A 55,841-nucleotide genomic window follows, 5' to 3' on the forward strand; every position below is an offset into this window, starting at 1 on the left:
CGGTGCCCGCGGCGTCGGCGCCTGCGGCGGCAGTGCGGGCGGTGGCGGTGGCGGTGGCGCGCGCGTGCAGGAACAGGGCCGCGGCGGCCGGCAGGTGGTCGGGCAGCGGTTGCCCGGGCATCCCCCGGAGTCCGAGACCGGGCAGGCTGCGCTCGATCAGGCCGGTATCGAGGCGACCGACACGCACGTCGGGGTTGTGCAGCAGCAACCGGAGAAACTCCACGTTGGTGTGCACCCCGAGCACCACGGTGTCGGCGAGTGCCCGGTCGAGGCGGGCGAGGGCCTCGGCGCGGTCAGCACCCCAGGCGATCACTTTGGCGAGCATCGGGTCGTAGACCCCCGAGATCGGCAGGCCCGGACGCAGCGAGCTGTCGACCCGGATGCCCTCGCCGACCGGTTCGGACAGGCTGCGCACGGTGCCCTGGCTGGGAAGAAAACCGCGCGCCGGGTTCTCGGCGTAGAGGCGCGCCTCGATCGCGTGCCCGGTGAGCACCACCTCCGCCTGGGTCAGCGGCAGCGGTTCCCCCGCGGCGATGCGCAGCTGCCACTCGACCAGATCGAGGCCGGTGACCAGCTCGGTCACCGGGTGCTCCACCTGCAGCCGGGTGTTCATCTCCATGAAGAAGAACTGGTCCGGGGCCGCATCGGAGACCAGGAACTCCACCGTGCCGGCGCCGGTGTAGCCGACGCTCCGGGCGGCCTGGCAGGCTGCCTCGCCGATGCGTGCACGCGTGGCCGGGTCGAGCAGCGGCGACGGAGCCTCCTCGATCACCTTCTGGTGGCGGCGCTGCAGGGAGCACTCGCGCTCACCGAGATGGATCACGGCGCCCGAAGCGTCGGCGAGCACCTGCACCTCGATGTGCCGGGGCTGATCGATGAAGCGCTCGAGCAGCAGCGTGTCGTCGCCGAACGCGCCCTGCGCCACGCGCCGCGCCGTGACGAGCGCCGCGGCGAGCTCGCCCGCGGCGTCGACCCGCAGCATCCCCTTGCCGCCGCCGCCCGCGGACGGTTTGATCAGGAGCGGGTAGCCCACCTCCACCGCGGCGGCGATGAGCTGGTCGTCGGTCTGGCCGGGCCGGGAGAACCCGGGAATGACGGGCACACCGCTGTCGGCGACATGGTTCTTGCCGCGGATCTTGTCGCCCATCACGGCAAGGGCGTTCAGACCCGGTCCGACGAAGACGAGGCCGGCGGAGGCGCAGGCGCGAGCGAAGGCCTCGTTCTCACTGAGGAATCCGTAGCCGGGATGCACGGCGTCGGCGTCGGTGGCCGCCGCGGCCGCCAGGATCGCGTCGATGTTCAGGTAGCTCGCCTGGGGCGCGGCCGGGCCGAGGCGCACCGCGGCGTCCGCGAGGCTCACGTGCAGCGCATCACGGTCGGCGTCGCTGTAGACGGCCACCGAACGGATGCCCATCGTGCGCAGGGTGCGGATGATGCGGCAGGCGATCTCGCCGCGGTTGGCGACCAGCACGGTCTCGAAGAGTGTCGAGCGCGGTGTCAGTGCGTTCGGTTTCGGTGCGTTCGGTGTCGGTGCGTTCGGTGTCATGGTGCGCCTCACATCCGGAAGAGGCCGAAAGCGGTCTCAGGCAGGGGTGGCCCGGAAACGACGTCGAGGGCCAGGCCCAGCACGGTGCGGGTGTCGGCCGGGTCGATCACCCCGTCGTCCCAGAGCCGGGCGGTCGAATAGTAGGGGCTGCCCTGCCGCTCGTATTGGGCGGTGACGGGCGCGGTGACCTCCTCCGCGGCATCCGTCGACCAGGGCAGGCCGGCCTTCTCCCGCTGCTCGCGTTTGACGGTGACGAGAACGGATGCGGCCTGCGGGCCGCCCATCACGGAGATGCGGCTGTTCGGCCACATCCAGAGGAAGCGGGGCGAGTAGGCGCGGCCGCACATGGAATAGTTGCCGGCGCCGAACGACCCGCCGATCACGACCGTGAGCTTGGGCACGCGCGCGGTGGCGACGGCGGTGACCATTTTCGCGCCGTTCTTGGCGATGCCGCCGGCCTCATAGTCGCGGCCGACCATGAAACCGGAGATGTTCTGCAGGAACAGCAGCGGGATGCCGCGCTGATCGCACAGCTCGATGAAGTGTGCCCCTTTGAGGGCGGATTCGGAGAACAGCACACCGTTGTTGGCGATGATGCCGACCGGATGGCCATGCAGATGCGCGAAGCCGGTGACCAGGGTCGTACCGTACTCCTTCTTGAACTCATGGAACTCGCTGCCGTCAACCAGACGCATGATCACCTCGTGCACGTCGTAGCGGCCCTGCGGGTCGGTCGGCACCGCGCCGTAGAGCTCGGCCGGGTCGGCAACGGGGTCGACGGCCGGCAGCCGCGGCCAGGCCGGCGGCGGAGGCGCGGGCAGGTAACGCACGATGTCGCGCACGATCTGGAGTGCGTGCTCGTCGTCCTCGGCGAGGTGGTCGGTCACCCCGGAGGTGCGGGCATGCAGGTCACCGCCGCCGAGCTCCTCGGCCGTGACGATTTCGCCGATCGCGGCCTTCACCAGCGGCGGGCCGCCGAGGAAAATTGTTCCCTGGTTCCGCACGATCACGGTTTCGTCGCTCATCGCCGGCACGTAGGCGCCGCCCGCGGTGCAGGATCCCAGCACGGCGGCGATCTGCGGGATCTTGGCCGCCGACATCCGGGCCTGGTTGTAGAAGATGCGGCCGAAGTGGTCACGGTCGGGGAAGACCTCGTCCTGCAGCGGCAGAAAGGCCCCGCCCGAATCGACCAGGTAGACGCACGGGAGCCGGTTCTCGAATGCGATCTCCTGCGCCCGGAGGTGCTTCTTGACCGTCATCGGGTAGTAGGTTCCGCCCTTGACGGTGGCGTCGTTGGAGATGACGAGCACGTGGCGGCCGTGGATCAGCCCGATCCCGGCGATCAGGCCGGCACCGGGGCTGTCGTCGCCGTAGAGTCCGGTGGCGGCCAGGGGCGCGATCTCGAGGAAGGGGCTGCCGGCATCCAGCAGCCGGTCGATGCGTTCGCGCGGCAGCAGTTTGCCACGGGCGAGGTGGCGCTGGCGGGAGGCCTCGGGACCGCCGAGGGCGACGACGGCGAGGCGGCGGCGCAGGTCGGCGACGAGCTCGCGGTGGGCGGTGGCGTTCGCGTCGAAGGCCGGACTGGTCGAGTCGATCAGACTCGCGAGTGTCTCCATCGACGACTTCCCGCTTTCCCGCTTGAGTGTTCAGCCGGTACAGTTAGCGTGCACTAACCGAAAGTCAGGTTAGCGGTTCATAACTGAGTTGTCCAGAGTTTCCGCGTGAACGGAGCACCGAATGGGAATCCTCCCGTCCTCGCCGACGGCTCGGAGCCAGGCCAAGGCCGACCGGCGGCAGGCACTGCTCGGGGCCGCCGCCACGTTGTTCGCCCGGTCGGGCTACAACGGGGTGTCGATCGAGGACCTCGGCGCGGCCGTCGGCGTGAGCGGACCGGCCGTCTACCGGCACTTCAGCGGCAAGCCGGCCGTGCTGGCCGCGCTGCTGGTGGAGGTCAGCGAGACGCTGGTGGCGAGCGGGCAGGCCGTGGTCGCGGGCGCTCCGGATGCCGCGGGCGCACTCCACGCGCTGGTGCGCTTCCACACGGACTTCGCCCTCTCGCATCCGAACGTCATCCGCGTGCAGGACCGGGACCTGGACAGCCTCGCCGCCCCGGACCGGCACCAGGTGCGCGCCCTGCAGCGCACCTACGTGGAGCTGTGGGTGAGCGTGCTCGGGCAAGTGCACCCCGAGGTTGATGCGCAGCTGCTGCGCATCCGTGCCCGGGCGACGTTCGGACTACTGAACTCGACCCCGCACACGCTGCCGGCGTCGCCGAGCGGCAAGGTGCGGCCGCTGCTCGAGGAGATGGCGCTCGCGGCGCTCGGGGCCGGGGGGCTCGCGCCCGCCTAAGCCTCGCGGGCGGGGGCTCGCGCCGGCGTGAGCCGGGCATCCGTCGACGTCGACCGTTCTGGTCAAGATCAACCGGTGTGTCTGTCGACCTCGACCGGAAGTGTCGATCTCGGCGGTAGCCGGGGCTTAGCGGCTCAGTCCACGACCGGTCGACGAGCCATCAGACGAGTATATTCGCCGGCTCAGGAGACGGCTCAGTCGCCAGCTCAGGAGACGGTGGTGCAGACGCAGAGCTCGTTGCCCTCAGGGTCGGCCAGGACCCACCAGTCGGGGGCGTGCTCGTCGGTGAGGAGATCACCGCCGGCGGCGATGACGTCCTGCACCCGGGACTCGGCGTCGATCGTGGGCAGATACACGTCGAGGTGGATGCGGTTGCGCTCGGTGCGAGCGATATCCATCGTCTGGAACCAGACCCGCGGGCCCTGGCCGTGTGGATCGACGAGTTCGATCTCGCCCTCGCTGTCGATTTCCACGTAGCCGAGACCCACCCGCCAGAACGGCCGGATCGCTTCGGCGTCGGTGCAGTCGATCGCCACGTCGTAGCGGGCCGGCCGCACCGGCGCACGGTCGGCGCCCTGCGCATCCGCGAGTTCCTGGATGCGCAGCGCAAGCCGCAGGTCGCGGTCGGTCACGCCGCCGGCGTCGTGGGACGAAAGGCGGAAGCCGACTTGGCCGTAGCCGAGCCGCACGTCGGGGTGGTGATTCATCGCATCCGCCGCCTCGGCAACCTGGTCGACCAGGCGCACAGCCGAGGCGAAGTCCCGGGTCGTGAACGAGCCGTGCAGGGCGCCGTCGAGGTGGACGAAGGCTCCGCCGGCGAGCACGGACTCGGTGTCGAGAGGGGTGAGGAGGTTGCCCGGTGATTTCATCCCCCCACTCTGCTGCGCGGTCCGAGCCCCGTCAAGGCGCGCTCGGGGGCATCCGTTGCCGGCCGGCTCCCGCAGGCTGCGAACCAATTCGACGGAGATTCTTGGAAAAATGCCCGTCTTTACCCAAATTTCGGGCTGTGGGTGCGAAAACTCCGTCGAATTCGTTAGGGGCTGACCACTGACTCCTAGAGGAGGGCGAGGGCGCGCGCGGGGTTGGCGAGGATGCCGGCGACGTCGGTCAGGAACCGGGCCGCCTGCTCTCCGTCGACGAGACGGTGGTCGAAGGCGACGCTGAGAGTGACCACCTGCCGCAGCGCGACCTCGCCGCGATACTCCCACGGCCGCGGCGCAATCGCTCCCAGCGCGAGGATCACGGCCTCCCCCGGAGGCAGGATCGGCGTGCCCGCATCGATGCCGAACGAGCCGATGTTGGTTATCGAGATCGTGCCGCCGTGCAGGGCGGCCGGGCTGGTCGCTCCCGCCCGGCCGGCGCTGGTCAGCGCGGCGAGCGCCGCGGCGAGGTCGGCGAGAGCCAGCCGGTCGGCATCCGGGATGTTGGGCACGATCAGCCCGCGCGGCGTGGCGGCGGCGATGCCGAGGTTCACGTAATGGAACTGCACGATCTCGCCGGCCGCCTCGTCCCAGCGGGTGTTGACCTCGGGCGTGCGGGCGACGGCGAGGCAGAGCGCCTTCGCGACCACGGCAAGGACGCCGATGCGCGCGTCGGCGAACCCCCGGTCGCGTTTCAGCGCGTCGATCAGCTCGATCGTCGGCGTCACATCCACGGTCAGGAACTCCGTGGCGTGCGGCGCGGTGAAGGCGCTCTGCACCATGGCGGCGGCGGTCTGCTTGCGCACACTCCGGATCGGGCTGCGGGTTTCCCGGGCACGGGGCACGGATGACGGGGGCCGGTCATCCGGTTCGGCGCGCCCGAGCTCGAGTCCCGGTTCGTTCGGTGTGTGGCAGACGCCGAGGGCTGCGGGGGCGGCGTACGCCGCCACGTCCTCCCGGATGATGAAGCCCGTCGGACCGGTCCCGGTCACCTGGGTCAGGTCGACGCCCAGTGTGCGAGCCAGCGCGCGCACCGGCGGCGTGGACCGCGGGCGCTCCCCGGTAGCCGGCACCTCCCGAGCCGCGGGTGACGCGGCCGACGTTGAGGCCGGCGTCGACGTCGAGGCAGGCGCCGACGTGGACCTCGCTGCCGGAGTAGAGACCCCGGCCCGGCCCGGCGCATCCGTCGCCCCCGCGCGGGCCCGTCGCTGCGGCCGCCCGCCACGCTCGGCCGCTGCGCCGTACCCCACGAGCACGGCCAGCCGTTCGGGCTCGCCAGCAGGAGCCGATGGACCAGCAGGAGCCGCAGGAGCCGCATCGGCGGGAGAAGCGGCCGAAGGAACTGAGGGAGGCTCGGCGCCGGCGACCTCGAAGGAGACGATCGGGTCACCCACGTGCACGGTGGTGCCGGGCTGCTGGTGGAGTTCGGCGACCACACCCGCGAAGGGCGACGGCAACTCGACGACGGCCTTGGCCGTCTCGACCTCGGCGATGAGCTGGTTGAGCGTCACCGTGTCGCCGGGCGCGACCCGCCAGGCAACGATCTCCGATTCGGTCAACCCCTCGCCAAGGTCGGGCAACCTGAAAACCTTGATCATCGTCGTCGTCCCAGCACTCGGTCGACCCCATCGAGCATGCGGTCGAGGTCGGGCAGGTGGTGGCTCTCCAACTTCGCCGCCGGGTACGGGATGTCGAAGCCGGTGACCCGCACCGGTGCGGCCTCGAGGTAGTCGAAGCAGCGCTCGGTGACCTCGGCGATGATCTCGCCACCCAGCCCGCCCGAGCGGGCGGCCTCGTGAGTGACGACGAGCCGGCCGGTTTTGCGAACGGATGCCTCGACGGCGGCGTAGTCGATGGGCGAGAGCGAGCGCAGGTCGATGACTTCGACCGAGATGCCCTCGTCGGCGGCGGCGAGCGCGGCATCCGTCGCCGTGGTCACCAGCGCTCCGTAGGCAATCAGCGTGACGTCGGTGCCGGCGGCCACGACCCGGGCACTCTCGAAGGGCTCGCCGAGTTGCGGGGTCACCGGGCCGGCAACGTGGTAGCGGCGTTTGGGCTCGAAGAAGAGGACCGGGTCGTCGGAGGCGATCGCTTGGCGGATCAGGCTGTAGGCGTCCTGCGGGTTCGAGACCGCGATCACGCGCAGGCCCGAGGTGTGCGTGAAGTAGGCCTCGGGCGATTCGGAGTGGTGCTCGGCGGCGCCGATGCCGCCGCCGAACGGCACCCGGATGGTGATGGGCATGCGCAGGGCCCCCTGGGTGCGGTAGTGGAACCGGGCCACCTGGCTGACGATCTGGTCGAATCCGGGGAAGATGAAGCCGTCGAACTGGATCTCGCAGACCGGGCGGTAGCCGCGGTACGCCAGCCCCACAGCGGTGCCGATGATGGCGGACTCGGCCAGTGGGGTGTCGACGACCCGGTTTGGCCCGAACTCGGCGAGCAGGTCGCTGGTCACCCGGAACACGCCGCCGAGGGCGCCGATATCCTCGCCGAGGAGCACCACCTTCGGGTCGTCGAGCATGGACTGGCGCAGCCCGGCGTTGATCGCCTTGGCCAGGGTCAGGGTCTTCGTGTCCGTCAGCGCCGCCTCGATCGGCGACACCGGCGTCACAGGCACCGGCGTCACAGGCACCGGCGTCGAGCCGTTCGCGCGTGTAGCCGGAGCACTCCGGATGGTTTCGATTGACATCAGACCTTCTCTCCGGTCGGCTCGAAGCTCGCCAGGTAGGCCCCGTACTCCGCACGCTGGCGGTCGACCCCGGTGTGCGGGGTGGCGTAGACGTTGGCGAGCACGGTCAACGGCTCCGGGTCAGGCAGGCCGATGCAGCCGGCGCGCAGCTCGGCGGCCGTGGCGTCGGCCAGAGCCTGGGTCTCAGACTCCAGCTCGGGGGTGAACAGGCCGAGAGAGTCGAGCAGCCGTCGCAGTCGCAGGATCGGGTCTTTCTTCGCCCACTCCTCGAGTTCGGCCGCCGGCCGGTAGCGAGTGGGGTCATCCGCGGTCGTGTGCGGGCCCATCCGGTAGGTGACGGCTTCGATGAAGGTGGGGCCTCCCCCGGTGCGGGCCCGGTTCAGGGCCAGCCGGGTCGCGGCCATCACGGCCAGGACGTCGTTGCCGTCGATTCGGAGGCTGGGAATGCCGAACCCGGGGGCCCGGCCAGCGATGCCGAAGCGGGTCTGCAGTCCGACCGGCTCGGAGATGGCCCAGTGGTTGTTCTGGCAGAAGAAGACCACCGGCGCCTGAAAGCTCGCCGCGAACACGAGCGCCTCGCTGACGTCGCCCTCGCTGGTCGCGCCGTCGCCGAAGTAGGCCACGGCCACCGAGTCCGCGCCGTCGAACACGGCTCCCATCGCCCAGCCCGTGGCGTGCAGGGTCTGCGCCCCGATGATGATGCTGGGCGTCGCCATTCGGTACACCAGCGGGTCCCAGCCGGATTGCGCGGTGCCGCGCCACACCCGGAGGATGTCGGTGGGCGCTATGCCCCGGCACCAGGCGACGGCGTTCTCACGGTAGCTGGAGAAGACGAAGTCGTCGGCGCGGAGCGCGCGGCCCGAGCCGATCTGCGCGGCCTCCTGGCCGAGCAACGGCGGCCAGAGCCCCAGCTCTCCCTGACGCTGCAGCGCCGTGGCCTCGGCGTCGATGCGGCGCACCACCACCATGTCCTGGTAAAGCGCCGCGAGGTCGGCCCCGGTCACCTCCGCGACCCAGGGATCCAGATCGGCGTCGGCCAGCCGCATCCCCTCGGGGCTCAGCAGCTGCAGAAGAATGTCGGGGGTTTCCCCGGTGTGGACAGTGTGCATCAGATGCGCTCCCAGCGTCGTTGCCGAAGTTGTTGAGAGCGTACGATTCCGAAACACGGAGCACAACCATGACAATGAATTTTGAGCAATTTGCCCTATTCATGGGGCACCCTGCCTGCTACCTTCGAGCAGTATGCACAGTCTGGACAAAGTCGACTTACAGTTGCTCCGCGCTCTATGCGCCGAACCGCGCAGCACGTTCGTGGCGCTCGCCCAGCAGCTGCGCCTCTCCCGCAACACGGTGCAGGCGCGCATGGCCAGGCTTGAGGAGTCGAACGCGTTCCTCTCCTTCGACCGCCGCATCAACCCGGTCGCGCTGGGCTATCCGCTGACGGCCTTCATCGAGGTGCACGTGCAGCAGAAACGCCTCGCCCAGATCGTGGCCGAGCTCGCCCGCATTCCGCAAATCGTGCAGGCGCACGGCATGAGCGGGGCGACCGACATCCTGGTGCGCGTGGTGTGCGCGGATGCCGACGACCTGTTCCGCATCGACGGCACCATCCTCGCCTGCGAGGGTGTCGATCGCACCGAGACGTCCCTGGCCATGGGCGAGCTGATCCCCTACCGGATCACCCCGCTGCTGGAGCGTACCCGCCCATGACCGCGCTGCCGGTGACGTCCCTGCCGATGTTCCCGCTCGGGTCGGTGCTGTTTCCCTATATGCCGCTGCAGCTGCGGGTGTTCGAGGACCGCTACCTGGTCATGCTGTCGCGCATCCTCAAGGAGGAGCCGGCCGAGTTCGGCGTGGTGCTGATCGAACGCGGCCAGGAGGTCGGCGGCGGCGAGCGGCGGTTCCACTACGGGACCGTGGCCCAGATCACCGAACTCGAGGCCTCCGAGGGATTCGTCGGGGTGACCGCCCAGGGCGAACGCCGGGTCGAGGTCATCGACTGGGTGACCGAAGACCCGCACCCCCAGGCCACGGTGCGCGACCTTGCCGAGCTGGACTGGGACGACGACCTGCTGCCACTGCGGGACCGGGCCGAGCAGGCCGTGCGACGCGCCCTGGCCCTCGCAAGCGAATTCGCCGACCAGCTCTGGCCCTCGACGGTGGAGCTGTCCCGGGATCCGACGGCGGCCGCCTGGCAGATCGCCGGCATCGCCCCGCTGGGCCCTCTGGACCAGATCGAACTGCTGCGGTCCACCTCGATGGAGCAGCTCCTCACGGCGGTGATCGAGTACACCCAGGAAGCCGTGGACTCCCTCAGCGCGCCCTGGCCCGAAGAATAACCCCAATCTATTTGATAAATTCATCATATAGGTATATAAAGAAGTAATGATGTATCGTGCCACACGGAGCCTGAGTTGAGCGTGAAACGACTCCTGAACCTTATCCGAACCAGTGGCCGCATCGCCGAAGCGGCCCCACCGGCCCCGGCCCTGTTCCCCGGCGCCGAGGTCTTCGGCGGCAGCGTGCAGGTGCGCTTCATCAACGCCGGCAGCTGCAACGACTGCGCGATGGAGGTGCAGAGCGCGTTCGGCCCGGTCTACGACGTCGAACGCTACGGCATCCGTCTGGTCGCGTCGCCGCGTCACGCCGACGTGCTCGTGATCACGGGTGCCGTGACCCGCAACCTGATCGAGCCGATGCGCCGCACCATTGACGCCACGCCGACCCCCCGCTTCGTGATCGCGGTCGGCGACTGCGCCATCACCGGCGGCGTCTTCGCCGAGGGTTACGGCGTGGCCGGGCCGGTGTCGGACTTCGTGCACGTCGACCTGTCCGTGCCGGGCAACCCGCCCGAGCCGGCCGTCATCGTCGAAGCACTACGCCGGATGACCGGTCGATGACCGCCCTCGAAGCCGGCCTGCTCGGCCAGACCCTGCTGCTCGTGGTCGCCATCGCCGCGGCCCTGCTCACACCCACTTCATGGCGCTCGCGGGTCAGCGGATTCTTCTGCACCCTGCTCGCCGTGGCCGGCGTCGTCACCGGTGCGATCGCGCTCTCCGGCGGCACCGGGTCGCTGAACATCCCCACCGCCCTGCCGATGGACCCGCTCGTGCTCTCCCCCGACCGCCTCGGCGGACTGGTCATGGTGGTCGTCTCCGTCGTCGGCGTGCTCGCCTCCCTGTTCGGGATCGGCTCGGCCCGCGTGGCCTCGGCCTCGCGCACCTCGTGGCTGTCGATGGCCGTGTTCCTCTCCGGCATGCAGCTCGTGCCGGCCACAACCGACGTGGTGTCGTTCCTGTTGTTCTTAGAGATCATGACGCTCGGCTCCACGGCGCTACTGCTGGCCCACCACGCCACTCGCGGCACGGTCGCCTCCGCCCTGGTCTGGTACTCGGCGATGTCGCAGCTGAGCTTCTTCTTCGTGCTGGCCGGCTTCGCCATGCTCGCCGGCCTGGCCGGCGGCACCGGGTTCGCCGACCTCGCCACCATCGATCCCTTCACCTGGCAGGCGAGCGTGGCCTTCCTGCTGCTGCTGCTCGGCTTCGGCGGCAAGGCTGAGCTCGTGCCCCTGCACGTCTGGGTTCCGCGGGTGCTGCCCGAGGCCCCCGGCCACGTCGCCGCAGCGATGAGCGGCGCGATGGTCAACATCGGCGCCTACGGCGCACTCCTCGTCGTCGTACGGCTGCTGCCGAACGGCCCGGCCTGGTGGGGAGTGCTGATCATGGTGCTCGGCGGGGTGTCCGCGCTCTACGGGATTCTGCAGGCCTCCGTGGCGAGCAACCTCAAGGTGCTGCTTGCCTACTCCACGACCGAGAACATGGGGCTGGTGTTCCTGGGGCTCGGGGCATCCGTTTTGCTGCGCGCCGACAACGCAGCTGCCGCGGCCGACGCGGCCCTTGTCGCCGCCCTGCTGCTGATGCTCAGCCACTCCGCGTTCAAGTCCACCCTGTTCCTCGGGGCCGGCGCCGTGGCCCGCGCGGCCGGCGAGATGAATCTCGACCGGCTCGGCGGCCTCGGCAGCCGGATGCCCTGGACCGCCGCCGCGTTCGGCGGGGCCGCCATGGGCGCCGCGGCCCTGCCCGTCACGAGCGGGTTCGTCGCCGAGTGGATGCTGCTGCAGGCTCTGATCCACGGTTCACGGGTCGACGGGGAGGTCGTCTCCGTCGCGGCATCCGTGGCCATGCCACTCGCGGTCGCCGTGATCGCCCTGACCGCCGGGCTGGCCCTGCTCACCTTCGTCAAGGCCTACGGGATCGCCTTCCTGGCCCGCCCGCGCTCCCGGAAGGCCGCACTGGCCGACGAGGTGCCCGTCATCATGCGCATCCCGCTCGTGCTCGGCGCCCTCCTCGTGGTCGGGCTCGGCCTGCTACCGGGCCCGCTCGCCGTGGCCATCGGCTCGGCCGTGGGCCCGGCGTTCGCCCCCGACGTGCGCACCATCGGCCTCGCCGGCCTGGACGCCCGCGGCATTGACGCCGTACTCGACCCCACCACCTTCATCGTGCTGGCCGGCCTGCTGCTCGCGCCCGTGCTGATCACGCTGTTCATTTCCGCCCGGCGCCACCCCACCCGTACCTCGCCGCTCCCCTGGGCCGGCGGCGGGTCACGGCTGCGGCCGCGGATGCAGTACACGGCCACCTCGTATGCCGAGCCGCTGGTGCGCGTCTTCGACGACGTGCTCCGGCCCACCCGCGACGTGGAGGTCACCCACGTGGGTGAATCCCGCTACCTGGTGGAACGCGTCCACGTGGAACAGACCGTGTCCGACGTGGTCGAGACCCGGCTCTACCGCCCGGTGCTGAACCTCATGCAACGGTTCGGCATTCTGGCCCGACGCGCGCAGAACGGCAGTATCCATCGCTACCTGTCCTATTCCTTCGTCGCCCTGCTTTCCGTTCTGATCGTGGTGTCCCTGTGACCGGCGCCGCGGCGATCATCATCGCCCTGGTTCAGCTGGTGCTGTTCGTGTTCCTCGCCCCCCTCCTGATCGGCGTGATCCGCCAGGTGCGGGCCCTTCTCGAAGGCCGGGCCGGTTCCGGCATCTGGCAGCCGTGGCGCGATGTGCGCAAGCTCCTGGCGAAGAACCCGGTGCGCGCCGCCGACAGCAGCTGGATGCTCGCGGCCGGTCCGGTCACCCTCCTGGTCTCCAGCCTGCTGCTCTGCGCACTGCTGCCGCTGGTCGGCACCCTGCCGCTGCCGCTCATCCCCAGCGACCTGTTCGTGATCGTCTCCATCATGCTGGTCGGCGTGGTGGCCCTGGCCCTGGTCGGCCTCGACGCCGGCACCGCGTTCGGCGGAATGGGTTCCAGCCGTCACATGACCGTCGCCGCTCTGGTCGAGCCGACCCTGCTGCTCGCGGTCTACGCGCTCTCCATCCCGGCCGGCACCTCCACCCTCTCGCTGATCGTGGAGACCCGGCTCCTGAATCCGGCCGTGATCATCTCCCCGGTCAGCCTGCTGGCCATGGTCGCCCTGGCCATCGCCATCATGGCCGAGACCAGCCGTCTGCCGGTCGACAACCCGTCGACCCACCTCGAAGTGACCATGCTGCACGAGGCCATGGTGCTCGAGGCCTCCGGCCGCGACCTGGTCTGGCTCGAACTCGGCTCCTGGCTCAAGCTGGCCGCCCTGCTCGGCCTGCTCAGCAACCTGATCGTGCCGTGGGGAATCATGACCGACTTCTCGGTGCTCGGCGTGATAGTCGGCGTGGGCGCCGTCACCGTGAAAATCCTGCTGCTGGGCGTTGTGCTCAGCGTGGGTGAGGTCTTCCTGGCCAAGGCGCGGCTGTTCCGCGTGCCCGAGCTGCTGGCGGGGTCGTTCGCCCTCGGCCTGCTGGCTGTCACCGCTTCCTACCTGGTCGCTTAGGAGCATCCGTGTTCACCACCATTTACCCGCAGCTGATCGGTCTCTGCACCGGCACCCTGCTGCTCACCAGCGCCCTGATGGTCTGGCGGCACTCGCTGCTGGCGTCGATCCGGCTGCTCAGCGTGCAGGGCTTCGCGCTGGCCGCACTGGTCGCCGTGATCGGCCTGGAGGAGGGCGAGGTCGAGGTGATCCTCGTCTCGCTGCTCGTACTGCTGGTCAAGGGTATGGGCCTGCCGTGGGTGCTCGCCCGCGAGACCCACGCCACCACGCGAACGGATGAGGCGCCGCGCCTCAACCCGACGGCGGCCCTGCTGACCGTGGCGCTTCTGACCATCCTCAGCTACGTCGTGGCCAGTCGGGTGCTCGCCGGCGACATCAGCATCTCGGCACACGCGGCTCCGATCGGCCTGGCCATGGTGCTGATCGGTTTCCTGCTGCTGGTCACCCGCCGGCAGGCCGGATCACAGCTGATCGGCTTCCTCGTGCTCGACAACGGCATCGCCACCGTCGCGTTCCTGACCTCGGGCGGTGTGCCGCTGTTCCTCGAGCTCGGCATCTCCCTCGACGTGCTGCTGGTCGTCGTCATCCTCTACGTCTTCGCCGGCCGTATGCGCACCAAGTTCGGCAACACCGAGATCGATCAGCTCAGAAAGTTGCACGACTGATGTCATTCGCCCTCTGGACCCCTCTGGCCATTCCGGCCCTCCTCGCCGTACTGAGCCTCGGCGTGCCCTCCCCCGCACTACGCCGGCTCAGCCCCATCGCCTCCAGCGTTGCCGTGCTCATCTCGGGCCTGCTCCTGGTGAGCGTCGTGCTCGCGGACGAAGTTCCCACACTGGGCGGCGGGCTGCTCCGCGCCGACGCGCTCAGCGCCTACATGCTCACCGTGGTCGGCGCCGTCGGGCTTGTCTCCACCTGGGGTGGGCTCGGCCACGCGACGGCCGAGCCCGCGCGGTTCACCGGCTCCTACGACGCCCTGATCTCGATCTTCCTGGCCGCGATGAGCCTCGCGGTGCTCGCCGACAACATCGGCCTGATGTGGGCCGCGGTCGAGGCCACCACCATCGCCACGGCCTTCCTGGTCGGCCACCACCGCACCCCCCGATCGCTGGAAGCTGCCTGGAAGTACGTCATCCTCGGCTCCGTCGGCGTGGCCATCGCCCTGCTCGGCATCGTGCTCATCTACGCCGCCTCGCGCGGCACGGGCGAGGCAACCCTGTCCTGGCTCGTGCTCAGCCAGGCCGGCCTGCCACTCGACCCCGCGTTGATCCGCGCCGGCGGCGCCCTCGCCGTGCTCGGCTTCGCCACCAAGGCCGGGCTCGCCCCCATGCACAGCTGGCTGCCCGACGCGCACAGCCAGGCGCCCGCGCCCGTCTCAGGGCTCATGTCCGGCGTCCTGCTCGCGGTCGCCCTCTACGCCATCCTGCGCATTCAGACCATCACCGACGCCGTGATCGGGCCGGATTTCCTGCGCATCATGCTCAGCGTCGGCGGGCTGCTCTCCCTCTTCGTGGCGGCAGCGCTTCTGATCCGCCAGCGCGACTTCAAACGGATGCTGGCCTACTCCAGTATCGAGCACATGGGCATGATGGCCGTCGGCGCGGCCATCGGCCCGGCGGCCCTGCCGGCCGTGCTGCTGTACGTGCTCGGCCACGGGCTGACCAAGGCCACCCTGTTCGTGATCTCGGGCCGCATCCTCGAGGTCGAGGGCACTCCGAAGATCGACGACGTGCGCGCCCTGCTCGTGCGGCGGCCGGGGCTGGCCGTGCCCTGGCTGATCGCCATGGCCGCTCTGATCGGGTTCCCGCCGTTCAGCATCTTCTTTTCCGAGGTCGGCATCATCGTGGCCGGCTTTTCCACCGGCCTGGGCGTGGTGGTCGGCATCGCTCTGGTACTGCTGCTCGTCATCTTCGCCAGCCTCACCCGGTTGACGGTGGCCATGACGATCGGGGCGCCTGCGGCCACGGCCGTCCCGGTCGTCCCGGCTGCGGCCGTCCCGGCTGCGGGGGCCGGGGCATCCGTCACCGGAGCCGTCCCGGTCTCCGTTCCGAGCGCATCCGTCACCCTGGCGGACGCCGAGCCGCACCCGGACGACCCCCTCGTGCCGGACCGGTCGGGGCACGGGCCGATGCTGCCGCTCATCCTCGCCCTGGGCACCACCGCGGTGGTGGCCTTCATAGCGGAGCCGGTCGGCACACTCCTGACGCGTGCGGCCGAGGTTCTGGGAGGAATCCAATGACGACCCCGAATCCGGTGCGAGCCGCCACCCCCGAGGTGCGCACGCTCACGCGCGACGAACTCCGGGGCGAAGCCGCCGCCTTGCTGACCGATGGAAACCGGCTCGCTTTGGTCGCGGGCCACGACGACGGCGACCGGCTGCGCGTGGTCTACTCCTTCGTCGCCGTCTTCCCCCGGCGCCAGATCGACCTCGTCGTGCCCGTCCCCTATGACGACGCCTGGATTCCGAGCCTGGCCGACCTCTCGTTCCCGGCCGGCAACTTCGAGCGCGGCACCCGCGACCTGTTCGGCGTGCGGCCGGCGAACCACCCTCAGCCCCACCGGTTGGTGCGCCACGGCCACTGGCCCCGCGGCTGGTACCCGATGCGGAAGGACGCCACGGCCACCCCCGAATTCGAACCCGACGTCGAGTCGTTCCCGTTCGTGGAGGTCGAGGGCCCCGGGGTCTACGAGATCGCCGTCGGCCCCATCCACGCCGGCATCATCGACCCGGGCCACTTCCGCTTCTCCGTGGTCGGCGAGACCATCGTGCGGATGGAAGCCCGCCAGTGGTACATGCACCGCGGCGTCGAGCGGCTCTTCGAGGGTCGTCTGCCTGCGGACGGCATCGATATGGCCGAGCAGATCGCCGGCGACACCGTCATCGGCCACACGCTGGCCTACACGATGGCGATCGAGGCGGCCTCCGGCATCGAGATCTCCGAGCCCGACCGCCTGCTGCGCGCCCTGCTGCTCGAACTCGAACGCCTCTACAACCACGTCTCCGACCTCGGTTCGCTGGCCAACGACGTGGGGTTCGGCGTCGTGAACTCGCACACTCAACGGCTCCGCGAAACACTACTGCGCATCAACAAGACCGTCACCGGCCACCGCTTCCTGCGCGGGGCGCTGTCGGTGGGCGGGGTACGCGTTCTCGCCCTGCCGGATTCCGCCGCCCTCCGCGGCGTCGCCGCCGACGTTCAGGAGATCATCGCGATCACCCTCGGGCACGCGATCGTGCGGGACCGGTTCACCGGCACGGCCCCGTTGCCCACCAGCCAGGCCGAGGCCATGGGCACGCTGGGCTATGTGGCGCGGGCATCCGGTGTCGACGCCGACGCCCGCCGCGACCATCCCTTCGTCGATCTGGGTGAGCACTTCCACGTAGTCACCGACACCGGCGGCGACGTGCTCAGCCGCTACCGGGTGCGCGCGGGCGAGTTCGAGGTGTCCATTGCGGTGGCGATCGACCTCATCGCCCGGCTGGGCGCGCACCGTGGTGGTGCGGCCGCGGCGTCATCTCCGGTGGCGGCGACGACGGTGGCGGCGACGACGGTGGCGGCGACGACGGTGGCGGCGAGCGGCCTTGCCCTCGTCGAGGGCTGGCGCGGAACCATCTGCCACCGGGTCGAACTAGGGCCAGACGGTGCCATCACGCGGCTGAAGGTCGTCGACCCGTCCTACTTCAACTGGCCTGCGCTGCCCGTGGCCCTGTCCGAGACGATCGTGCCGGACTTCCCCCTCGTGAACAAGAGCTTCAACCAGTCCTACGCCGGCAACGACCTCTAGCGGCGCGTCCGCTATAGCCCGGTGTCGAACCAATTCGTCCGGGACGGAGCAGGCCTAGGGCTCGGGCTACTGCGAGTCCTGCTCGATGGTGCGGAGCAGGGCGTGGGAGTCTTCAAGGCTGGACACCAACATCCGTTTGGAGATGGCCAGGAGCTCGGCGACACCCGGGTCCCGCAGACCGTAGAAGATGGTGTTGCCCTCTCGTCGGGTGGCGACAACGCCGGCGCGGCGCAGGACCCCCAGCTGCTGGGACAGGTTCGACAGTTCCGCCCCGAGCACCTCGGCCAGGCTGCCGACGGAGCGTTCCCCGCCGGCCAACTGCTCCAGAACCTGCACCCGCAACGGATGCCCGAGAGCCTTGAAGAGGTCAGACTTCAATTGGGCCATGGGTAGTCCGGTCATTGACACAGTCTGATCATATCGCTAACCTGTAATACTTTCAAATAGGTGCTGGTCTTGAGCCGCGGGGAACGGGATCGGCCGCCGGATCGGGAACACGCGCGACAGCGGGCGGGCACTCGACCACCGCGGGATGCAAAAAGCCCGCCCTGCCGGAGCAGGACGGGCTTTCCGTCTAGCCGACTAACCTGGCGAGAGGTTGTCGGTAGATCTAGCGGACTACGCCTCGGTCGGAACCGGTGCGTCCTCGGTGCCGGCCTCAGCCGACTCATCGAGGACCGGGGCGAGCGAGAGCTTGCCACGGTCGTCAATCTTGGTGATCTCCACGAGGACCTTCTGGCCCACGCCGAGCACGTCTTCGACGTTCTCAACCCGCTTGCCACCGGCGAGCTTGCGCACCTCACTGATGTGCAGCAGGCCGTCCTTGCCGGGGAGCAGGGAGACGAATGCGCCAAACGCGGCGATCTTGACGACGGTTCCGAGGAACTGCTCGCCGATCTCCGGGTTGGTCGGGTTCGCGACGGCGTTGACCATGGCGCGAGCGGCCTCGGCCGACGGTCCGTCAACGGCGCCGATGTACACCGTGCCGTCTTCCTCGATGGAGATGTCGGCACCGGTCTGGTCCTGGATCGAGTTGATCATCTTGCCCTTCGGGCCGATCAGCTCGCCGATCTTGTCGACCGGGATCTGGACGCTGATCACGCGGGGCGCGGTCGGTGCCATTTCGTCGGGACGGTCGATGGCGGCGTTCAGCACGGCCAGGATGGTCGCGCGAGCGTCCTTGGCCTGGGTGAGCGCGCCGGCGAGGACGGATGCCGGGATGCCGTCGAGCTTCGTGTCGAGCTGGATCGCGGTGACGAACTCGCTCGTGCCGGCGACCTTGAAGTCCATGTCGCCGAGGGCATCTTCGGCGCCGAGGATGTCGGTGAGAGCCGCGTAGCGGGTCTTGCCGTCAACGGTGTCGGAGATGAGGCCCATGGCGATGCCGGCGACAGGTGCGCGCAGCGGCACACCGGCGTTGAGCAGTGACAGGGTCGAGGCACAGACGGAACCCATCGAGGTGGATCCGTTGGAGCTGAGCGCCTCGGAGACCTGACGGATGGCGTAGGGGAATTCCTCACGCGTCGGCAGCACGGGGACCAGGGCACGCTCAGCGAGCGCTCCGTGGCCGATCTCGCGGCGCTTCGGCGTTCCGACGCGGCCGGTTTCACCGGTCGAGTAGGGCGGGAAATTGTAGTTGTGCATATAGCGCTTCTTGGTGACCGGGCTCAAGGAGTCGATCGTCTGCTCGAGCTTGAGCATGTTCAGCGTGGTGACACCCAGAATCTGGGTCTCGCCGCGCTGGAAGATCGCGGAACCGTGCACGCGCGGGATGATGGCAACCTCGGCGTCGAGCGGGCGGATGTCCGCGAGCCCACGGCCGTCGATGCGGATGCCCTCGTTGAGAACGCGCGAGCGCACGACGAGCTTGGTGACCGACTTGTACGCGGCGGAAACCTGGTTGTTCGCGCTGGCGTCGAGTTCGCCGGCGGCGACCTTGGCCGCGATGGCCTCCTTGACGGATGCCTTGAGCGCGTCATCCGCATTCTGGCGCTCGATCTTGTCGGCGATCTGATAGACGGCCTTCAACTGGTCGTACGCGAGAGCGGCGACGGCGTCGTAGGTGGCCGGCTGGTAGGACGGGAACACCGGGTAGGCGCCGGTCGGCTTGGCGGCCGAGGCGGCAACCTTCTGCTGCGCCTCGATGAGCTGCTTGATGAAGGGCTTCGAGGCTTCGATGCCCTCGGCGATGACCTCTTCGTTCGGCTTGATGGCGCCGCCCTTGATGAGATCCCAGGCGTTGTCGGTGGCTTCGGCCTCGATCATCATGATCGCGACGTCCTGCGCGCCGTTGGCGTCGGTCACCACGCGACCGGCGACGACCATGCTGAACACGGCGTCGACGATCTGCGAGTGCTTCGGGAAGGCAACCCACTGGCCGGAGCCGTTCTCGTCGGGGATGAGGGCGACGCGAACGCCACCGATCGGGCCCGAGAAGGGGAGGCCGGCGAGCTGGGTCGACATCGAGGCCGCGTTGATCGCGAGCACGTCGTAGTACTCATCCGGCGCGATGGCCAGAACGGTGACGACAACCTGGATCTCGTTGCGGAGTCCGTCGACGAAGGACGGGCGCAGCGGCCGGTCGATCAGACGGCAGGTGAGGATGGCCTCGGTCGACGGGCGACCTTCACGACGGAAGAAGCTGCCCGGGATGCGTCCGGCAGCGTACATGCGCTCTTCGACGTCAATGGTAAGGGGGAAGAAGTCGAAGTTCTCCTTCGGCTGCTTGCTGGCGCTCGTGGCGGAGAGAAGCATAGTCTCTTCGTCGATGTAGGCGGCGGCAGAGCCCTGCGCCTGCTGGGCGAGACGCCCGGTTTCGAAACGGATGGTGCGTGTGCCGTACTTGCCGTTATCGATAACGGTTTCGGCGAACGTGATTTCTGGACCCTCCATATGGGGGTTCTCTCCTTTGGTTTTTGCTTCTCGCCATTCTGGCGATGAAGACTCGGTTGCCCGTATGGCGCCCGAGCTGGACGCGGAGAAGAAGGGTGCGAGAGCTGGCCACCAGTAGAAATTCACCAACTGCGGATGTTGCCGGCAAGTTGGGAAACCACCACCGAGGACCAGCGCGCTGCCGGTCTGCTCCGTACTGAGCGTGATTCTGCGTGGCCAATCCACGGATTAACCTCTTCAAGCCTAGCAGAAGACGTTCAGCCTGCTGGTTTCTCGCGCCCGGCCGCGCCCCGGTCCGGCAGCACGGCGTCGAACACCGGGCCGTCGACGCAGACCAGCGGCCCCTCGACGGCGGGATCCGTGGCGACGGGCGCGGCGCATCCGTGGCAGTAGCCGAGGCCGCAGGCCATGTGAGCCTCCAGCGAGACCTGCACCGGCGCGCCCCACTCGGCGCCGAGATCGGCGGCGAGGCGGGCGAGAACTCCGGCGCCGCAGGCCAGGATGACGTCGGGCGGAGCCCAGGCGAAAAGCCCGCGCAGCCGTTCGCCGAGCGCCGGCAGCGCGCTCGAGCCGTCGTCGTCGGTGACGGGGATGACCGTGGCGCCCAGCTCGGCGCAGTCGGCCAGGCCGATCAGATTGGCCGGCGACCTCCCGCTGAGCACGACCGTGGCGGCGATGCCGAGCCGGGCGGCGTCTTCGACCGAGCCCATGATGGCGCAGACGCCGACACCGCGGCCGATCATCAGGGCCGTGCGGGGCGCCTCTGGACCAGTCTCAGTCGGGAGGGCGGCATCCGGGAACTCGAAGCCGCGGCCCAGCGGGCCGGTGACCAGGAGGCTCTCGCCCACGAGTACGTCGGTGAGCGCGGTGGTGCCGCGGCCGGCCGAGCCGTAGATGACCTCCACGGTGCCCTGGTCGGGGTGGCGGCGGTGGATGGCCATCGGGCGTGGGAGCAGGATGCGCTCCCCGCCTGTGGGGGGCACGGTGATCATCAGGAACTGTCCGGCGAGGGCGGTCGTCGCAATGGTGTCGGTGGCCAGTACGAGCCGGCGGTACCGCTCTCCCACGACCTCGTGCACGAGAACGCGGGCGTCGTCCCAGACCGGGTCGGGCCGAGGCATCCGCTCGGGCGGTCGCACCGCGATGAGGCCGTCCAGCGCGGCCTCGTCGGCCGCGGCGAACGCCTGCTGGCGGCGCAGGGCGGCGAGGGCCCCGAGGGCGGTCGTAACGGTCATCAGGCCCTCCACAATTCGATCAGTCCGGTGATGTCGGCCGCGGCGACGCCCTCGCAGCGCTCCTGCAGGGCGCGAACGATTTCGACCATGGCGAACGGGCGTCCGAAGCTGGCCGTGCCGACCTGCACGGCGTGGGCGCCGACCGAGAAGTAGTCGAGGGCGTCGTCGGCGGTTTCGATCCCGCCGCAGGCGATCACCGGGATGTCGACCGCTCGGGAGGCCAACCAGACCAACCGCAGCACGACCGGGCGGATATTCGGGCCGGACAGACCGCCGATCACGTTGCCGAGAATGGGGCTCCGCGTAGCGGCCGTGAGCGGCAGCGCCGGGATCGAGTTGGCCACGCAGACGGCGTCGGCGCCGGCCGCCTCAGCGGCCTGGGCACAGTCCGCGATCGAAGAGACGAGCACCGGCAGCTTGACGATCAGGGGCTTGTCGGTCTCCAGGCGCACAGCATGCACGACCTTCCCGATGGCGTCGGGATCGGAGCCGATGTCGGTGCCGTGGCGGTCGAGGTTCGGACAGGACACGTTGAGCTCGTAGGCGTCGCCCGCGCCCCGCAGGCCCCGCACGACGGGGGCGTACTCGCCCGAACGGTGGCCGCCGACGCTGACGATCACGGGCACGCCGAGCGCCAGGTAGAGCGGGTGTTGCGACGCCAGGTAGCCGGCGGCCCCGCGGCTCGGGATGCCGACACTGTTGACCATCCCGGCCCGGAGCTCGGTCAGCCGGTGCGCCGCGTTGCCGCCGCGCGGGGTGCCGAACACGGTCTTGGTGACCACGGCGCCAAGCTCGGCGACCGGGATCAAGCGTCCGAGCGAAGGCCCGAAGCAGCCCGAGGCCGGCATGACCGGGTTGGCGAGGGTGAGGCTGCCGATTCGCACGGAGAGGTCGACCGCCACGGAGGCGGCGGGACGGGCGTCGAAGAAGGCGCGGCGCGCATCCATTGATGGCTGAGGCGGCGCGATGGTCATGGTGTCTGCTTCCGCGGGAGAGGTCACGGGCGGGCGACGGATGCCGCGAGCAGACTTATCGCGGCGTCGGCCTTCAGCGAGGCGTGCGTGGGTGCGTCGGGAACGTGAGCGGGCCGGTTCACGGCCAGCTCCGTGCGGAGCACGGGCACCACCTCGCCGCCGAGGATGTCGAGCTGATCGAGCACGGTTTTCAACGGCAGTCCGGCGTGGTCGATCAGGAAGAGCTGACGCTGGTAGTCGCCGAAGTAGTCGCGCATGCCGGCGTAGCGGTCGATGATCTGCTGCGGGCTGCCGACGGTCAGCGGCGTCTGCTCGGTGAACTCCTCGAGGCTCGGGCCGTGGCCGTAGACCGGGGCGTTGTCGAAGTAGGGCCGGAATTCGTCGACGGCGTCCTGCGAGTTCGTGCGCATGAAGACCTGCCCGCCGAGGCCCACGATGGCCTGGTCGGCTCGACCGTGGCCGTAGTGCTCGAACCGGGCCCGGTAGAGCCCGATCAGCTTGAGGTAGTGCTCCTTGGGCCAAAAGATGTTGTTGGCGAAGAAGCCGTCACCGTAGAACGCGGCCTGCTCGGCGATCTCCGGGCTGCGGATGCTGGCATGCCAGACGAACGGCGGCACCCCGTCGAGCGGGCGCGGCGTCGACTGGAACCCCTGCAGCGGGGTGCGGAACTGGCCCTCCCAGTCCACGACGTCCTCGCGCCACAACCGGCGCAGCAGCGCGTAGTTCTCCAGCGCCAGCGGGATGCCCTGGCGCACGTCCTGGCCGAACCACGGGTAGACCGGGCCGGTGTTGCCGCGACCGAGCATCAGGTCGACCCGCCCACCGGAGAGGTGCTGGAGCATGGCGAAGTCTTCGGCGATCTTGACCGGGTCGTTCGTCGTGATCAATGTCGTGGCCGTGGAGAGGATGATGCGCTCGGTCTTCGCGGCGATGTAGCCGAGCAGCGTCGTCGGCGACGAGGGCACGAAGGGCGGGTTGTGGTGCTCACCGGCGGCGAAGACGTCGAGGCCGACCTCTTCGGCCTTCTCGGCGATGGCGACCATGGCCGTGATGCGCTCGTGCTCGGTGGGGGTGTGGCCCGTCGTGGGGTTGACCGTGAGGTCACCGACGGTGAAGATCCCGAATTGCATGTGCAGCCTCCCACTCGCGCGGCGCGCAGCGCGCATGGACGATTCTATTCGCTGGCGGCAGCGGCCAATCGGCCGAGCGAGCGCTGGATGGCAACAGCCGCGGCCCCGCGGGCCCAGGAGGAGACCCCGCTGTCGTCAACGACGATTGTCAGCGGTGTCGCATCCGGGTCGCGGTCGGCTCGGGCAGCGGCGATGACCTCCTCGGATGCCAGCGCCCACAGTGGCATCCCCTCGCCGGAGAGCACGATCGTGTCGAGCATCCCGATATTGGCGATCACCGCGATCAATCGGCCCAGTCCGCGACCGGTGGCGGTGACGACGGATGCCGCAGCCCGGTTCCCCTCCACCGCGAGCCGGAGCACCTCGTCGTAGTCAACCTCCCGGCCGAGGGCCACGCTGACCTGGGCAGTAACACTCTGGCTCGTGAGCATTGCCTGCGAGCAGCCGCGGTGTCCTTCCGGGCAGAGCGGCCCGTTCGGGTCGAGCGGGATGTGCCCACCGAGGCCCAGGCCGCTGTCGGCCGTCACGATCACCTGGTCGTTGACGACCAGTCCGTAGCCGACGCCGACGCCGATGGTCAGAACCGCGAAGGTCGGGACACCCCGGACCGCTCCGAACCACTGCTCGGCGGAGGTGAGCGCGACGACATCGTTCTCGATCGTGACCGGAATTCCGAGCAGTCGCTCGAGCCGCGTGGCCAGGTCCACGTCGTGCCAGCCCAGGAACGGCGCCCGGGTCACGACCCGGGCGCCGGTGACATGCCCACCCACGCAGACGCCGAGCGCCGACAGCCCATCCGGGCCGCCGAGCTCGCGCACGACCTCGTCGATTCGGGCCACAACGTGCTCGACAGTGTGATCGGCGAGCACCCGCCGGGCCGAGCCCACCTCGTTGGCCCGCAGGTCGGTGAGCACCGCGAAGACGTCGTCGCCGGTGAGTTTCACCCCGACGAACCGACTGGCATCCACCCGGACGTCCAAGGGCCGGGCCGGGCGCCCGACGGTTCCGTCGCGGTCTTCGCTGCCCTCGACGAACAGGCCACAATCGAGGAACGGCTTGCTCAACCGCGTCAGGCTGGCCGGTGACAGTCCCAGGCGACGGCCAAGGTCGCTGCGGGAGATCGGGCCGTGGATGAGCACGGCTCGCGCGAGTTCCCGGGAGGTCTCGCTCACTGTCGACGCCGCATCCGTGGTCATATCCGCCCCCTGAGGTGCCATTTATTCCATAGTGGCATGAATACTCTGGCCCGAGCAGACTTTTCATCTCGCGAGAGCGGCAAATTTCCCGAATTGACGTCCTATTCTTTTTGCCGTAGAAAGATTCATGCAGCGACATGACGGCCCAAGGAGCCCCGCAATGACGGATACGACGACGTACCAGACACCCGCCCGGCGACGCCACCGGTCGAGGAGGTTGCGGACGCTCCGGCGACCCGTGGCACTCCTCCTGGCCGGTACGCTCGGGATCGGCGCCCTCAGCGGCTGCGCCCCGGGTCAGAACGACGTCGTCACCCTCGATTTCTTCCAGTTCAAGTCCGAGGCCATCGCGGACTTCGACGGCATCATCGCCGATTTTGAGGCAGAGAACCCCGGCATCCGGGTAACCCAGAACGCCGTCCCCGATGCGGACACCGCCATCCGCACCCTACTGGTCAAGAACAAGGTGCCCGATGTGATCAGTCTGAACGGATCGGGGAACTTCGGCCAGCTGGCGCGGGCCGGTGTCTTCCACGACTTCAGTGGCGACCCCGTTCTCGACCGGATCAACCCGGCCGTTCAGGACATCGTCGGGGCCCTCGGCTCCTACCAGAACGAGGTGAATGCCCTCGGCTTCGCGAACAACGGCAACGGCGTTCTCTACAACCGTGACATCTTCGCCGCGCAGGGCATCGAGATTCCCACCACCTGGGACGAGTTGATCGCCGCCTGCGACACGCTCCAGGCGGCCGGTATCGCCCCGTTCTACGGCACCGCGGCCGACGCATGGACAGTGCAATCCTCCCTGAACGGTATCGGCGCCCAACTCGGCGGCGACGATTTCTTCCCCGATCTCCGCGCGGAGGGTGAGGAGGTGGGTCCCGACTCGGCCGTCTCGTTCGCGAAGAACTACGACGAGACGTTCGAGAAGCTGCAGACGCTGTATTCCTACGCGCAGGACGGCTACCTCGGCCGCACGTACGAAGACGGCAACCTGGCTTTCGCGAACGGCGAATCGGCCATGCTGATGCAGGGGATCTGGGCCCTCAGCCCGATCCTGGCCAACAACCCCGACATCAGCGTCGGCGGTTTCCCCTACCCTGTGACGGATGACCCGGCCGACATCGAGCTCGTCTCCGGTGTCGACGTGGCCATTGCCATCGGCCGCGACACACCGCGCCTCGCCGAAGCCCGACTTTTCGTGGACTTCCTCTTTCAGGAGGAGGTGCAGAACTCCTTCGCAGCCTCACAGAACATGTTCTCGACGGCCCGGGACGCAGCCGAGAACACCAACCCGGCCCTGGCGGAACTGCAACCGTACTTCCAGGCCGGCCGGATCACCGGTTTCGTCGATCACCAGATCCCGGCGAGCATCCCGCTCGGGCCCATCGTGCAGCAGTTCCTGACCGACGAGAACAGCGCGAAAGCGCTGGCGACCCTCGACAACGAATGGCGCAAGGTCGCGTCACGCACCACCTCGACACGAAGCGGAGACTAACTGATGCTTACTTCCGTCCTGACCCGGCCCCGGCCGGAGCAGACGCCCCGAGCGTCGCGGCCGAGCGCGGCGCGGCGACGCGTCGGCGCCACCCCGCGCGCCTTCTACTGGATGGTCGTCCCCGCGGTCGCCGTCTTCGCGCTGCTGCACACCGTCCCGGTACTCATCGGCATCTTCTTCTCCTTCACCAACTACGCAGGCTTCGGCTCATGGGACTTCGTCGGATTCGGCAACTTCATCGCCCTGTTCCAGGACGACCGGGTACTGACGGCCTATGGCTTCACCTTCGGCTTCGCCATCGTCGCCACCATCCTCACCAACGTGATCTCGCTGGCCATCGCGGTCGGACTCAACGCGAAGATCGCGTTCCAGTCCACCTTTCGCGGCATCTTCTTCATCCCCTACGTGCTGGCGATCCTTGTCGTCGGTTACGTCTTCCAGTATTTCTTCGCCAATTCGCTCCCCCGGATCCTGTCGAACGTCCCGGTGTTCCGTGACAACATCCTCACCAACCCGGACTGGGCGTGGACGGCCATCGTCGCCCTCGCGGTCTGGCAGGCCTGCGCGTTCGCGATCATCCTCTACCTGGCCGGTTTGCAGACGATCCCTCAAGAGCTCTACGAGGCATCCGCCATCGACGGGGCCACGCCGGGACGGCAATTCCGGTCGATCACGTTCCCCATGATCAGCGCCTTTTTCACCATCAACATGGTGCTGAGCCTGAAGGGGTTCCTGCAGACCTTCGACCACATCGTCGCCCTCACCGCCGGCGGGCCGGGCACCTCGACCGAATCGATCACCCTGCTCATCTTCCGGGGCGGTTTCCAAGGCGGCGAGTTCGCCTACCAGTCCGCCAACGCGGTGCTGTTCGTCATCGTGATCATGCTCGTCTCGTTCCTGCAGTTCCGAGTTCTTCAGCGCACGGAGGCCGACTTCTAATGGCTATCACCATCGACTCCCCCGCCACGGTCGAACCCGCATCCCCCCGGTCGGCCCGTGACTCGCGCGGTGTCCGGCGCATTAAAGACAACCGCACCCGGATCAACTGGTGGGCCACCATGCTGATCGCGGTCTGCGCGATCACCGTGCTGGTGCCGCTCTACTTCGCCGTGATCACCGCGCTGAAGACCCCCGACCAGCTCGGCGGCACCGGGTTCGCGCTCCCCACCAGCGTCCACTGGGAGAACTTCGCCGACGCCTGGACGCTGACCAAATTCCCGCAGGCGCTGATGAACACGGCCCTGATCACCGTCGGCGCCGTCATCCTCACCCTGCTGACAAACTCGCTCGTGGCGTACGCCATCGCCCGCAACCTGCACAAGCCGTTCTTCACGGGCGTCTACTTCTACCTGCTGTCCGCCATTTTCATCCCGTTCCCGATCATCATGCTCCCAGTCGTGAAAGAGACGGCCCTGTTCGGTCTGGACAACCAGGTCGGGTTGATCTTGCTCTACGCGGTGTTCGGGCTCTCGCTCAACGTCTTCATTTACGTCGCGTTCATCAAATCGATCCCGATCGAGCTGGAGGAGGCGGCCTACACCGACGGGGCGACCACCTGGCGGGTTTACTGGCAGATCATCTTCCCCTTGTTCACCCCGATGAACGCGACCGTCGGCATCCTCACCTGTGTCTGGGCGTGGAATGACTTCATCCTGCCTCTCGTCGTGCTCTCCGACCCGGCGGCACGCACCCTGCAACTCTCCCAATTCGTGTTCCAGGGCCAGTTCAACACCAACTACTCGGCCGCGTTCGCCTCATACCTGATGGCCATGGCCCCGCTGCTGATTGTGTACATTTTTGCCCAGCGCTGGGTTATCTCCGGCGTGATGAGAGGATCGATCAAATGACGACACCCGCACCAACGTCCGGGATGACCACCCCCGCGACCACCCGCGCGACCACCCCCGCGACCGGCGCCTCCTGGTGGACCAGCGCCGTCGTCTACCAGGTGTATCCGCGCAGCTTCGCGGACTCGGACGGCGACGGGATCGGCGACCTCGGCGGCATCCGTTCGAAGCTCGACTACCTCGCCGAGCTCGGCGTTGACGCGGTCTGGCTCTCTCCGGTCTACCCGTCGCCGCAACATGACAACGGCTACGACATCAGCGACTACCAGGACATCGAACCGGTCTTCGGCAGCCTGGCGGAGTTCGACCTGCTGCTGGTCGAGGCCCACGAGCGCGGCATCAAGATCGTGATGGACCTGGTGGTGAACCACACCAGCGACGAGCACGCCTGGTTCCGGGAATCACGCTCGTCGCTGACGAACCCTAAACGCGACTGGTACTGGTGGCGCAAACCCCAGGCCGACGGCGGCCCGCCGAACGGCTGGGGCAGCGCCTTCAGCGGCCCGGCCTGGACGCTCGATCCCGCCACCGATGAGTACTACCTGCACCTGTTCGCCAAGCAGCAGCCCGACCTCAACTGGGAGAACCCCGAGGTGCGCCAGGCCGTCTACGCGATGATGAACTGGTGGCTGGACCGCGGCGTCGACGGCTTCCGGATGGACGTGATCAACTTCATCGCCAAGCAGGTCGAGCTGATCGACGGACCGGCCCCGGCCACCGGCGGCGGCTCGCCGATGGGGGCCCAGATCCATGAGTTTCTGCAGGAGATGCACCGCGAGGTCTTCGACGGCCGCGGAGGGCGGCACCTCACCGTCGGCGAGATGCCGGGCGTGAGCACCGACGACGCCCTGCTGTTCACCGACCCAGCCCGGCGCGAGGTTGACATGATCTTCCAGTTCGAGCATGTGGGCCTCGACCAGGGCGAGCACAAGTTCGAGGTGCTGCCTCGCAGCCTGACGGCGCTGAAGAAGAGCCTGTCACGCTGGCAGGAGGGTCTGGCCGAGACCGGCTGGAACAGCCTCTACCTGAACAACCACGACCAGCCCCGATTGGTGTCGCGCTTCGGCAACGACACCTCCTTGCGCTACGAGTCGGCAACTCTGTGGGCCCTGGTGTTGCACCTGCACCGCGGAACGCCCTACATCTACCAGGGCGAGGAGATCGGCATGACCAACGTGCGGTTCGACTCCATCGACGACTACCGTGACCTCGAATCCCTCAATCACTACCGCGAGGCCGTGGAAGAGTTCGACCTGGACCCCGGCACCGTGCTCGCCGGAGTGCAGACCATGGGCCGCGACAACGCGCGCACGCCCATGCAGTGGGATGCCTCGCCGCAGGCCGGTTTCAGCACCGGCACGCCGTGGCTGGCCGTGAACCCGAACAGCGTCACGGTGAACGTGGCCGCCGACCTCGCGAGCGAGCGGAGTGTGTTCCGCTTCTACCAGCGCCTGATTGCGCTGCGGCATGAGAGCGAGGTGGTCGCCCTCGGCGATTTCACCCTGCTCGAACCCGACCACGACGCGCTCTACACCTTCACTCGCAGCCGGGGTGAGGAGACGCTGCTCGTCGTCGCGAACGCATCCGATGCCCCATTCACCGACCTGCTTCCAATGGACGTCTCCGGCGCCGATCTGATTCTGGCCAACTATCCGGCCACAACGGATGCCGCCGCACCGTCCTCGAATCCGGTGCTGCGCCCCTGGGAGGCGCGCCTCTACCGGCTGTAGGTCGGCGCAACCCGCCTCGACCGGGGCTCCTCACGGCGCACCAGTTTAAACGCTGTAAGGACGAGGCCGACGATGACACCGAGCACGGCGCCGCTCCCGTTCGCGACCAGATCGCGCACATCCGGGACCCGGGTCGGCAGGAACTGCTGCGTGAACTCGATCGAGCCGGTGAGTAGGACGGCCACGACGATCGCCAGCCACCAGAACCGGCGTCCGAGCAGGAGCAGCAGAAACACGCCGATCGGGATGAACATGGCGATGTTGGCCGCGAATTCGACCCGCCCGTAGGTGATCCAGTCGGTGGAGTCGTGCCGATTGAAGAATCGGAGCGCCCGGAGCAGCAGCTCGTTGTTCCCACTGTCGAGCGGCTGCGGCCCGAGCGTCACCCAGCCCACGAACGCCAGATAGGCGAGCGTGACCAGGGACAGGACGGGATGGCGGTGCAGCATGGCTCCATCCTTCCCGATGGATGCTGGGGGTCACCCCAGTGACGGCCCCCGACCGCGAAAGCGCGCTACTTGCCCAGCGCTGCCTTCTCCTCGGCGATGACCTCGTCGCGGAGGGTTTCGTCGAAGACGCGCTTGGCCTCGATACCGACGACGGAGTGACGGCGGCCGTAGAGGAAATACACCGCGATGCCGATCGCGAGCCAGACCGCGAAGCGCACCCAGGTGAGCGTCGTGAGGTTGAGCATCAGCCAGAAGCAGAGCGCGGCCGACAGGATCGGCAGGAAGGGCGAGAAGGGCACCTTGAAGGCCCGGGGCAGGTCGGGGCGCTTCTTGCGCAGCACGACCACGGCGATGCTGACCAGCACGAAGGCCGACAGCGTGCCGATGTTGATCATTTCCTCGAGCACGCCCACATCGGTGAACCCGGCGATCAGGGCGACCGCGGCGCCGGAGATGATCTGCACCCGGGCGGGGGTGCCGCGCTTGGACGAGGTGACACTCAGGCCGCGCGGCAGCAGGCCGTCGCGGCTCATGGCGAAGAGCACGCGGGAGAGGCCGAGGAGCAGCACCATGATCACGGTGGTGAGCCCCACCAGAATGCCGACCGAGATGACCTGGGCAGCCCAGCCGGCGCCGACCGAGACGAACGCCGTCGCGAGTGAGGCATTGGGGTCGTCGGCGAGAACGGTGTACGGCACCATGCCGGTGAGCACGAGGCTGACGCCGAGGTACAGCACCGTGACGATGGCCAGACCGGCGAAGATGCCGCGCGGCAGGGTCGTCTGCGGGTTCTTGACCTCTTCGGCGCTGGTGGCGACCACGTCGAAGCCGATGAACGCGAAGAAGACCAACGAGGCGCCGGCGAGCAGACCGAACAGTCCGTACTGGGCCGGCTGGGCGCCGGTCATGAACGAGAAAAGGGACTGCATCCAGACGTCGCCGTCGCCGCCCGCGGAGGGCACGGCCTCGGGGATGAACGGCGTGTAGTTCTTCGGGTTGATGAAGAAGGCACCCACGACGATCACGAACACCACGATCGCCACCTTGAGAATGGTGAAGATGCTGGCGACGCGCGCCGACAGCTTGGTGCCCAGCACCAGGAGGGTGGTGAAGATTGCGACGATCACGAACGCGCCCCAGCTGACCTGCAGTCCGAAGACCGCGATCGTGGCCGGGACATCCCAGTTCCAGAGTTCGAAGACCTCACTCAGGTAGATGCCCCAATACTTGGCGATCACGGCCGCGGCGGTCAGCATCTCGAGGATCAGGTCCCAGCCGATGATCCAGGCGAGCAGCTCGCCGAGGGTCGCATAGGTGAAGGTGTACGCCGAGCCGGCCACGGGAACCGCCGAGGCGAACTCCGCGTAACACATGATGGCGAGCGCGCAGGTGACCGCGGCGAGGAGGAACGCCAGGGTGACGGATGGCCCGGCGTAGCTGCCGGCCGCCTTCGCACCGACCGAGAAGATCCCGGCACCGACGGCAACCGCGACGCCCATGATCATGAGGTCCCAGGTGCCCAGCGTGCGCTTGAGGCTGTGCCCCTTCTCGAGGGAGTCGGCCATAGAGGCCTCAATGCTCTTGGTGCGCCAGACGCTCATAACTGGGTGCTTCCGTTCCGTTGGGTATCGGTCAATGCTAGGCCCCCGCGGGGCTTCCCCGACCCCGGACCCCGCAGACCCGGGGGCCGCACCCCCTAGCATTGAGCGGTGCCCACCACCCTCCGCCACTCCCCCGGGGCCAGGGTCGGCCTGTCGATCGCGGTGGCCACCGGCCTCTACGGCATCTCGTTCGGCGCCCTGTCGGTGTCGTCGGGGCTCGACATCTGGCAGACCTCGGCGCTGAGTCTGCTCCTGTTCTCCGGGGGCTCCCAGTTCGCGTTCATCGGGGTGATCGCCGGCGGCGGCAGCGGTGCGGCAGCCGCCGGCGCGGCGGCGCTCCTCGGCATCCGTAACGCGGTCTACGGGATGCAGTTGAACGCCCTGCTGCACCCTCGTGGCTGGCGCCGCTTCGCCGCCGCCCAGGTCACCATCGACGAATCGCTTGCCACGAGCACCGGGCAGACCGTGCTCGTCGAGCAGAAGCGGGGGTTCTGGGTCGCCGGTCTCGGCATCTTCGTGTTGTGGAACGTATTCACCCTGATCGGGGCTCTCGCGGGCGACGCCGTGGGCGACCCGAAACAGTGGGGCCTCGACGGCGCGGCGGTCGCGGCGTTCCTCGGGCTGCTCTGGCCGCGGCTGCGGTCGAAGGAGGCCGGGGCGATCGCCGCGGTCTGCGCGCTGGCCACCGTACTGACCGTGCCGCTCGTTTCGCCGGGCGTGCCCATCCTCGTGGCGGCTGTCGTCGCCGGTGCCATCGGCTGGTTCGGTTTTCGGCACGGGCCGGCGGGCGAGGGTCTCGAGCCCGACGTCGACCCCTATCCCGGTCCACCCGATGCACCCGGTTCGACGGATGCGCAGGCTCCCCGATGAGCGTCTGGTTCTGGATCCTCGTGGCCTGCGCGGCGGCGTTCCTCACGAAGCTGCTCGGCTATCTCGTGCCGCAGAAGTGGGTCACCAACGCGCGCATCGCCCGCGTCGCCGGCGTCCTCACGATCGGCCTGCTGACTTCTCTGACGGTCGCGAACACCGTGGCCACCGGCCAGGACCTCGTCGTCGACGCCCGGCTCGGGGCGCTCGTCGTAGCGGCGATTGCGCTCTGGTTCAAGGCCCCGTTCCTGGCGGTGGTCATCGCGGGCGCGGCAGCGGCCGCCGGGCTCCGGCTGCTCGGTCTAAGTTGAGGGTCTCGCGCGCCAACGGGGGCGGTAGGGTTTTTCCAACGGCAATGCGTCCGTCGACGTTTTTCGATGATGAAGAAAAGAGTGTGTGATGTCCGGGAAATATGAGCTCTACGCGGAACGATCCGGCGGATACCAGTTTCGGCTGAAGGCCAACAACGGCGAAGTGATCGCGACCTCCGAAAGCTATCACTCCAAGGCAGAGGCCCTCAAGGGCATCGAGGCACTGAAGGCCCACGTCAAGTCGCACGTGGTCGACATGACGGAACCGGACGCCTGAACGAATCTCGGTTCTGCCGAGTGAGTCACCGTCGATTGGTCCTGTGGCTCCCGGAGAGTCGAAGCTGACTGCGCCGTGTGGACGCTGGTCATCCGGCGGGGCACCGTGTGCGGCGTCGAACCAATTCGACGGAGATTCTGGCGTAAAACGGCTTTATCGGAGTATTCGGGGCCGATACGGCCACAATCTCCGTCGAATTCGTTCTGGACGGAGTCACTGCACCGCGGCAACCGCCCCCGAACCCCCAGCCCTCGACGCCATCCCGTTCACGGCTGTGAGGGTTCACTCGTCTAGACCGCCGCGAGTTCCTCGGCCGCGAGTTGCTCTCCGGTGAAAAGCTCGGCGGCGAGCAGTTCCAGCGTGCGCGCACGCCCGGGTGAGGTCGCCGCGTCGGCGCCCGTGTGAGCGGAGGCGATCGGCTGCAGCATGACCTCGTCGACCCCGAACTTCGCCGCGAGGGCACGGATGCGCGCGGCCGCGGCGCCGGGCTCGTCGATGATCCAGGCCGCGGCCATCCGTTCGATCATCTGGAGCAGCGCCGGCGCCATCGGTGCGGCGGCGGCCTCTTCGACCGTCGCGAGCGGGCCGAGCGGCTGGCCCGATCTCAGGCGCGCCATCTGCTGCATCTGCGGCAGGGCGAGGGCGAGGGCCTCGACCCGGGTCTCGGCGACCGACACGTTCAGGGTGAGGATGGTGCGGGGGGCGTCGAGGGTCTCGCTGGGGGTGAACCCGCGTCGGTACAGCTCGAGGGCCGCCGTGGTGCCGTCGCCGGCGAAGTGGTTGGCGAACACGTAGGGCATGCCCTGCCGGGCGGCGAGCCGGGCCGAGTAGTCGCTGGAGCCAAGCAGCCAGATTTCGGGCATCCCGGTGGCGGCGGGAGTCGCGTGCAGGGTGTAGTCCTGACCGGAGGTGAGGCTGAGCGAGGCCCCGTCGGGGTGCAGCAGCGCCGCGATGTCGGCGATGTTGCGCGGAAACGCGTCGACCTCGCTCACTGCTCCGCTCGAGCGCAGCAGTGCGGTGATCATCGGGTCGCTGCCGGGCGCACGGCCCAGCCCGAGGTCAATGCGCCCGGGGAAGGCCGCCTCGAGGATGCCGAACTGCTCGGCGATCACGAGCGGAGAGTGGTTTGGCAGCATGACGCCCCCGGAGCCGACCCGGATGCGTTCGGTCTGCGCCGCGAGGATACCGATCAGCACGGGCGGGTTCGTCGACGCGACCGCCTGCATGTTGTGGTGCTCCGCGACCCAGTATCGGGTGTAGCCGAGCCGGTCCGCGCTCTGGGCGAGGTGCACGGCTGCCGCGATCGCCTCAGCGGAGCTTTGCGAGGTGCGGACGGGGATCAGATCGAGCACGGAGAGGCTCAGCGCGGAGGTAGACATCGGTGGGGGAAACCGCGCCGGGCCCGGAGATATTCCCGGTTCCCCGCTCCGGACACACAAACGGGCCGCCACCCGGAAGGTGACGGCCCGCTTGTAAGAAGATCGCGGTGTCTTCGAAAAGTGCCTTAGCGGCGCAGTCCGAGGCTGCCGATCAGTGTGCGGTACCGAGTGATGTCGACATCCGACAGGTAACCGAGCAGACGACGGCGCTGACCAACCATGAGGAGCAGACCACGACGCGAGTGGTGGTCGTGCTTGTGCTCTTTCAGGTGCTCCGTGAGGTCTAGGATGCGCTGCGTGAGCATTGCAATCTGAACTTCGGGGGACCCGGTGTCGCCTGGGTGGGTAGCGTACTTTTCGATGATCGCCTTCTTTGCATTAGCTTCGAGTGCCATAGATGGGATCCCCTTTCTCTCACTGCGCGGTGCCCGGGGCCGAATGCCTGGGCTCTCTTGATCCGCGGCCGTCAAACGGCAACCATTCGAGTTTAGCAGAGTCCGAGAGGTCGGCTGGAGCAGCAGGAGCAACGGCCAGAAGATGCGGGCTGCGATCTCGGCCGGGGCGCTGACCAGCTGCTCGTGCGCCCTCCCGAACCGGATGTAGAGCTCACTGAGAGGGTGCCGCCGAGGCCGTTGATCATCAGGGCCACCCGGTCCCCGACACGTCCGGCAGGTCCCCGACGACCGCGTCGCGCATCTCGTCGGTCATCTCATTCGCGGTGGTCAGCTTCGCGCGGCGTCGGCCCGGTTCGCCATGGATGCCCACGCCCATCCACGCGTGTCGAGGTTCGCGGCGGCGATCCCCTGGTGCATGTCCGGCACGAACTGCTTCGGGCTCCGGGATCGGGCGAACCGATGCTACGTTCTCCGGTGTAGCTGGCCCTGCCGCGACGGGCCTGCAGCATGCTCGTGGCGTCCGCGCTCGCCCGCGCAACCAGGGACATCCGGGCGAGGAGGGTTTCCGGGTCACGGCCGGCGGCCACCTCGGCTTCGAGCGTATCCGTGGCCGGCACGAGGGCGTCGAGCAGGGTCTTGTCTCCCAGGTCGGACTTGCCGCGGGCCTTGATCCCCTCGGTGGCGGCCCGGAGCATCGCCACGAATTCGGTGTCGAACAGGGCTGAGCGGGTCATCGGCTCTCCAGATCGGGGGCCGGGCGGTCGGGGGCACTGAGGATGGTGGCGAAATCGGACAGGTCGACGAAGAATTCCGGCTCCAGACCCAGCGGGTCGCGCAGCGTCACGGTGGTGGGGCCGCCGGGGTCCCCAAGCGACGACACCACCAGGGCCGCCCCGGTGAAATCTTCGTCCGCGGTGTAACCGCTGATCGTGATCACGGTGCGGAGGCCCGCGGCGAGCGCCGACCGGAGGCCGTTCGCACTGTCCTCGACGACCACGGCGTCGGCGGCGTCGATCCCGAGTTCCCGCAGGGCATGCAGGTAGATGTCCGGGGCCGGCTTCTTCCGGTCCACGATGTCGCCGGCGAAGACCCGGAACTGCGCGGCCAGCTCGGACCCGATTGTTTGCGTGAGCACGGCGCGCACGGATTCCTCGGCCGAGGTGGAGGCCACGGCGAGGATCCAGCCGGCGCCCGCGGCTTGTACGACGAGTCGACGGATGCCCGGGCGGGCCGTCAACGCGCCGCTCGCCACCCGCTCGGTGTAGATCGCGCTCTTGCGCCGGTGCCAGCCGGCGACGGCCGAGTCGAGGGCCGCGGGGTCGTCCGCCGGCAGACCGAGCACGCCGGCCACCTCCGGGGTGAGGATGCTGCGCATCCGTTCTTTTCCTCCCCCGATCGCCACCTTCTGGACGTAATCGGAGTCGCTCCACTGCACGGGCACCGAGAATTCCTCGAAGGTCTGGTTGAAGGCCGGCAGGTGGCCGTCGCGTTCGGTGTCGGCCAGCACGCCGTCGCAGTCGAAGATGAGAGCGGGCATCGCCTCAGGCCTTCCTCGCGTTGCCGATGGCGGCGAAGGCTCGGTCGATGGCTGCTTTCAGCGGTGAAATCGCCACCTGTGCCTCCCCGGTCAGATGCCGTCTATCGTAGGCTCGCCACCCCGAGCCGACAATGGGGCGGCCTCGGCGGGCTTCGCCGGCTGAGGCCAGTGCCGGATGGAGAACTTCGCCCGCTGGGTGATCGACTGATCCGGCCTGTCCCAAACCTTGATCATCGCCCAGCCCACGGCGACGAGCGGGACCGCCAGAACGGCCCCGGCGATACCGCCGAGGATGGTGCCCACGGTCAAAGCGACGAGGATCACCAGCGGATGCAGTTTCAACGCCCCCGCCATCACCACCGGGTTGAGCAGGTCACCCTCGATCTGGTTGACCACGATCACGATGGCCACAACGATCAGCGCCACGAGCGGCCCATTGGCCACCAACGCCACGAGGGCAGCCAGGATGCCCGCGATGGTCGCCCCGATCAGTGGGATGAACGCCGTGAGGAACACGATCACAGCCAGCGGCAGGGCCAGCGGAACTTGCAGGATGGCCAGCCCGACGCCGATCAGAACGGCGTCGAAGAGGGCGATGATCGCCGTTCCCCGCACGTACTGGCCGAGAACCGTCGGGGTGACGTCGCCGATCCGGTGGGCGCGCTCGAGGCTCTCGCCATGAGGAAACGTAGGAAGAAGTTCCAGATCTGGCCGCCGTCCTTGAGGAAAAAGAACAGGATCACCAGCACGAGCAGTGCTCCGGTGACCAGCTCCACCGCGGCGGACACCCCGGCGAGCGCCCCCGTGCCGAACTGTGCGCTCGTGACGAAGCCCACGATCGCATCACGCACCGCGTTGAACTGCTCCGAGTTGAGCGCGATCGGGCCCTCGACCAGCAGCCCCTGTAGTTCGTCGAGCCCGTCGCCAGCCGCCACCACCAGCGCACCCCACTGGTTGCGCACCGCGAAGACGATGAGCGTGACGATGCCGCCGAGGATGAGTGCCCCTGCCAACAGGGTGATTCAGGTCGCGAGAATGACCGGGAGGCCGGGCGTGCGCAGCCAGCCGACCAGCGGCGCCAGCGCCGATGCCAGGATGAGCGCCACGAGAACGGGGATCACCACGAGTTGCACCCGCACCAGAGCGTAGACGGCGCCGGCGGTCAGCACGACCACGACGACGATCTGGGTGGAGCGGATGGCCCACCGGCCGAGCCGGCTGGTCAGTAGGGTCTGCAGGGACGGGGATGAGGGGTCCTCGGCGCGCATGCTGACACCATAGGCACCTGTTGCAGCATCGGTAAACGGCTGCCCGGCCGAGTGCCTCCTAACCGATTCGGGCGGAACCCCGGCCCGGCGTCGAACGAATTCGACGGAGATTCTGCCAGGAGAGCGCTCTTTCCCGGGTTTCCGGGGCGTTGCGGGCAGAATTTCCGTCGAATTCGTCGCCCTCATCCGCGCCATCTGCACAACCGCCGAAACCGCCGCGCAGCGAAACGGCGGCCGGCTCCCGGTCCCGCTGGTGATGGAGCTCGACGAGTGCGCGAACATCGTCCGCTGGCCCGAACTGCCCTCGGTGTATTCGTTCTACGGGTCGATGGGCATCATCCTCAACTCCTACTTCCAATCCCGCGCCCAAGCGATCGACGCGTTCGGGAAAGACGGGTGGCAGACCCTCTGGGACGCCGTCGCCACCCGCGTGTTCGGCGGTGGTTCCGGCGACGACGACTTCCTCCGCTCGCTGGCCGCCCTCATCGGCGAACACGACGAAATCAACTACGGCAGCTCCACCGGCAAAGACGGCCACCAATCCACCTCCACCAACACCCGCAAGGTCAACACCCTTGACATCGCCGCCCTCGGCTCCCTCCCCGAATGGCGCGCCATCGTCTTCAGCTCCAAATGCCGACCCGTCATGGTCAACACCGTCCCCTGGTTCCGCGATAAGACCCTCACCATCACCATCAACCGCACCCCGACCAGGACGCCGAGCCTCGCGCCGGCACAGATCCCGGTGCCGGACGACACCATTGCAGCGGAGGTAGCAGCTCATGACTGAGTACGACGACTACGACTCGACCAACACTAAAGAGGACGCGGTCGACGTTCGCCACATGTTTCTTGATTTGCTGATCGGTCACCTCGCCACCGTCGAGGTCGTCGGCACCAGGCCCACGCCGTGGTGCACCCAATGGTGGCTACACCCTGAGATCGTCGCCCGGTTCAAGGCCCTCTGGCAGGCCAGCATGCAAGCTGACGCCAGCGTTATGGACGGCGACGCCGGCGCCGTCTCGTCCTGGTGGATCAACCACTGGGACCGCCACGCCGCCGTCATCTTCGACAAAGGCAAAGGCAACGGGCCATTCCGCGACTGCGACCCCGATTAAGGACACCTCTACCGACGCAAAGACAAAGCTGCCGGAATCGTGCCGACGTCGATGCCACCGGACGATGTGGAGCTGTAGAGGGCCCTCACGGAGGAATCCGTTGGCGAGCAGGGTCGACTCTTGTCGCGGCCCGGTGCTGTCGGTGTCCCTGGGTTACGAGGCCATCGACACGAGAATTGCGAATCCAAGTCCCGCGAAAGCCAGTCCGGTTAGGAGTGCGACAAGCGCCCGAACTCCACGCTTAGGTGACCAGGGCACCAAGAAAATGGGGAGTCCGATCAGAAATGGAATCGGCGCAAGGTTACCGATCGTGCCGCCGATATCCCGACTGATTCCGAATCCGCCACCTGTACATCCGCTGATTCCGGAGTAGTCCCAGAGTGCGCTGATCAGCAGGACCGAACTCACAACCACTGGAATCGGAAGTGCCCAGAGCAGGTGGAGCCAGGTGCGCTCCTTCGATACAGTTTCGGACACCTACGACCCGCTTTCTTCCCTCAGCGCATTCATTGCGGTACCACCAGCCCTGGTGTGACTACGTTCGCATACGCGATATTAGTGGCACCGCTGCTGGCGAAACAGGCGGCCAATACTTGTCCAGAGAACGAAGCTGGACCGTCGATCTTCGCTTGACCCGCGGCCAGTACTTGGGTGGAGATTTTTGGATCTATGTTCAAGCCCCCGGACGCGGAGATGCCATTGGTTGAGGTGCACGAGGTTGCGTCACCAGTGGCAATCAGCCGAAGCACGTGTGCTTTCCCATCGGCTGATGTCACTTTCAGCCCATTGACGATCCCGATTTTGTCGGCGATGAGGGTCAGATCGGTGGACATGGCTATCTCCATGTTCTGGACTGTGACTGCCGAGCAGCCGTTCACCGATCGGCGAGCATCGACGAGGGTGGGCGTGCTCAACGTGACGATCTTTCCGTTGACGCTGTCGCCACCCGGGCTGAGTGTGCAGCCAGGATTGGCGCTCAACCCGCGGGACCAAGTTGGGGCGTTGTTGGAGGTGGCAGCTGCGTTCATCCGCTGTCGCCAGGTCGTATTGACGGGATCGATCCACTCTGTCGGCTTGTAGACAAAGGCGTGGCCGTCGACGACAACGGGTGGGACTGTGGTGTTCGAGGTGATCTGGCCACCTATCGAGCCCAAGGACGCGAGTTGCGTCGTCGATTTTCCATCAATGACGGTGAGCGGACCGCCAGAAGTGAGATTGCCAAGGATCCGCGCCGTGGACTGATAGGACACCTTGCCCGTCACGACAACATTGCCGCCCACCGACGGCGTCGTCAGCGGGGATTTCACCGAGACTGCGGGTAGAGACCGAGTGGTATCAATGACTGAGGCTGCGGAGCCGAAACCTTCTGCTCCGTCATCATCGGTTGTCACGAGCGCGACCAGGTACTGTCCAGGCTGTGCATATGTGTGTTCAACGATTGCTCCGACCGCGGAGATACCGTCGCCGAAGTCCCACAGGTGGTTCGTAATCGTTCCGTCAGGATCGACGGATGTCGTCCCGTCAAAGGTGAAGGATGGGCCAGAATCGGTCGTAGTAACTACGGCATTGGGCACGCGGTTGAGCTCCGGCATGTCGTACATGGAGAGAGTTACCGGTTCTCCAGCTGGGGATACGTCCTTGCCGAAGGAAGTGACTGTCCACTGCCCAGGCTCTGGGGAGTTGATGTCGTAGTACTCGTAAGTTAGCCCGTTGTCGTGCATGGCACCGTTGTGGCTGGACCGGCTAAAGACCTGCCCGCTCGGGGAGGTGAGCGTCGTCTCAACATCACTGCCAGGCCACGCCACGTTCACAGTGAACCTCTTGCCCTGCACCTTGAACACGCGCTGCACTGTTTCTTGGGGGCGGATCTGGTCTGTCGGCTCGATGATCGTGGACAGTTCCTGCTCGATGCGATCGGCCATGAGGCTCTGACCGAGCACGTTCGGATGATACGACTCGGGCGAGAACGGGTCCACGACGCCATTCATCGCGGGTTCAGGGTCGCATAGTTCGTGACCTTCCAGGACATCGCTCATGTTAATCGACCCAACTCCAGCGAGTGAGGTGATTCTCTCGATCGCACTGTTGGCCCGGACGATTCCTGCGTTGATCCACTTCTTGTCGGCCTTGCGTGCGATTGACGCGCACCCCAAGAGATTGTCTGCGGCCTCGGCGGGGAAGAATCGGGGGTATGACACCACTTCGATTCGCGCATAAGGCGCTTTTGCCCTGATGAGCCGATAGAGGTCGAGTAGGTCTTCCCCAACCTGTCCGGTTTCAAGATCCGCGAGGTTTGCCTCCACTTCATCGCCCTGGTTACCAATACAGCTGTAGTTGAACCAGTTGACGATGGGAATCCAACTCTTGATCCCACTTTCAACACAGGATTTGATCGTGCCTCCAAAGTCGAGGCCGTTGCCGCCAATTTTGACCGTCACCAGTCGGGTGTCAGTGCCCAGACTGTCCACTTGGGCGGCTTCGCCTTCCAAGGGGGCACCATCCTCTTCGGAGCTGTAGATCAGGTCATGGATAACGGCGCCTGAACAAGCAACGAAGTCAAGTTGAAGTCGCACCACTTGCCGGTCCACCAGGAGGTTTGGATAGGCGTTTGCCGAGCGATGACACTTGTTCGTGCCATTGTCCGTTCCACTTTCGTAGCTGTACGCCCCCTCACCGGACTGATAACTATCGCCCATGGCGACATACCGGTCCGCTATCTGGCCGTCAGATCTGACTGGAAAGGTATAGCGGCCGAGCGTCGCTGAGCCCAAACTGGTGTGCACCAGTCCCACGGGGGATGTGTCGAGGAATGATCCATTCGTTCCTGACCCGGGCAGCTCGGAATAAGAGCCGGGGATCCCCGTTCCGCTCGAGAAACCAACGCGCGCGGATTACCCGCCGAGTCCATCCACTCCGTTACTGGCGTCTCCGGTTTCCCACTGCACACGCCCGTAGTTGAAGACAATGTCAAATGCTCCGACGTCAGCATCAGGGCGCGAGACCAATAGCAGTTGAAATGAATTTGTCTTGTCTGCCTTCCCAGAGAAGTACCCAACGTTGACCCAGCTGACGCAGAATGCGGCATGCCCCTCGAACGTGGTCTCCCTATATCCGTAGGCGACAGGGTCTGTTCCTGTTCCCCTCGTGTCCACATCCGCAAAGAACGGAGCAATGATCGGCGTACGGGTAGCGCTGAGCCCCAATGGCGTGTACCTCCCACGCGGAGCATCGAAGGTCACGTTCCCGTTGTTGTTAACCCACAGTGGATGAAGCCGTGCTTGCGGAAGACTTATACAAACAACATCGGGCGACAATTGCGAGTGTTGAGTACTTGTCAGTCGCGGCCGGCTGGAAAGAGCAAATACGAGCTGAATTTGAGGCAGAACGTGAGGAAGGCCAGCCATGAACCAACTAGTGAGTTGGATGCTCTAAACGAGTTCATTGACCGTGCCCCAATATCGAAGAGGCGTTGCCGGTGCTCGCATAGCCAAGATGGCTGAATCGCACCCCCGCACGGCAGGTCAAGCAGCCAATCCGTGCGAGGCTCAGTGCTTCCCTGCACCGCGCACGAGGGCAGCTAGGACTGCTTTGGGAATCTTTTATGTTAGCTTTTCTGCGCCGGCTCTGCGGGGTCGGTTCTTCTCAAACTATTTTCCGGCCCGGGCGCGCTGCCGGCTGATCACGGCCGCAGCCCGGTGCAGAACGGCCTCCGTTCCGGCGTAGATGCCGGCCGCTCGCGGCCAGTGGCTGATCACGTCGGTGAAGCCGAGTTCGCCGGCCCGACCTACGGCATCCTCGAACGCTCCGATGCTCTGCAGGGAGTAGCAGCCGCCGCTGTCGAGAGACAGGTAACGGTCGATGGTGGCCGGGTCCCTGCCCGCGACGACTGCCGTGTCCTCCAGCCGGTGCATGAGGCCGGCTACCGCCGCCCACCAGTCCTCGCCCACGACGCCGTCCGCTCCCGTCGTCACCCAGCCGGAACCGAACGTCGTGACGAGGCGCAGCCCTTTGGGCCCGTTCGCGGCGATGACGAACGGAACCCGCGGCTCCTGGGCCGGCACACCGACCATTCGCGCGCCGACCGCCCTCGCCCACTCCCCCTCGAAGCTGATGCCGCCGCTGCCCGGTTCCTCGTGGCGCAGCAGCCGGTCGAGGGCCGTGACGAACGCGGCGAAGCGCTCGGACCGCTGCTTCGGGGTGTACTCGGGCTGCCCGAGCACGGTGGCGTCGAACCCGGTACCGCCTGAGCCCACCCCGAGCAGGAATCGCCCGCCGGCAATGTCATCGAGGGTGGCGATCTCCTTGGCGAAGGTCACCGGATGCCGGAAGTTCGGTGATGAGACGAAGGTACCCAGCCGGATCCGCGAGGTGACGACCGCCGCGGCAGTCAGCGTCGGGACGGTCGCATGCCAGGGCTGGTCGGCCAACGACCGCCAGGACAAATGGTCGTAGGTCCAGGCGTGGTCGAAGCCGAGCTGCTCAGCGCCCTGCCAGCGACGGCGGGCCTCCGGCCACGAATCCTGCGGGAGAATGACGATTCCGAAGCGCATGCTGAGAGTCTACGGAAGGCCTCCCACCGGCACCTTCTCGCCCGGCGCGCACGGTGCTATTAATGGTTCTCGACCGGCGTTCCTGATTTCTCAGGCAGCGGGTCGGCCGCTGATGACACCAGACCCCCGTGGCGGCACCCGGCCCACGTTCCGGATGCCGCCGCGGGCCTTCGCTCGGGTCTCAGGGTCGCGGCACACGGGCTAATCAGGAATTCCTGTGGTGCGCGTCACCGCCGAGTGCCACACTCGACCCATGACAGGCTCATCGCACGGCTTCTCCCGGTGCACTATCGTGCCGCCGTATCTGCTGGTGCGGCTGGCGCGGGTCGACGATCCCCGGCTCGCGGCCGCGGCCGAGGCAGCCAGACGGTCTCTGATGCGGGACGTGCCGATCCGGGAACTGCGCGCGGCGGCGCATCCGACGCCGTCGTCGTCGGTCCACTCCGGTGTGCGCGGCGGAGCGGCCGCCCGGGTGCGCGGGCACGTGGACCGGGCCGTGTCGGATGCCGGCGGCCTGGAACGACTGCCGGGCCGGCTGGTCCGCCGCGAGGGCCAGCCCGCCGGGGCCGATCTCGCGGTCAATGAGGCCTGGGCGGGGCTCGGAGACACGCATTCCCTGTTCTGGAACGTGTTCGAGCGCGACTCGATCGATGACCGCGGTGTGTCGCTGGAGGCGACCGTGCACTACGGCCGCAACTACGACAATGCGTTCTGGGACGGCGAGCGCATGGTGTTCGGCGATGGCGACGGCCTGGTCTTCAACCGTTTCACCGCGTCGCTGACGGTGATCGGGCATGAGCTCACGCACGGGGTGACCCAATTCACGGCCAACCTCGCCTATGAGGGACAATCAGGTGCGATAAACGAGTCCCTGTCGGACGTGTTCGGCTCGCTGGTGGAGCAGCGCTCCCTGGGCCAGTCAGCCGCCGAGGCCGGCTGGTTGATCGGCGAAGGTCTCTTCACCGACCAGGTGCAGGGGGTCGCGCTGCGCTCGCTGAAGGCTCCCGGCACCGCCTACAACGACGATGCTCTCGGCAAGGACCCCCAGCCCGCGGACATGACCGGCTACATCGAAACCGAAGACGACAATGGCGGGGTGCACTTGAACTCGGGCATTCCGAACCGGGCGTTCTACCTCGTGGCCACAGCTCTCGGCGGAAACGCCTGGGAGACGGCCGGCCAGATCTGGTTCGACACCCTCACCTCCGGCACGCTGGGCCGCACCGTGGACTTCGCCGGGTTCGCGCGGGCGACCTCGCGGGCAGCGGTCACGCGCCACGGCGCCGGTTCCCGAGAACACGAGGCCGTGATCGCCGGCTGGACCGCCGTCGGCCTCGGCGGCGGGCTCGGCACCGGATCCCGGCCCCGGTCCGGCACTGGCCCAGGGACCGGCGTCGGTCGCGCCACCGTCGTTCCTGCCCCACGGCCGGAGTAATATCGGCCTCATGAAGGTCGTCGTTTCGCGCAGCGGTGGCTTCGCCGGCATCCGAACCACCTGGGAGGTCCAGGTGGAGGAACAACCCGACCGGTCCGCCTGGGCGGAACTTCTTCGTGGGCTGCCCTGGGACGAGGTATCCGCGACGGCTCCGCAGCCGGACCGCTACGTCTACCGCATCCGTTGCGCACCCCACGAGGTCGTGCTCAGCGAGCAGCAGGTCTCTGGGCCGTGGAAAGATCTTATTGACCGGGTCAGAGGCGTGAACGAAGGGCACTGACCCGTTCTCCGTTGTCCTGGCCTGAGAATCCCCTGTTAGAGTGGATCAACTAAGGGGGCCTCCATCGCAAATCTGCTGGCTGTTAAAACTTCACGTTCTTTCTTCAGTGCTTCTGCACTGAACCGTTCGCTTGTTCTGGCCCTCGGCCTTTTCCTCGCGGCCTTCGTCCTGACCGCTTCGCCGGCGGTTTCCGCTTCGGCTGCTCCGGTCGACGGCACCGTCGAACAGTGTAACGATGTCGCCGGAGTCGGCGGCGGCACCGGCGCCGTCGAATGCAGCGTCACGGTCGACAATTATCTCAATCTTGCCACCGGCGCGACCAGTTCGACCACCAGCACCGTCGTCAGCATCCACGCGGCGAACACCGAGGTGCAGCCCCCCGCAGCGACGGTCGTGAACTCTTCGAAGCTGATCCACACGATCACCCAGTGCAACGGCTCGATCAACGTCGGCGGCGGTAACACCATCTGCACGGTGACCGTGAACAACCACATCACCGGTGCGACCACGGCATCCCCCGCCACGGTCAACCAGTGCGTCGGCTCCGGAGCCAGCACGGCACTCGACTGCGTGCCGCTTGAGAACACCACCGACGCGACCGTCACCCAGTGCAACAACGCCGGGAACGGCGGCGGCGCCGATGTGCTCTGCCGGGTGAATCCCTCGGCGACGGTGACGACCGACGTGCCCATCACTGTCAACCAGTGCAACTACTCCAGCAACGGCGGTGGCTCGACCGTGGAGTGCGCGACCGAGCTCAACACGATCGTGCCTGCAGCCGAGGTCACGCCGACGCAGACACCGACACCGACCGAGACACCGACCCCGACCGAGACGGCCCTCCCGGTCGCCGCCGACACGATCACGGCCGCTCCCGAGCTGGCCGCGACCGGCGTCGACTCGGCCTCCCTGCTGATCTCCGCGGCTGCAGGCGCCCTGCTGCTGGGACTCGGCGCGCTCCTCGCGCTTCGACGCACCGTCGTACGCCTCCGTCGGGACTGATCCGACTCGCTGTCAGACCGAAACGCGCCTACCGCCCCTCGGGGAACGGTGGGCGCGTTTTTCGTTGCCGGCACCTGCTCGCGCCGGGCCGGACCGCGTGGGACTATGAGTCATGGAAACCAACGACCTGTATCCGGTTCAGAACCTCAGCGAGGACGACTGCTGGGATCTTCTGATCTCGTCCAGTTTCGGAAGACTCGCGATGAGCATTTCCGGTGAGCCGGACATTTACCCGGTGAACTTCGTCTCCGCAGACCGGCGGCTCGTTTTCCGCACGGCCGAGGGTACGAAGCTCCTCGAGCTCACGGTGAACAACCGGGTCGCCTTCGAGATCGACGGCATCGGTCGCAGCGAGGCGTGGAGCGTCGTGGCGCGAGGCGAGGCCCGAGTTCTCGACAAGCAGGCCGAGATCGAGGCCGCGGATCAATTGCCGCTGCGCCCGCTCATCCCGACCCTGAAGTACATCTACGTCGAGATAACGCCGACCAGGATCACAGGCCGCCGGTTCCAGCTCGGCCCGGAACCCGACCGGTACTAGAAGCGTGACTCAAGCACCGGACTCCAGCGTCGTTCTGATCACGGGGACCTCCTCCGGTATCGGACTCCACGCCGCCATCGCCGCGGCTCGCGCCGGCCACACGGTGGTAGCCACCATGCGCAACCTCGAGGGCGCCCGCGCTCTGCGGGGCGCGGCCGCCGACGCGGAGGTGAGTCTCGACATCCGTCGCCTGGACGTGACCGAACCGCACGCGGCCACGGATGCCGTGGCCGCGACCATCGACCGGCACGGCCGGCTCGACGCGCTCATCAACAACGCCGGGTCGGGGAGGCTCGGCACCATCGAGAACTCGACGGTCGACGACGTTCGCGCCGTGATGGAGGTGAACTTCTTCGGGGTGGTTGTCCTCACACGGGCCGCGCTCCCCCTTCTCCGGGGCAGCACGGGCCGGCTGATCACCGTCTCGAGCGTGGGTGGAGCCATCGGCCAGCCCTTCAACGAGGCGTATTGTGCGGCGAAGTTCGCGGTGGAGGGATTCATGGAGAGCCTGGCCCCGGTGGCCGCCACGGCCGGTGTGTCGGTGACGGTAGTCGAACCCGGCGCCGTGACATCCTCGTTCGTCGCCAACGTCGGCCGGGACCTCAACCAATCCGGCTTGGCCAACGACCCGTACGCCGCGGCACTGGAGGCGTACCTGGCCCGCGCGGCGTCATCCTTCGGCTCGGCCCAGTCGGCCCGGAGCGCCGGCGAGATCGTCGCCGCCCTGCTCGACGGCGACCGCCCACCGTTTCGGGTGCAGACATCGGAGGCGGCGCGCCAGTTCGTGGCGGCCAAGCTCGCCGACCTCGACGGCGGAGTCGTGCAGCGGATGACGGCGACCTGGCTGGTCTGACGTCGGTCCCCGACTGATGAACGTGCGCCCGATCGAGAGCACCACCCCGGTCTCCGGATGGGTCAGTATTCGGATGAAGCCGGGCGTCCCGGCCGCAATCTCGCGTGCGGTATCGGGGTCGATGGGCCCGGACTCTTCGAGGTGGCTGGGTTGCTCGGGGTGGCCGAGGAGTGTCATCACCGGGACGGTGACGTGCACCGAGCCGCGGATGCCCTGGCCGACCCCCGATGCGGTAACCCCGTCGAGGATGAGGTCTTCGAACACGTCCCTCCGAAGCTGGGTCAGCGTGCGGGTGTCGTTCGGGCCCTGCAGGCTCATCCCCATCACGGTGAGGCGGTCGTAACCGGCCTTCACTTTCTCCGCCGAGTCGTACCAGGAGCGGGATGCCATCCCGTCGGCCTCGGGCTCGAAGATCACCGTCCGGTCCGCCACCGACTTCTGGTGCCGGGCCGTGATCGACCCCGGGTGCAGCCGTTCCCGCATGATCCGGGCCTCGTTCTTCAGGTTGGCCACCGTCAGGTGCGGGGCCGACTTCAGCAGGGTCTCCTCGATTCCGGCCAGGGCCTCGGCGTGGAGCGACCAGGCCTGGTTCATGATCGCCTGCGCATGCCGGTAGGTGATCGACCCGTCCTGCAGGGCGGCCCGGGTGCCGGGCAGTTCATTTATCAGGGTGCGGCTCTCGGCGATCAGGGTTTCGGTCGAGCGCACCGGCAGCCGCAGGGTGCAGGACAGTTCGGTCACGAACTCGCGTTCGGCGACCTGTGCAGCGTGCCACCGGGTGCGGGGCATCCCGGCCGCGACCCCGGCCACTGCCGGGGGTCCCTCCCTGGCCTTGTCCTTGGCTGCCCGGGCCGCGTTTCGGGCCAGGGCTTCGGCGAACCGGCGGGCCTGATCGACCTGTTCGGCCAGGCGGGCGTCAACCCGGGCGGCGTCCGCCTGCGACTCCCGGATGGCGTCGGAGTGACGACCCAGGCGTTCTCGCTGCTCACTGTAGGAGGGCTTCATGAGACACACGTTACGGCTGACCACTGACATTCCATGCTCCAGACAGGCACCCGTCAGCGCCCCGTGGATAACCTGATCAAACTTTTATTGTGGAGGAGTAGAAGCAGCCGTCGCCGGGCCCGCAGCGGGCATCCGTCAATGGGCGCGCAGCACGCATCCGTGTCTCGTGAACTCGGAGATTTTCGGGAAACGCCGGTTGTGATGGCCTGGGGTGCCCGTCGTGTCGCGAAAATCTCCGAGGCTGGCGACTTCGACCGCCACGGATGCCCCGGGCGAACCTCTGGAAGTCGACGTACCGGGTCTCGACAGGCTCGACCACCGGCGGAGCCGTCGAGAGGGTGGGTGTCAGGCGAGGGAGTCGGCGGACAGGCTGATCAGACGCAGGAGCGCGTTGCCGTAGGCATCCGCGGGGTCGGCGGCGTCGAAGAATTCCGGCGCCCCGTTCAGCGCCACCGTCACCCGGTAGCTGTCCTCGCCCTGACGGGTGAGCGAACGGAAGGTGCTCCGCAACAGGTCGCGCAGCTGGTCCTCACGCGGCATCCACAGGGCATCCTCGAGGGCCAGTGAATCAAGGGCCCACTCGGTGGTGCCGTTGAAGCCGAGGATCGTTCCCGTGTCGAACTCGTGCGGCTCGATCGTCATGTCACTGACCGTGAACACGTCGCTTTCGAAGCCGGAGCGCTCGATGCGGAAGGCGTCACCGGAGACGGGACGCCACTGCAGACCGGCTTCGGCCAGGGCCCGCGCACTATCGATTGAGATCATGAAGACGACTCCGCCCACTAGCGTTGTGAAGAAAACTATATTCCCGGAGGACCGGCGTGACGCGAACGGTGAACCTGACGGTGCATGTGAAGCCCGGTAGTCGGAAGGGACCGCTGGTCTCCGGGGGAGAGCCGGGCCGGGAGCCGGGCGACGACGCGTCCCATGCTCCGACGGATGCTGCGCTCACCGTGTTCTTGCAGCAGCGGGCCGTTGAGGGTGCCGCCAACGATGCGCTGGTGAAGCTGCTGGCCAAGCACTTCGGCGTGTCCAAGAGCGCGGTGACCATCGTGCGCGGCCACGCCTCCCGGATCAAGCACGTGCGAATCGAACACGACTCGTAGCAATGCACGACTCGCGTAGCGACTTGCACGTGCTTCCGGCACTGCGGGTTTCTAGCGGGTTCCGAGCAGGTCGATCACGAAGATCAGGGTCTGGCCGGAGAGCTGATGTCCTCCGCCGGCCGGTCCGTAGGCCAGGTGCGGAGGGACGACCAGCTTGCGGCGTCCGCCGACCTTCATGCCGGGGATGCCCTGCTGCCAGCCCGCGATGAGCTGAGCAAGCGGGAAGTTGATCGACTGCCCGCGGCTCCAGGAGGAGTCGAATTCATCTCCGGTGTCATAGGCGACGCCGAGGTAGTGCACGTTGACGGTGGCGCCGGGGGTTGCTTCGGCTCCCTCGCCGACCACGATGTCGGTGATGGTCAGTTCGGTAGGCGCGGGGCCCTCCGGAGCGTCGAGTTCGGGCTTGGTGTTTTGATCAGTCATTCCTCTATCCAATCGGATTGCGCGCTCGCCCGCACACCAAAAATTCCCCCTTGCGCGAACGCGGCCGTCGGGCGCACCATGGGAACAGAACTCGCCGCTCCGGGAGAGTTGTCGGCACTGCCACACCACCGGGGCGGCGAGTCCTTGTTCGTCAGGGCATCAGAGTCAGTTGATCACGCCGGCACGGTCGCGCTGGATCAGCCCCAGCAGCTCCGATTCGTCGGCCCGGTCGACGTTCGCGGCCGTACCGTTCACCATGCGCTGTCGGGCGAAAGCCAGGCGGGTGGAGTTGTGGATGAAGTGGTGCATGGCCCGCTTCCGGGTTTGGGGCTGCCGCGCGGCCCAGGATCGAGCCTGCCGACGGCCATCGCGGGTGGCGAGCATACCCACCTCGGCCGGGCTGAACCAGCCGGCCGCGGCATACTCGCTCAGCCGGAGCACGGTGACGCGTTCTTCCTGACGCCGCAGCAACACGACAACCATGATCGCGCCGAGGAACAGAGGCACCTGCACGGCGAGGTAGTACGCCACCAGAGAGCCACTCTCGACCAGGTAGAACGCCCCGTTCCAGACGGAGTGCAGGAAGATCGCCGAGACGAATCCGAGCAGAATCGTGGCGAAGGCCGGGAACGGCCGGAACCGGACCGCCAGCCCGCACGCAATGCCGATGCAGGCAGTGAACATGACATGAGCGAAGGGCGACAACACCCCCCGCACCAGGAACGTGAAGCCCAGGTTCTCAGAGCCACCGTCCATCATCGCCACACCGAAGTATTGGATGTTCTCGGTGAAGGCGAATCCGGCCGCGACCGTCGCGGCATAGACCACGCCATCGACCGGGCCGTCGAATCTCCGACGCAGCACCCAGAAGAGCAGCAGCACCCCGGCGCCCTTGGCGGCCTCCTCGACGAGGGGCGCCTGGAGGACGGCGGCGGCGAAACCGTCATCCGTTTCGGTGGCCCCGGCGCCGGCCCGGGCCAGCTGCACGCCCAGGTCGAAGAGCAGCGCGGTCACGATGGAGACGCCGGCGCCCCAGAGAAACGCGAACCAGAGGGCCGGGCGGGGTTCGGGCTCCCACCGATCGATCCAGCCCACGGCGAGCAAAATCCCGATCAGTGGGATGAGTGCCAGGATGAGGCCGACCAGCAGCGTGCCGGCACCGAGGAAGGTGGCCAGGTAGACGAACACCAGCAGCAGCGCGGCGCCCCCGATGACGAGGCCGGTGACCGTGAGCGTGACGATGCCCGCCCGGGTGCGACGAACGGGGGCGGTCCAGACGGGCTGCACCGGCTGGGCCGCGGGCTGCACCGAGGCAGGCTGGGCCGCGGGCTGGGTTCCGGCCGGATGAGAGTGTGGGGCGGCGGCGGAGTGCTCCGGGGTCGGCTCGTGGGTCATGCCCAACAGACTAGCCGCGCGCTCACGCCTCGAACATGGTGCCCGGGTTGAGGATGCCCAACGGGTCGAACGCCGCCTTGATCCGGCGCTGCAGGGCGAAGCCCGTGTCGCCAAGCTCCTCGGCCAGCCAGCGCCGCTTGAGCACGCCGACCCCGTGCTCGCCGGTGAGCGTGCCGCCGAGTTCGAGCGCGGCACGGAAGAGCTCGTCGGCCGCCAGCCAGACCGCCTCCGGCACGACCGGCTCCGCGCCGCCCCGGGCCGGATCGAACGGGATCAGGAAATTGGGGTGCAGATTGCCGTCTCCGGCGTGGGCCACCGTGGGGATGGGCAGGCCCGTGCGGGCGCTGATCTCAGCGATCCGCGCGAACATCTCGGCCAGCCGGGAGCGGGGCACGCAGACATCCTCGATCAGGACCTCGCCGTGAGCGGCCAGCGCCGGATGCGCGGCCCGCCGCACGGCCAGCAGTCGATCGGCGGATTCGGCGTCGGTGGAGACGCGCACCTCCCCTCCCGCGGCCCGCAGCACGGCCACCGCCTGGTCCGCCTCCGCCTGGCTCGCCGGCCCATCCGTCTGCACCAGCAGGAACGCTCCCCTAGTCGGAACTCCCTCGAACAGGTTCGGCCCGAGGTACGCCGCGATCAGGGCCAGGGCCACCGGGTCGATGAGTTCCATCACGGCCGGGCGCAGCCGGGCCGCCGTGACGAGACCGGATGCCGCGGCCGCCTGGGCCACGTCGGGGAACGTCGCGCCGATCGTGACGGTCTCACCCAGGGTGATGGCGCGCGCCCGCACGGTGGCCTCGACGATCACGCCGAGGGTGCCCTCCGAGCCGGTGAGCAGGGCGGTCAAATCGTAGCCGGTGACGCCCTTGACGGTGCGGTGCCCGGTCTCCAGCAGGCTCCCGTCGGCGAGCACCACCGTCAACGCCAGCACCGCCTCCCGGGTGACGCCGTACTTCGCGCAGAGCAGCCCACCCGCGTTGGTGGCGATGTTGCCGCCGACCGAGGAGATCGCCCGGCTTGCCGGGTCCGGCGCGAACCACAGCCCGTGCGCGGAGAGGGCCGTGTTGAGGTCGCCGTTGAGCACGCCCGGCTCGACCACGGCCAGTTCATCCTCCGGGCGGATCTCGAGGATACGGTTCATCCGCTCGACGCTCAGCACGATGGCGCCGTCCGTGCCGCACGCTCCCCCGGCCAGGCCCGTTCCGGCTCCGCGGGTGATCACCGGCACGCGAAACTCGGTCGCGATGCGCAGCGTGGCCTGCACCTGGTCGACGGATGCGGCGTAGACGACCGCCAGCGGCATCCCCGGGGCAACCCAGCCCGATTTGTCGCCCCGAACGGCCGCGAGCCGGCGCGGATCGACGCTGACGTGGGTGCCGAGTTCGGCCTGCAGACGCTCCAATGCGGTCATGCGCCCAGAGTACCGGGCCGGGTGCCGGAGGGCAGGCCCGGACACAGGCCGGCATGGCCCGCGGCCGCTGCGGCCGGCACCGGCGATGGCCGATTCCCGCTGGTGCGCCCGGGCTCGCGGTGGCAGGCTGGCCGGGTGACCATCCCTCCTGCCGGGCTCGATCCGGTCTTCTTCGAGCGCTACCGGGCCATGTCCTCCCGAGACTCCCGCTTCGACGGTCAGTTCATCACGGGCGTGCACTCCACCGGAATCTACTGCCGCCCCAGCTGCCCGGCGGCCACACCGAAGCCGGCCAATGTGTCGTTCTATCTCACCAGCGCGGCCGCGCACGAGGCCGGCCTGCGGGCGTGCAAACGCTGCCTTCCTGATGCCGTCCCCGGGTCGCCGGACTGGGACATCCGTGACGACCTCGCCGCCCGCGCCATGCGCCTGATCAGCGACGGCACGGTTGAGCGGGAGGGCGTGCCCGGCCTCGCCCGCCGCCTCGGCTACAGCGAACGGCACCTGACCCGCGTGCTCGTGACCGAGCTGGGCGCCGGCCCGCTCGCGCTCGCCCGGGCGCACCGCGCGCAGACCGCCCGCGTGCTGCTGGCGAGCACGGATGTCCCGATCACCGAGGTCGCATTCGCCGCCGGTTTCGGCAGCGTGCGCCAGTTCAACGACACCATGGCCGTCGTCTACGAGCGCACCCCCACCGAGCTGCGCCGCGCCCGTCCCGCCCGCGCCCAGCCCCGCGCCCAGCCCCTCGGCGTCGGCGGGGTCGGTGAGGCCGGCTTCGGGGTCGGTGACGGGACGGGCATCGACCTGCTGCTGCCGGCGCGCGCGCCGTTCGACGGGGTGGGGGTGCTGCGGTTCCTCGCCGCGCGAGGCCTCGCGGGGGTGGAACAGGCGACGGATGCCCGTTACGCGCGCACGCTGCGCCTGCCACACGGACCCGCGACGATGGAACTGACCCTGTCGGGAACGGCGGCCGCGCCAGCCGTCGCCTGCCGCGCCCGACTGGCCAGCCTCGCCGACCTCGCGCCGCTCGTCAGCCGGGTGCGGCGCCTGCTCGACCTGGACGCGGACTCCCGGGCGATCGACCTGGCGCTCGGGAGGGACCCGCAACTCGCGGCCGGAATCGCGGCCACCCCCGGCATGCGCGTGCCGGGCAGCGTGGACCCCGAGGAGACCCTGTTCCGCGCGCTCATCGGCCAGCAGGTCTCGGTGGCCTCCGCCCGAACGGCACTCACCCGGCTGGCCGCTGCGCTCGGCGACGACGTGTACCCGGGTGCAGGGGACAGCGACAGCAGCGCCACCACTGGCACCAGCGGCACCAGCGTCACCACCGGCACCAGCCAAAGCCTCTTCATCCACGACTCCACCGCCGCTCCCCTGACCCGGCTGTTTCCCACCGCCCAGCGGATCGCAACCGAGGGCCGCGGCGTGCTGCGCGGCCCGGCCGCGCGCATCGACGCGATCATCGGCGTGGCGGAGGCGCTCTGCTCCGGCGATCTGGTGCTCTCCTACGGGCAGACCCGGGAGGATCTTGAGTCCCGTCTGACCGCCCTGGCCGGGATCGGACCGTGGACGGCCGGATACGTGGCCCTGCGCGTGCTGGGCAGCCCGGACATCCTGCTGACCAGCGACCTGGCCCTGTTGCAGGGCGCCGGGAGGCTCGGCCTGCCCGCGGAGGCCCGGCAACTCGCCCGCCACGGTGCCGCCTGGGCGCCGTGGCGCAGCTACGCCGGCATGCACTTGTGGCGCGCGGCAGGCGCCGCGGCTACCCCGCGCACCGCGACCCCTCCCGGGCCAGATAGCCTGAACAGGTGAAATTCGCCCACCTGAGAGTTGAAGGTCAATCCACTCCGCGGCTCGCCGCCGTCTTCGACGACGCAGCGCTGTTCCTCGACGAGATCATGGACGACGCCCCCCGCGATCTGCAGGACCTGATCGAGAAGGACTCTGACGAGTACGACCGGGTGCGCGCCCTGAGCCAGAACGCCGCCGCGCAGGGAGCAACGCTCACCCCGCTGGGCGAGCTGCGCTACTCGTCGGCCGTGCTGCGTCCGCCTCAGATCATCGCGATCGGCGCCAACTACGCCGCCCACTCCTCCGAGCTCGAACTGCGCGTCGAAACGGCCGCGACCGTGTTCTCGCTCTGGCCCAACTCGCTCACCGGGCACGAGTCCACGATCACCTGGCCGACCGATCTGACCAGCCAGGTCGACTACGAGGCCGAGCTCGGCGTGATCATCGGCACGGCCGCACACCACGTGTCGGTGGCGGACGCTCTCGACCATGTCTTCGGCTACACGGTCGTCAACGACATCACGGCGCGCGACCTGCAATTCTCCGAGGCGCAGTGGTCGCGCTGCAAGTCCTTCGACGGTTTCACGCCCACCGGGCCGGTCGTCATCACGGCAGACCAGATCGCCGACCCGCAGGACCTGTGGCTGACCACCCACGTCGACGGCCGCATCCTGCAGGACGCCTCGAGCGGCGACATGGTGCGCTCGGTCGCCGAGATCATCTCCTACCTCTCCAAAACCTCGACCCTGCTGCCGGGCACGCTCATCTCCACCGGCAGCCCGGGCGGCGCCGGCTACAGCCGCAAACCTCCGGTGTTCCTGCGCGACGGCTCGACGGTCACGATCACCATCGACAAGATCGGGTTCCTCACCACGCATTGCCGCGCGATCTGACCGTGACCGCCAGATGGAGGATCAATGCGACAGCTCGCTGCGGGCGGGAAAGGAGGCAGCGACGATGACGATCTCGGTCGTGATCCCCTGCTAGAACGACGCCGCCCTTCTCCGAACCTGCCTCGCGGCTTTGGCCCGGCAGCAGCGGGTGCCCGACGAGGTGATCGTTGTCGACAACGCGAGCACGGATGCTTCGGCAGAGATCGCTCTCTTCGGGGGTGCGCGGGTCGTGCGGGCGACCCAGCGGGGCATCTGGCCGGCGGCGGCAGCCGGCTAGGATGCGGCATCCGGTGACGTGAT

General features: G+C 68.0%; 54 protein-coding genes and 2 pseudogenes (1 of these 56 running past the window's edge). 28 read left to right on the plus strand and 28 right to left on the minus strand.

The window, feature by feature from the left end; translation table 11 throughout:
• Both E3O28_RS13355 and E3O28_RS13360 read right to left on the minus strand, forming a co-directional pair.
• Positions 1–1,546, minus strand: a 1,546-nt coding sequence (locus E3O28_RS13355; protein ID WP_134416411.1) for a biotin carboxylase N-terminal domain-containing protein, incomplete at its 3' end; no start/stop codon positions are given.
• An 8-nt stretch (positions 1,547–1,554) separates the two neighbouring features.
• Positions 1,555–3,162: a carboxyl transferase domain-containing protein gene (locus E3O28_RS13360; RefSeq protein ID WP_104101127.1), complete on the minus strand. Its 1,608-nt coding sequence runs from the start codon at positions 3,160–3,162 to the stop codon at positions 1,555–1,557.
• 121 nt (positions 3,163–3,283) lie between these two features.
• Here E3O28_RS13360 and E3O28_RS13365 point away from each other — a divergent pair, with 121 nt between their 5' ends.
• Complete coding sequence (locus tag E3O28_RS13365) at positions 3,284–3,895, plus strand: TetR/AcrR family transcriptional regulator (protein ID WP_134416413.1); 612 nt, start codon at positions 3,284–3,286, stop codon at positions 3,893–3,895.
• A 206-nt stretch (positions 3,896–4,101) separates the two neighbouring features.
• Here the strand turns inward: E3O28_RS13365 and E3O28_RS13370 are convergent, their stop codons facing one another.
• The 4 genes from E3O28_RS13370 to pdhA all read right to left on the minus strand — a co-directional run bounded on the left by E3O28_RS13370 (position 4,102) and on the right by pdhA (position 8,613).
• Entirely contained in the window at positions 4,102–4,764 is a 663-nt protein-coding gene (locus E3O28_RS13370; protein ID WP_134416415.1) for a VOC family protein, read from the minus strand.
• A 185-nt stretch (positions 4,765–4,949) separates the two neighbouring features.
• Entirely contained in the window at positions 4,950–6,413 is a 1,464-nt protein-coding gene (locus E3O28_RS13375; protein WP_134416417.1) for a dihydrolipoamide acetyltransferase family protein, read from the minus strand.
• Complete coding sequence (locus tag E3O28_RS13380) at positions 6,410–7,504, minus strand: alpha-ketoacid dehydrogenase subunit beta (protein WP_134416418.1); 1,095 nt, start codon at positions 7,502–7,504, stop codon at positions 6,410–6,412. The genes E3O28_RS13375 and E3O28_RS13380 overlap by 4 nt, the downstream gene beginning before the upstream one ends.
• Complete coding sequence (gene pdhA, locus E3O28_RS13385) at positions 7,504–8,613, minus strand: pyruvate dehydrogenase (acetyl-transferring) E1 component subunit alpha (protein ID WP_134416420.1); 1,110 nt, start codon at positions 8,611–8,613, stop codon at positions 7,504–7,506. Before pdhA ends, E3O28_RS13380 begins: the two co-directional genes overlap by 1 nt.
• Before the next feature lie 133 nt (positions 8,614–8,746).
• Between pdhA and E3O28_RS13390 the strand changes: the two genes are divergently transcribed.
• The 8 genes from E3O28_RS13390 to E3O28_RS13425 all read left to right on the plus strand — a co-directional run bounded on the left by E3O28_RS13390 (position 8,747) and on the right by E3O28_RS13425 (position 17,152).
• Entirely contained in the window at positions 8,747–9,214 is a 468-nt protein-coding gene (locus tag E3O28_RS13390; protein ID WP_104101121.1) for an Lrp/AsnC family transcriptional regulator, read from the plus strand.
• Positions 9,211–9,843 (plus strand): LON peptidase substrate-binding domain-containing protein, encoded by a 633-nt coding sequence (locus E3O28_RS13395; RefSeq protein WP_241973132.1) that lies wholly within the window; start codon positions 9,211–9,213, stop codon positions 9,841–9,843. Before E3O28_RS13390 ends, E3O28_RS13395 begins: the two co-directional genes overlap by 4 nt.
• Before the next feature lie 81 nt (positions 9,844–9,924).
• Entirely contained in the window at positions 9,925–10,404 is a 480-nt protein-coding gene (locus E3O28_RS13400; protein WP_198411414.1) for an oxidoreductase, read from the plus strand.
• Positions 10,401–12,419, plus strand: a complete 2,019-nt coding sequence (locus E3O28_RS13405; protein ID WP_134416421.1) for a proton-conducting transporter membrane subunit — start codon at positions 10,401–10,403, stop codon at positions 12,417–12,419. The genes E3O28_RS13400 and E3O28_RS13405 overlap by 4 nt, the downstream gene beginning before the upstream one ends.
• Positions 12,416–13,366 (plus strand): NADH-quinone oxidoreductase subunit H, encoded by a 951-nt coding sequence (locus tag E3O28_RS13410; protein ID WP_104101118.1) that lies wholly within the window; start codon positions 12,416–12,418, stop codon positions 13,364–13,366. The genes E3O28_RS13405 and E3O28_RS13410 overlap by 4 nt, the downstream gene beginning before the upstream one ends.
• Positions 13,367–13,374: 8 nt before the next feature.
• Positions 13,375–14,031, plus strand: coding sequence for a hypothetical protein (locus tag E3O28_RS13415; protein WP_104101117.1), 657 nt, complete (start codon positions 13,375–13,377; stop codon positions 14,029–14,031).
• On the plus strand, positions 14,031–15,605 hold the full coding sequence (locus E3O28_RS13420; RefSeq protein ID WP_134400828.1) for a proton-conducting transporter membrane subunit: 1,575 nt from the start codon (positions 14,031–14,033) through the stop codon (positions 15,603–15,605). Before E3O28_RS13415 ends, E3O28_RS13420 begins: the two co-directional genes overlap by 1 nt.
• Positions 15,602–17,152 carry an NADH-quinone oxidoreductase subunit C gene (locus tag E3O28_RS13425; protein ID WP_134416423.1) on the plus strand — a complete coding sequence of 517 codons (1,551 nt, stop codon included), beginning with the start codon at positions 15,602–15,604 and terminating at the stop codon, positions 17,150–17,152. Before E3O28_RS13420 ends, E3O28_RS13425 begins: the two co-directional genes overlap by 4 nt.
• A 66-nt stretch (positions 17,153–17,218) precedes the next feature.
• On the opposite strand, the gene E3O28_RS13430 is transcribed toward E3O28_RS13425, so the two are convergent.
• The 6 genes from E3O28_RS13430 to E3O28_RS13455 form a co-directional block, all read right to left on the minus strand.
• Complete coding sequence (locus E3O28_RS13430; protein WP_104195301.1) at positions 17,219–17,554, minus strand: metalloregulator ArsR/SmtB family transcription factor; 336 nt, start codon at positions 17,552–17,554, stop codon at positions 17,219–17,221.
• A 216-nt stretch (positions 17,555–17,770) separates the two neighbouring features.
• The gene (locus E3O28_RS13435; RefSeq protein ID WP_134416425.1) at positions 17,771–20,044 is read right to left on the minus strand and encodes a polyribonucleotide nucleotidyltransferase; all 2,274 of its coding nucleotides are present in this window, start codon (positions 20,042–20,044) and stop codon (positions 17,771–17,773) included.
• A gap of 257 nt (positions 20,045–20,301) precedes the next feature.
• Entirely contained in the window at positions 20,302–21,279 is a 978-nt protein-coding gene (locus E3O28_RS13440) for a dihydroorotate oxidase electron transfer subunit (RefSeq protein ID WP_198411610.1), read from the minus strand.
• A complete protein-coding gene (locus E3O28_RS13445) occupies positions 21,279–22,253 on the minus strand; it encodes a dihydroorotate dehydrogenase (protein WP_134343017.1) in 975 nt (324 codons plus the stop codon). Before E3O28_RS13445 ends, E3O28_RS13440 begins: the two co-directional genes overlap by 1 nt.
• A gap of 23 nt (positions 22,254–22,276) precedes the next feature.
• Positions 22,277–23,383: an LLM class flavin-dependent oxidoreductase gene (locus tag E3O28_RS13450; RefSeq protein WP_134374744.1), complete on the minus strand. Its 1,107-nt coding sequence runs from the start codon at positions 23,381–23,383 to the stop codon at positions 22,277–22,279.
• Positions 23,384–23,427: 44 nt separating this feature from the next.
• Positions 23,428–24,600, minus strand: a complete 1,173-nt coding sequence (locus E3O28_RS13455) for an ROK family transcriptional regulator (RefSeq protein ID WP_241973133.1) — start codon at positions 24,598–24,600, stop codon at positions 23,428–23,430.
• A 217-nt stretch (positions 24,601–24,817) separates the two neighbouring features.
• On the opposite strand from E3O28_RS13455, the gene E3O28_RS13460 reads away from it, so the two are divergent.
• From E3O28_RS13460 to E3O28_RS13475, 4 genes are read left to right on the plus strand one after another with little or no spacing between them, the layout of a single operon-like run.
• Positions 24,818–26,077 carry an extracellular solute-binding protein gene (locus tag E3O28_RS13460; protein WP_241973134.1) on the plus strand — a complete coding sequence of 420 codons (1,260 nt, stop codon included), beginning with the start codon at positions 24,818–24,820 and terminating at the stop codon, positions 26,075–26,077.
• A gap of 3 nt (positions 26,078–26,080) precedes the next feature.
• Positions 26,081–27,016: a sugar ABC transporter permease gene (locus tag E3O28_RS13465; RefSeq protein WP_104101109.1), complete on the plus strand. Its 936-nt coding sequence runs from the start codon at positions 26,081–26,083 to the stop codon at positions 27,014–27,016.
• Complete coding sequence (locus E3O28_RS13470) at positions 27,016–27,924, plus strand: carbohydrate ABC transporter permease (RefSeq protein WP_134416429.1); 909 nt, start codon at positions 27,016–27,018, stop codon at positions 27,922–27,924. Before E3O28_RS13465 ends, E3O28_RS13470 begins: the two co-directional genes overlap by 1 nt.
• A gap of 23 nt (positions 27,925–27,947) precedes the next feature.
• The gene (locus E3O28_RS13475) at positions 27,948–29,654 is read left to right on the plus strand and encodes an alpha-glucosidase (protein WP_134416519.1); all 1,707 of its coding nucleotides are present in this window, start codon (positions 27,948–27,950) and stop codon (positions 29,652–29,654) included.
• On the opposite strand, the gene E3O28_RS13480 is transcribed toward E3O28_RS13475, so the two are convergent.
• Together E3O28_RS13480 and E3O28_RS13485 are read right to left on the minus strand one after the other, a co-directional pair.
• Positions 29,642–30,103 (minus strand): VanZ family protein, encoded by a 462-nt coding sequence (locus E3O28_RS13480; protein ID WP_104101106.1) that lies wholly within the window; start codon positions 30,101–30,103, stop codon positions 29,642–29,644. The genes E3O28_RS13475 and E3O28_RS13480 overlap by 13 nt on opposite strands.
• Before the next feature lie 65 nt (positions 30,104–30,168).
• On the minus strand, positions 30,169–31,704 hold the full coding sequence (locus tag E3O28_RS13485; RefSeq protein WP_104101105.1) for an amino acid permease: 1,536 nt from the start codon (positions 31,702–31,704) through the stop codon (positions 30,169–30,171).
• Positions 31,705–31,812: 108 nt separating this feature from the next.
• Between E3O28_RS13485 and E3O28_RS13490 the strand changes: the two genes are divergently transcribed.
• From E3O28_RS13490 to E3O28_RS13500, 3 genes are all read left to right on the plus strand, one after another.
• Positions 31,813–32,574, plus strand: coding sequence for an AzlC family ABC transporter permease (locus E3O28_RS13490; RefSeq protein ID WP_104101104.1), 762 nt, complete (start codon positions 31,813–31,815; stop codon positions 32,572–32,574).
• Entirely contained in the window at positions 32,571–32,882 is a 312-nt protein-coding gene (locus tag E3O28_RS13495; protein WP_134416431.1) for an AzlD domain-containing protein, read from the plus strand. The genes E3O28_RS13490 and E3O28_RS13495 overlap by 4 nt, the downstream gene beginning before the upstream one ends.
• An 88-nt stretch (positions 32,883–32,970) precedes the next feature.
• Positions 32,971–33,159 (plus strand): DUF1508 domain-containing protein, encoded by a 189-nt coding sequence (locus tag E3O28_RS13500; RefSeq protein ID WP_104101102.1) that lies wholly within the window; start codon positions 32,971–32,973, stop codon positions 33,157–33,159.
• A gap of 290 nt (positions 33,160–33,449) precedes the next feature.
• Here the strand turns inward: E3O28_RS13500 and E3O28_RS13505 are convergent, their stop codons facing one another.
• The 7 genes from E3O28_RS13505 to E3O28_RS13535 all read right to left on the minus strand — a co-directional run bounded on the left by E3O28_RS13505 (position 33,450) and on the right by E3O28_RS13535 (position 37,738).
• Positions 33,450–34,538: an LLM class flavin-dependent oxidoreductase gene (locus E3O28_RS13505; protein ID WP_134416433.1), complete on the minus strand. Its 1,089-nt coding sequence runs from the start codon at positions 34,536–34,538 to the stop codon at positions 33,450–33,452.
• Between the two features lie 125 nt (positions 34,539–34,663).
• Positions 34,664–34,933 (minus strand): 30S ribosomal protein S15, encoded by a 270-nt coding sequence (gene rpsO / locus E3O28_RS13510; protein WP_104101100.1) that lies wholly within the window; start codon positions 34,931–34,933, stop codon positions 34,664–34,666.
• 314 nt (positions 34,934–35,247) lie between these two features.
• Positions 35,248–35,667: a dihydroxyacetone kinase subunit L gene (locus E3O28_RS13515; RefSeq protein ID WP_104101099.1), complete on the minus strand. Its 420-nt coding sequence runs from the start codon at positions 35,665–35,667 to the stop codon at positions 35,248–35,250.
• On the minus strand, positions 35,664–36,470 hold the full coding sequence (locus E3O28_RS13520; protein ID WP_134416435.1) for an HAD-IA family hydrolase: 807 nt from the start codon (positions 36,468–36,470) through the stop codon (positions 35,664–35,666). Before E3O28_RS13520 ends, E3O28_RS13515 begins: the two co-directional genes overlap by 4 nt.
• Before the next feature lie 90 nt (positions 36,471–36,560).
• Positions 36,561–37,085: an AI-2E family transporter gene (locus E3O28_RS13525; RefSeq protein ID WP_166784833.1), complete on the minus strand. Its 525-nt coding sequence runs from the start codon at positions 37,083–37,085 to the stop codon at positions 36,561–36,563.
• Complete coding sequence (locus E3O28_RS13530; RefSeq protein ID WP_134416439.1) at positions 37,043–37,483, minus strand: AI-2E family transporter; 441 nt, start codon at positions 37,481–37,483, stop codon at positions 37,043–37,045. Before E3O28_RS13530 ends, E3O28_RS13525 begins: the two co-directional genes overlap by 43 nt.
• A 9-nt stretch (positions 37,484–37,492) precedes the next feature.
• Positions 37,493–37,738, minus strand: a complete 246-nt coding sequence (locus E3O28_RS13535) for a hypothetical protein (protein WP_134416441.1) — start codon at positions 37,736–37,738, stop codon at positions 37,493–37,495.
• A gap of 193 nt (positions 37,739–37,931) precedes the next feature.
• Between E3O28_RS13535 and E3O28_RS13540 the strand changes: the two genes are divergently transcribed.
• A complete protein-coding gene (locus tag E3O28_RS13540) occupies positions 37,932–38,528 on the plus strand; it encodes a TraG/TraD/VirD4 family protein (RefSeq protein ID WP_277874726.1) in 597 nt (198 codons plus the stop codon).
• On the plus strand, positions 38,521–38,856 hold the full coding sequence (locus tag E3O28_RS13545; RefSeq protein ID WP_134416445.1) for a DUF4913 domain-containing protein: 336 nt from the start codon (positions 38,521–38,523) through the stop codon (positions 38,854–38,856). The genes E3O28_RS13540 and E3O28_RS13545 overlap by 8 nt, the downstream gene beginning before the upstream one ends.
• 506 nt (positions 38,857–39,362) lie before the next feature.
• Here E3O28_RS13545 and E3O28_RS13550 read toward each other — a convergent pair.
• Together E3O28_RS13550 and E3O28_RS13555 are read right to left on the minus strand one after the other, a co-directional pair.
• Positions 39,363–41,648, minus strand: coding sequence for a PKD domain-containing protein (locus E3O28_RS13550; protein ID WP_134416447.1), 2,286 nt, complete (start codon positions 41,646–41,648; stop codon positions 39,363–39,365).
• A gap of 855 nt (positions 41,649–42,503) precedes the next feature.
• Positions 42,504–43,406 (minus strand): LLM class flavin-dependent oxidoreductase, encoded by a 903-nt coding sequence (locus E3O28_RS13555; RefSeq protein ID WP_134374642.1) that lies wholly within the window; start codon positions 43,404–43,406, stop codon positions 42,504–42,506.
• A 253-nt stretch (positions 43,407–43,659) separates the two neighbouring features.
• Here E3O28_RS13555 and E3O28_RS13560 point away from each other — a divergent pair, with 253 nt between their 5' ends.
• On the plus strand, positions 43,660–44,841 hold the full coding sequence (locus E3O28_RS13560; protein WP_134400819.1) for a M4 family metallopeptidase: 1,182 nt from the start codon (positions 43,660–43,662) through the stop codon (positions 44,839–44,841).
• A 10-nt stretch (positions 44,842–44,851) separates the two neighbouring features.
• A complete protein-coding gene (locus tag E3O28_RS13565; protein WP_104101085.1) occupies positions 44,852–45,121 on the plus strand; it encodes a protealysin inhibitor emfourin in 270 nt (89 codons plus the stop codon).
• A 293-nt stretch (positions 45,122–45,414) separates the two neighbouring features.
• Here E3O28_RS13565 and E3O28_RS13570 read toward each other — a convergent pair whose 3' ends face one another.
• Positions 45,415–45,813 (minus strand): hypothetical protein, encoded by a 399-nt coding sequence (locus E3O28_RS13570; RefSeq protein WP_134342059.1) that lies wholly within the window; start codon positions 45,811–45,813, stop codon positions 45,415–45,417.
• Here E3O28_RS13570 and E3O28_RS13575 point away from each other — a divergent pair.
• The 3 genes from E3O28_RS13575 to E3O28_RS13585 all read left to right on the plus strand — a co-directional run bounded on the left by E3O28_RS13575 (position 45,806) and on the right by E3O28_RS13585 (position 47,514).
• Positions 45,806–46,123 (plus strand): LPXTG cell wall anchor domain-containing protein, encoded by a 318-nt coding sequence (locus tag E3O28_RS13575; RefSeq protein WP_134416449.1) that lies wholly within the window; start codon positions 45,806–45,808, stop codon positions 46,121–46,123. The two genes, E3O28_RS13570 and E3O28_RS13575, sit on opposite strands and share 8 nt — an antisense overlap.
• A 112-nt stretch (positions 46,124–46,235) precedes the next feature.
• Positions 46,236–46,661: a pyridoxamine 5'-phosphate oxidase family protein gene (locus E3O28_RS13580; RefSeq protein ID WP_104101082.1), complete on the plus strand. Its 426-nt coding sequence runs from the start codon at positions 46,236–46,238 to the stop codon at positions 46,659–46,661.
• A gap of 4 nt (positions 46,662–46,665) precedes the next feature.
• Positions 46,666–47,514, plus strand: coding sequence for an SDR family NAD(P)-dependent oxidoreductase (locus E3O28_RS13585; RefSeq protein WP_134416451.1), 849 nt, complete (start codon positions 46,666–46,668; stop codon positions 47,512–47,514).
• Between the two features lie 1,350 nt (positions 47,515–48,864).
• Here the strand turns inward: E3O28_RS13585 and E3O28_RS13595 are convergent.
• Positions 48,865–49,284, minus strand: a complete 420-nt coding sequence (locus tag E3O28_RS13595; RefSeq protein ID WP_104101079.1) for a hypothetical protein — start codon at positions 49,282–49,284, stop codon at positions 48,865–48,867.
• A 56-nt stretch (positions 49,285–49,340) separates the two neighbouring features.
• Here E3O28_RS13595 and E3O28_RS13600 point away from each other — a divergent pair, with 56 nt between their 5' ends.
• Positions 49,341–49,625, plus strand: a complete 285-nt coding sequence (locus E3O28_RS13600) for a DUF167 domain-containing protein (protein ID WP_241973135.1) — start codon at positions 49,341–49,343, stop codon at positions 49,623–49,625.
• Between the two features lie 51 nt (positions 49,626–49,676).
• Here E3O28_RS13600 and E3O28_RS13605 read toward each other — a convergent pair whose 3' ends face one another.
• From E3O28_RS13605 to E3O28_RS13615, 3 genes are all read right to left on the minus strand, one after another.
• The gene (locus E3O28_RS13605; RefSeq protein WP_104101078.1) at positions 49,677–50,048 is read right to left on the minus strand and encodes an FKBP-type peptidyl-prolyl cis-trans isomerase; all 372 of its coding nucleotides are present in this window, start codon (positions 50,046–50,048) and stop codon (positions 49,677–49,679) included.
• Positions 50,049–50,213: 165 nt separating this feature from the next.
• The gene (locus E3O28_RS13610; protein WP_134374654.1) at positions 50,214–51,443 is read right to left on the minus strand and encodes a PrsW family intramembrane metalloprotease; all 1,230 of its coding nucleotides are present in this window, start codon (positions 51,441–51,443) and stop codon (positions 50,214–50,216) included.
• 22 nt (positions 51,444–51,465) lie between these two features.
• Positions 51,466–52,857, minus strand: coding sequence for an FAD-linked oxidase C-terminal domain-containing protein (locus E3O28_RS13615; protein ID WP_104101076.1), 1,392 nt, complete (start codon positions 52,855–52,857; stop codon positions 51,466–51,468).
• 135 nt (positions 52,858–52,992) lie between these two features.
• Here E3O28_RS13615 and E3O28_RS13620 point away from each other — a divergent pair, with 135 nt between their 5' ends.
• From E3O28_RS13620 to E3O28_RS13635, 4 genes and pseudogenes are all read left to right on the plus strand, one after another.
• Entirely contained in the window at positions 52,993–54,669 is a 1,677-nt protein-coding gene (locus tag E3O28_RS13620; RefSeq protein WP_255570151.1) for an AlkA N-terminal domain-containing protein, read from the plus strand.
• A complete protein-coding gene (locus E3O28_RS13625) occupies positions 54,666–55,541 on the plus strand; it encodes a fumarylacetoacetate hydrolase family protein (RefSeq protein ID WP_233194206.1) in 876 nt (291 codons plus the stop codon). Before E3O28_RS13620 ends, E3O28_RS13625 begins: the two co-directional genes overlap by 4 nt.
• A 106-nt stretch (positions 55,542–55,647) precedes the next feature.
• A pseudogene (locus E3O28_RS13630) lies at positions 55,648–55,818 on the plus strand (glycosyltransferase); the annotation flags it as partial.
• 15 nt (positions 55,819–55,833) lie between these two features.
• Positions 55,834–55,841, plus strand: a pseudogene (locus tag E3O28_RS13635) (glycosyltransferase family 2 protein) (its annotated part continues 523 nt past the right edge of the window); the annotation flags it as partial.

It is taken from the genome of Cryobacterium sp. TMT2-14 (assembly GCF_004402465.1).
GTDB classification, from domain to species: Bacteria; Actinomycetota; Actinomycetes; order Actinomycetales; family Microbacteriaceae; genus Cryobacterium; species Cryobacterium sandaracinum.

Excerpts from the sequence above, each read along its gene's own strand:
- E3O28_RS13360 (WP_104101127.1), bottom strand. The coding sequence starts at position 3,162 with ATGGAGACACTCGCGAGTCTGATCGACTCGACCAGTCCGGCCTTCGAC.
- E3O28_RS13365 (WP_134416413.1), top strand. The coding sequence starts at position 3,284 with ATGGGAATCCTCCCGTCCTCGCCGACGGCTCGGAGCCAGGCCAAGGCC.
- E3O28_RS13370 (WP_134416415.1), bottom strand. The coding sequence starts at position 4,764 with ATGAAATCACCGGGCAACCTCCTCACCCCTCTCGACACCGAGTCCGTG.
- E3O28_RS13375 (WP_134416417.1), bottom strand. The coding sequence starts at position 6,413 with ATGATCAAGGTTTTCAGGTTGCCCGACCTTGGCGAGGGGTTGACCGAA.
- E3O28_RS13380 (WP_134416418.1), bottom strand. The coding sequence starts at position 7,504 with ATGTCAATCGAAACCATCCGGAGTGCTCCGGCTACACGCGCGAACGGC.
- pdhA (WP_134416420.1), bottom strand. The coding sequence starts at position 8,613 with ATGCACACTGTCCACACCGGGGAAACCCCCGACATTCTTCTGCAGCTG.
- E3O28_RS13390 (WP_104101121.1), top strand. The coding sequence starts at position 8,747 with ATGCACAGTCTGGACAAAGTCGACTTACAGTTGCTCCGCGCTCTATGC.
- E3O28_RS13395 (WP_241973132.1), top strand. The coding sequence starts at position 9,211 with ATGACCGCGCTGCCGGTGACGTCCCTGCCGATGTTCCCGCTCGGGTCG.
- E3O28_RS13405 (WP_134416421.1), top strand. The coding sequence starts at position 10,401 with ATGACCGCCCTCGAAGCCGGCCTGCTCGGCCAGACCCTGCTGCTCGTG.
- E3O28_RS13420 (WP_134400828.1), top strand. The coding sequence starts at position 14,031 with ATGTCATTCGCCCTCTGGACCCCTCTGGCCATTCCGGCCCTCCTCGCC.
- E3O28_RS13425 (WP_134416423.1), top strand. The coding sequence starts at position 15,602 with ATGACGACCCCGAATCCGGTGCGAGCCGCCACCCCCGAGGTGCGCACG.
- E3O28_RS13430 (WP_104195301.1), bottom strand. The coding sequence starts at position 17,554 with ATGACCGGACTACCCATGGCCCAATTGAAGTCTGACCTCTTCAAGGCT.
- E3O28_RS13435 (WP_134416425.1), bottom strand. The coding sequence starts at position 20,044 with ATGGAGGGTCCAGAAATCACGTTCGCCGAAACCGTTATCGATAACGGC.
- E3O28_RS13440 (WP_198411610.1), bottom strand. The coding sequence starts at position 21,279 with ATGACCGTTACGACCGCCCTCGGGGCCCTCGCCGCCCTGCGCCGCCAG.
- E3O28_RS13445 (WP_134343017.1), bottom strand. The coding sequence starts at position 22,253 with ATGACCATCGCGCCGCCTCAGCCATCAATGGATGCGCGCCGCGCCTTC.
- E3O28_RS13450 (WP_134374744.1), bottom strand. The coding sequence starts at position 23,383 with ATGCAATTCGGGATCTTCACCGTCGGTGACCTCACGGTCAACCCCACG.
- E3O28_RS13455 (WP_241973133.1), bottom strand. The coding sequence starts at position 24,600 with ATGGCACCTCAGGGGGCGGATATGACCACGGATGCGGCGTCGACAGTG.
- E3O28_RS13465 (WP_104101109.1), top strand. The coding sequence starts at position 26,081 with ATGCTTACTTCCGTCCTGACCCGGCCCCGGCCGGAGCAGACGCCCCGA.
- E3O28_RS13470 (WP_134416429.1), top strand. The coding sequence starts at position 27,016 with ATGGCTATCACCATCGACTCCCCCGCCACGGTCGAACCCGCATCCCCC.
- E3O28_RS13475 (WP_134416519.1), top strand. The coding sequence starts at position 27,948 with ATGACCACCCCCGCGACCACCCGCGCGACCACCCCCGCGACCGGCGCC.
- E3O28_RS13480 (WP_104101106.1), bottom strand. The coding sequence starts at position 30,103 with ATGCTGCACCGCCATCCCGTCCTGTCCCTGGTCACGCTCGCCTATCTG.
- E3O28_RS13485 (WP_104101105.1), bottom strand. The coding sequence starts at position 31,704 with ATGAGCGTCTGGCGCACCAAGAGCATTGAGGCCTCTATGGCCGACTCC.
- E3O28_RS13495 (WP_134416431.1), top strand. The coding sequence starts at position 32,571 with ATGAGCGTCTGGTTCTGGATCCTCGTGGCCTGCGCGGCGGCGTTCCTC.
- E3O28_RS13500 (WP_104101102.1), top strand. The coding sequence starts at position 32,971 with ATGTCCGGGAAATATGAGCTCTACGCGGAACGATCCGGCGGATACCAG.
- E3O28_RS13505 (WP_134416433.1), bottom strand. The coding sequence starts at position 34,538 with ATGTCTACCTCCGCGCTGAGCCTCTCCGTGCTCGATCTGATCCCCGTC.
- rpsO (WP_104101100.1), bottom strand. The coding sequence starts at position 34,933 with ATGGCACTCGAAGCTAATGCAAAGAAGGCGATCATCGAAAAGTACGCT.
- E3O28_RS13515 (WP_104101099.1), bottom strand. The coding sequence starts at position 35,667 with ATGACCCGCTCAGCCCTGTTCGACACCGAATTCGTGGCGATGCTCCGG.
- E3O28_RS13520 (WP_134416435.1), bottom strand. The coding sequence starts at position 36,470 with ATGCCCGCTCTCATCTTCGACTGCGACGGCGTGCTGGCCGACACCGAA.
- E3O28_RS13535 (WP_134416441.1), bottom strand. The coding sequence starts at position 37,738 with ATGCGCGCCGAGGACCCCTCATCCCCGTCCCTGCAGACCCTACTGACC.
- E3O28_RS13545 (WP_134416445.1), top strand. The coding sequence starts at position 38,521 with ATGACTGAGTACGACGACTACGACTCGACCAACACTAAAGAGGACGCG.
- E3O28_RS13555 (WP_134374642.1), bottom strand. The coding sequence starts at position 43,406 with ATGCGCTTCGGAATCGTCATTCTCCCGCAGGATTCGTGGCCGGAGGCC.
- E3O28_RS13560 (WP_134400819.1), top strand. The coding sequence starts at position 43,660 with ATGACAGGCTCATCGCACGGCTTCTCCCGGTGCACTATCGTGCCGCCG.
- E3O28_RS13565 (WP_104101085.1), top strand. The coding sequence starts at position 44,852 with ATGAAGGTCGTCGTTTCGCGCAGCGGTGGCTTCGCCGGCATCCGAACC.
- E3O28_RS13570 (WP_134342059.1), bottom strand. The coding sequence starts at position 45,813 with ATGGGCACGTCGGTCGTCACCGTCGCCGAGGGATTCACCCGGCAGAGC.
- E3O28_RS13580 (WP_104101082.1), top strand. The coding sequence starts at position 46,236 with ATGGAAACCAACGACCTGTATCCGGTTCAGAACCTCAGCGAGGACGAC.
- E3O28_RS13595 (WP_104101079.1), bottom strand. The coding sequence starts at position 49,284 with ATGATCTCAATCGATAGTGCGCGGGCCCTGGCCGAAGCCGGTCTGCAG.
- E3O28_RS13605 (WP_104101078.1), bottom strand. The coding sequence starts at position 50,048 with ATGACTGATCAAAACACCAAGCCCGAACTCGACGCTCCGGAGGGCCCC.
- E3O28_RS13610 (WP_134374654.1), bottom strand. The coding sequence starts at position 51,443 with ATGACCCACGAGCCGACCCCGGAGCACTCCGCCGCCGCCCCACACTCT.
- E3O28_RS13615 (WP_104101076.1), bottom strand. The coding sequence starts at position 52,857 with ATGACCGCATTGGAGCGTCTGCAGGCCGAACTCGGCACCCACGTCAGC.